Source organism: Actinomadura sp. NTSP31, from assembly GCF_041951385.1.
Classification (GTDB): domain Bacteria; phylum Actinomycetota; class Actinomycetes; order Streptosporangiales; family Streptosporangiaceae; genus Spirillospora; species Spirillospora napierensis.
The window spans coordinates 634,388-683,705 of record NZ_JBGNUT010000001.1 but is presented as its reverse complement, the minus strand read 5'-3'; the positions used below and the strand labels follow the sequence as shown (position 1 = coordinate 683,705).

General features: G+C 72.7%; 42 protein-coding genes and 1 pseudogene (1 of these 43 only partly in view). 14 read left to right on the top strand and 29 right to left on the bottom strand.

The window, feature by feature from the left end; translation table 11 throughout:
- Positions 1 to 25 precede the first annotated feature (25 nt).
- Positions 26 to 136, bottom strand: coding sequence for a SapB/AmfS family lanthipeptide (locus ACA514_RS02835; protein WP_285919784.1), 111 nt, complete (start codon positions 134 to 136; stop codon positions 26 to 28).
- A gap of 6 nt (positions 137 to 142) precedes the next feature.
- On the bottom strand, positions 143 to 2,698 hold the full coding sequence (lanKC, locus tag ACA514_RS02830; RefSeq protein WP_375039370.1) for a class III lanthionine synthetase LanKC: 2,556 nt from the start codon (positions 2,696 to 2,698) through the stop codon (positions 143 to 145).
- 227 nt (positions 2,699 to 2,925) lie between these two features.
- Between lanKC and ACA514_RS02825 the strand changes: the two genes are divergently transcribed.
- Both ACA514_RS02825 and ACA514_RS02820 read left to right on the top strand, forming a co-directional pair.
- A complete protein-coding gene (locus ACA514_RS02825) occupies positions 2,926 to 3,726 on the top strand; it encodes an SDR family oxidoreductase (RefSeq protein WP_375039369.1) in 801 nt (266 codons plus the stop codon).
- Positions 3,723 to 4,787 (top strand): dihydrodipicolinate reductase, encoded by a 1,065-nt coding sequence (locus tag ACA514_RS02820; protein ID WP_375039368.1) that lies wholly within the window; start codon positions 3,723 to 3,725, stop codon positions 4,785 to 4,787. Before ACA514_RS02825 ends, ACA514_RS02820 begins: the two co-directional genes overlap by 4 nt.
- Before the next feature lies 1 nt (position 4,788).
- Here the strand turns inward: ACA514_RS02820 and ACA514_RS02815 are convergent, their stop codons facing one another.
- From ACA514_RS02815 to ACA514_RS02785, 7 genes are all read right to left on the bottom strand, one after another.
- Positions 4,789 to 5,655: a nitroreductase/quinone reductase family protein gene (locus ACA514_RS02815; protein WP_375039367.1), complete on the bottom strand. Its 867-nt coding sequence runs from the start codon at positions 5,653 to 5,655 to the stop codon at positions 4,789 to 4,791.
- Between the two features lie 298 nt (positions 5,656 to 5,953).
- Positions 5,954 to 8,911 carry a BREX system ATP-binding domain-containing protein gene (locus ACA514_RS02810; RefSeq protein WP_375039366.1) on the bottom strand — a complete coding sequence of 986 codons (2,958 nt, stop codon included), beginning with the start codon at positions 8,909 to 8,911 and terminating at the stop codon, positions 5,954 to 5,956.
- Positions 8,912 to 8,976: 65 nt separating this feature from the next.
- A complete protein-coding gene (locus ACA514_RS02805) occupies positions 8,977 to 10,515 on the bottom strand; it encodes a class I adenylate-forming enzyme family protein (RefSeq protein ID WP_375039365.1) in 1,539 nt (512 codons plus the stop codon).
- On the bottom strand, positions 10,512 to 11,738 hold the full coding sequence (locus ACA514_RS02800) for a cytochrome P450 (protein WP_375039364.1): 1,227 nt from the start codon (positions 11,736 to 11,738) through the stop codon (positions 10,512 to 10,514). The genes ACA514_RS02805 and ACA514_RS02800 overlap by 4 nt, the downstream gene beginning before the upstream one ends.
- A gap of 5 nt (positions 11,739 to 11,743) precedes the next feature.
- Positions 11,744 to 12,835, bottom strand: coding sequence for an NAD(P)/FAD-dependent oxidoreductase (locus ACA514_RS02795; RefSeq protein WP_375039363.1), 1,092 nt, complete (start codon positions 12,833 to 12,835; stop codon positions 11,744 to 11,746).
- Positions 12,832 to 13,776 carry a hypothetical protein gene (locus ACA514_RS02790; protein WP_375039362.1) on the bottom strand — a complete coding sequence of 315 codons (945 nt, stop codon included), beginning with the start codon at positions 13,774 to 13,776 and terminating at the stop codon, positions 12,832 to 12,834. Before ACA514_RS02790 ends, ACA514_RS02795 begins: the two co-directional genes overlap by 4 nt.
- A gap of 171 nt (positions 13,777 to 13,947) precedes the next feature.
- Positions 13,948 to 15,201 (bottom strand): glycosyltransferase, encoded by a 1,254-nt coding sequence (locus tag ACA514_RS02785; RefSeq protein ID WP_375039361.1) that lies wholly within the window; start codon positions 15,199 to 15,201, stop codon positions 13,948 to 13,950.
- Between the two features lie 168 nt (positions 15,202 to 15,369).
- On the opposite strand from ACA514_RS02785, the gene ACA514_RS02780 reads away from it, so the two are divergent.
- Positions 15,370 to 16,044 carry a histone deacetylase gene (locus ACA514_RS02780; RefSeq protein WP_375039360.1) on the top strand — a complete coding sequence of 225 codons (675 nt, stop codon included), beginning with the start codon at positions 15,370 to 15,372 and terminating at the stop codon, positions 16,042 to 16,044.
- Positions 16,031 to 16,483, top strand: coding sequence for a peroxiredoxin (locus tag ACA514_RS02775; RefSeq protein ID WP_375039359.1), 453 nt, complete (start codon positions 16,031 to 16,033; stop codon positions 16,481 to 16,483). Before ACA514_RS02780 ends, ACA514_RS02775 begins: the two co-directional genes overlap by 14 nt.
- Positions 16,484 to 16,507: 24 nt before the next feature.
- On the opposite strand, the gene ACA514_RS02770 is transcribed toward ACA514_RS02775, so the two are convergent.
- A complete protein-coding gene (locus ACA514_RS02770; RefSeq protein WP_375039384.1) occupies positions 16,508 to 18,136 on the bottom strand; it encodes a CocE/NonD family hydrolase in 1,629 nt (542 codons plus the stop codon).
- A 165-nt stretch (positions 18,137 to 18,301) separates the two neighbouring features.
- Here ACA514_RS02770 and ACA514_RS02765 point away from each other — a divergent pair, with 165 nt between their 5' ends.
- A complete protein-coding gene (locus ACA514_RS02765; protein WP_375039358.1) occupies positions 18,302 to 19,384 on the top strand; it encodes a mechanosensitive ion channel family protein in 1,083 nt (360 codons plus the stop codon).
- Positions 19,385 to 19,436: 52 nt separating this feature from the next.
- Here the strand turns inward: ACA514_RS02765 and ACA514_RS02760 are convergent, their stop codons facing one another.
- Positions 19,437 to 20,021, bottom strand: coding sequence for a TetR-like C-terminal domain-containing protein (locus ACA514_RS02760; RefSeq protein WP_375039357.1), 585 nt, complete (start codon positions 20,019 to 20,021; stop codon positions 19,437 to 19,439).
- Positions 20,022 to 20,132: 111 nt separating this feature from the next.
- Between ACA514_RS02760 and ACA514_RS02755 the strand changes: the two genes are divergently transcribed.
- Positions 20,133 to 21,557, top strand: coding sequence for an MFS transporter (locus ACA514_RS02755; protein ID WP_375039356.1), 1,425 nt, complete (start codon positions 20,133 to 20,135; stop codon positions 21,555 to 21,557).
- A gap of 45 nt (positions 21,558 to 21,602) precedes the next feature.
- On the opposite strand, the gene ACA514_RS02750 is transcribed toward ACA514_RS02755, so the two are convergent.
- From ACA514_RS02750 to ACA514_RS02730, 5 genes are all read right to left on the bottom strand, one after another.
- Positions 21,603 to 22,046, bottom strand: a complete 444-nt coding sequence (locus ACA514_RS02750; RefSeq protein WP_375039355.1) for an ATP-binding protein — start codon at positions 22,044 to 22,046, stop codon at positions 21,603 to 21,605.
- Between the two features lie 71 nt (positions 22,047 to 22,117).
- A complete protein-coding gene (locus ACA514_RS02745; protein WP_375039354.1) occupies positions 22,118 to 22,726 on the bottom strand; it encodes an exonuclease domain-containing protein in 609 nt (202 codons plus the stop codon).
- Positions 22,727 to 22,789: 63 nt separating this feature from the next.
- Positions 22,790 to 23,449: a lysophospholipid acyltransferase family protein gene (locus ACA514_RS02740; RefSeq protein ID WP_375039353.1), complete on the bottom strand. Its 660-nt coding sequence runs from the start codon at positions 23,447 to 23,449 to the stop codon at positions 22,790 to 22,792.
- A gap of 151 nt (positions 23,450 to 23,600) precedes the next feature.
- The gene (locus ACA514_RS02735; protein WP_375039352.1) at positions 23,601 to 24,248 is read right to left on the bottom strand and encodes a GPP34 family phosphoprotein; all 648 of its coding nucleotides are present in this window, start codon (positions 24,246 to 24,248) and stop codon (positions 23,601 to 23,603) included.
- Positions 24,249 to 24,250: 2 nt separating this feature from the next.
- Positions 24,251 to 24,544 carry a hypothetical protein gene (locus ACA514_RS02730; RefSeq protein ID WP_375039351.1) on the bottom strand — a complete coding sequence of 98 codons (294 nt, stop codon included), beginning with the start codon at positions 24,542 to 24,544 and terminating at the stop codon, positions 24,251 to 24,253.
- Between the two features lie 180 nt (positions 24,545 to 24,724).
- On the opposite strand from ACA514_RS02730, the gene ACA514_RS02725 reads away from it, so the two are divergent.
- Entirely contained in the window at positions 24,725 to 25,993 is a 1,269-nt protein-coding gene (locus tag ACA514_RS02725; RefSeq protein ID WP_375039350.1) for an RNA-guided endonuclease InsQ/TnpB family protein, read from the top strand.
- 12 nt (positions 25,994 to 26,005) lie between these two features.
- On the opposite strand, the gene ACA514_RS02720 is transcribed toward ACA514_RS02725, so the two are convergent.
- From ACA514_RS02720 to ACA514_RS02710, 3 genes are all read right to left on the bottom strand, one after another.
- Positions 26,006 to 26,950, bottom strand: a complete 945-nt coding sequence (locus ACA514_RS02720; RefSeq protein WP_375039349.1) for an SPFH domain-containing protein — start codon at positions 26,948 to 26,950, stop codon at positions 26,006 to 26,008.
- Positions 26,951 to 27,022: 72 nt separating this feature from the next.
- Positions 27,023 to 28,573 carry an MFS transporter gene (locus ACA514_RS02715; protein ID WP_375039348.1) on the bottom strand — a complete coding sequence of 517 codons (1,551 nt, stop codon included), beginning with the start codon at positions 28,571 to 28,573 and terminating at the stop codon, positions 27,023 to 27,025.
- Positions 28,574 to 28,699: 126 nt separating this feature from the next.
- The gene (locus ACA514_RS02710; protein WP_375039347.1) at positions 28,700 to 31,870 is read right to left on the bottom strand and encodes a BTAD domain-containing putative transcriptional regulator; all 3,171 of its coding nucleotides are present in this window, start codon (positions 31,868 to 31,870) and stop codon (positions 28,700 to 28,702) included.
- 41 nt (positions 31,871 to 31,911) lie between these two features.
- On the opposite strand from ACA514_RS02710, the gene ACA514_RS02705 reads away from it, so the two are divergent.
- From ACA514_RS02705 to ACA514_RS02695, 3 genes are all read left to right on the top strand, one after another.
- Positions 31,912 to 32,337 carry a limonene-1,2-epoxide hydrolase family protein gene (locus tag ACA514_RS02705; protein WP_375039346.1) on the top strand — a complete coding sequence of 142 codons (426 nt, stop codon included), beginning with the start codon at positions 31,912 to 31,914 and terminating at the stop codon, positions 32,335 to 32,337.
- A gap of 188 nt (positions 32,338 to 32,525) precedes the next feature.
- On the top strand, positions 32,526 to 34,943 hold the full coding sequence (locus ACA514_RS02700; protein WP_375039345.1) for a hypothetical protein: 2,418 nt from the start codon (positions 32,526 to 32,528) through the stop codon (positions 34,941 to 34,943).
- Complete coding sequence (locus tag ACA514_RS02695) at positions 34,940 to 35,923, top strand: phosphotransferase family protein (RefSeq protein ID WP_375039344.1); 984 nt, start codon at positions 34,940 to 34,942, stop codon at positions 35,921 to 35,923. Before ACA514_RS02700 ends, ACA514_RS02695 begins: the two co-directional genes overlap by 4 nt.
- Positions 35,924 to 37,478: 1,555 nt before the next feature.
- Here the strand turns inward: ACA514_RS02695 and ACA514_RS02690 are convergent.
- The 5 genes from ACA514_RS02690 to ACA514_RS02670 form a co-directional block, all read right to left on the bottom strand.
- Positions 37,479 to 37,937, bottom strand: a complete 459-nt coding sequence (locus ACA514_RS02690) for a hypothetical protein (RefSeq protein ID WP_375039343.1) — start codon at positions 37,935 to 37,937, stop codon at positions 37,479 to 37,481.
- Positions 37,938 to 38,218: 281 nt separating this feature from the next.
- Positions 38,219 to 38,518: a hypothetical protein gene (locus tag ACA514_RS02685; RefSeq protein WP_375039342.1), complete on the bottom strand. Its 300-nt coding sequence runs from the start codon at positions 38,516 to 38,518 to the stop codon at positions 38,219 to 38,221.
- Between the two features lie 23 nt (positions 38,519 to 38,541).
- Entirely contained in the window at positions 38,542 to 39,681 is a 1,140-nt protein-coding gene (locus tag ACA514_RS02680) for a S8 family serine peptidase (protein ID WP_375039341.1), read from the bottom strand.
- Positions 39,682 to 39,746: 65 nt separating this feature from the next.
- Positions 39,747 to 41,078, bottom strand: coding sequence for a WXG100 family type VII secretion target (locus ACA514_RS02675; RefSeq protein ID WP_375039340.1), 1,332 nt, complete (start codon positions 41,076 to 41,078; stop codon positions 39,747 to 39,749).
- On the bottom strand, positions 41,078 to 41,569 hold the full coding sequence (locus ACA514_RS02670; protein WP_375039339.1) for a hypothetical protein: 492 nt from the start codon (positions 41,567 to 41,569) through the stop codon (positions 41,078 to 41,080). The genes ACA514_RS02675 and ACA514_RS02670 overlap by 1 nt, the downstream gene beginning before the upstream one ends.
- Positions 41,570 to 41,849: 280 nt before the next feature.
- Here ACA514_RS02670 and ACA514_RS02665 point away from each other — a divergent pair, with 280 nt between their 5' ends.
- The 3 genes from ACA514_RS02665 (at position 41,850) to ACA514_RS02655 (ending at position 44,582) form a co-directional block, all read left to right on the top strand.
- Positions 41,850 to 43,268, top strand: a complete 1,419-nt coding sequence (locus ACA514_RS02665; protein WP_375039338.1) for a carotenoid oxygenase family protein — start codon at positions 41,850 to 41,852, stop codon at positions 43,266 to 43,268.
- An 89-nt stretch (positions 43,269 to 43,357) separates the two neighbouring features.
- Positions 43,358 to 43,636: a hypothetical protein gene (locus ACA514_RS02660; RefSeq protein WP_375039337.1), complete on the top strand. Its 279-nt coding sequence runs from the start codon at positions 43,358 to 43,360 to the stop codon at positions 43,634 to 43,636.
- A 46-nt stretch (positions 43,637 to 43,682) separates the two neighbouring features.
- Positions 43,683 to 44,582: an excalibur calcium-binding domain-containing protein gene (locus ACA514_RS02655; protein ID WP_375039336.1), complete on the top strand. Its 900-nt coding sequence runs from the start codon at positions 43,683 to 43,685 to the stop codon at positions 44,580 to 44,582.
- A gap of 409 nt (positions 44,583 to 44,991) precedes the next feature.
- On the opposite strand, the gene ACA514_RS02650 is transcribed toward ACA514_RS02655, so the two are convergent.
- The 3 genes and pseudogenes from ACA514_RS02650 to ACA514_RS02640 all read right to left on the bottom strand — a co-directional run bounded on the left by ACA514_RS02650 (position 44,992) and on the right by ACA514_RS02640 (position 45,992).
- Entirely contained in the window at positions 44,992 to 45,318 is a 327-nt protein-coding gene (locus ACA514_RS02650) for a hypothetical protein (protein ID WP_375039335.1), read from the bottom strand.
- Positions 45,287 to 45,565: pseudogene (locus ACA514_RS02645) on the bottom strand (ISL3 family transposase); the annotation flags it as partial. The pseudogene ACA514_RS02645 and the gene ACA514_RS02650, both read right to left, overlap by 32 nt.
- Before the next feature lie 58 nt (positions 45,566 to 45,623).
- Entirely contained in the window at positions 45,624 to 45,992 is a 369-nt protein-coding gene (locus tag ACA514_RS02640) for a VOC family protein (protein ID WP_375039334.1), read from the bottom strand.
- 62 nt (positions 45,993 to 46,054) lie between these two features.
- On the opposite strand from ACA514_RS02640, the gene ACA514_RS02635 reads away from it, so the two are divergent.
- Positions 46,055 to 46,513, top strand: a complete 459-nt coding sequence (locus ACA514_RS02635; protein WP_375039333.1) for a MarR family winged helix-turn-helix transcriptional regulator — start codon at positions 46,055 to 46,057, stop codon at positions 46,511 to 46,513.
- Between the two features lie 456 nt (positions 46,514 to 46,969).
- On the opposite strand, the gene ACA514_RS02630 is transcribed toward ACA514_RS02635, so the two are convergent.
- Both ACA514_RS02630 and ACA514_RS02625 read right to left on the bottom strand, forming a co-directional pair.
- Positions 46,970 to 47,443, bottom strand: coding sequence for an NUDIX hydrolase (locus tag ACA514_RS02630; RefSeq protein ID WP_375039332.1), 474 nt, complete (start codon positions 47,441 to 47,443; stop codon positions 46,970 to 46,972).
- Positions 47,444 to 47,621: 178 nt separating this feature from the next.
- Positions 47,622 to 49,318 carry the 3' portion of a DUF262 domain-containing protein gene (locus ACA514_RS02625; RefSeq protein ID WP_375039331.1) on the bottom strand. It continues 826 nt past the right edge of the window, so the window shows 1,697 of its 2,523 coding nt (coding positions 827–2,523); its start codon lies off the right edge, out of view — the gene reads right to left on this strand; the stop codon is at positions 47,622 to 47,624.

Genomic DNA, 49,318 nt, shown 5'->3' with positions numbered 1-49,318 from the left:
CCGGGGGCCGCGGCCGCGTCGTGCGTCACAGGCACAGCAGGATGCTGGCCGCGCTGTCGCAGAGCAGGCTCAGCGTGCTCTTGCCGCCGCCGCCGTTGTGCTCCGACTCCATTCCCTGAAGGTCGAGGAGCGCCATGTTCCGTCACCCCCTTTCGGGCTGGATAGAGGTGGCCGCCGCGGAGGACTCCGCGGGGGGTCGGGGGGCCGTCGCCAGGAACGGCAGCCCGGCCGGGGCGTCGTGCGACGCCGCGCCGAGCGCGAGGAGCACACCGGCGGTGCCGGTGGCGAGGTCCATGGACAGCCGGAAGAGGTTCTCGCCGGGCGTCGCCAGGCCGCCGCCGAACGGCAGCGCGTGCCAGCCGAGGTCGCGGACGTGCCGGGCGACGCGCGGGTCGTCGCGGTCCTGGCGGGCGAGGTACAGCAGCATCCCGGCGCGCCCGCCGAACAGGCTCGGCTGCGCGTAGTACCGGGCCGCCGCGGCGAGCCGGACGGCCTCGCGGGCCCGCTCGAACTCCTCGTCGCGGCGGTGCGCGAGGTAGTCGTCCAGGACCAGGCCGATGCCGGCGCTGCCGAGCGCGAGGTAGGGCATGATCCGGTAGCCCTGGTCGACGAATAGCGCGCCCTGGCCGTCGTCGACGCAGCCCGCGAGGTCGCGGCGGAGCGCGGCGGCGGCCAGGTCGAGCAGCGCGGTGTCGCCGGTCCGCTCGTATTGGCGGATGAACATCAGCGCCGCGCCCGCGCCGCCGTGCATGAGGCCGGGCCGCGGGCTGCGCTCCGCCGCCGCCCGGTCCGCGACGATCCGGACGGCACGGCGGGCGGCGTCGCGCAGGCCGGTGTCGCCGGTGCGGTCGGCGAGGTCGTCCAGGACGAGCGCGACGCCCGGCAGGCCGCCGAACAGGTCGCCGCCGAGCCCTTCCCAGCGCTCGTTCAGGCAGTGGCCGGCGGCGGTGAGCGCGGCGTCGGTGCGGCCGAGGCGCGCGAGCACGTAGGCGGCGCCGAGCAGCCCGTCGTACAGGCCGAACCCGGTCCCGCGCGGCGGGTCGGCGACGCGGTCCGCCAGCCATTCCTCGTGGTCGGGATGGCGGCCCGCGCCGGTCGCTTCCAGCGCGTACAGGACGCCGGCGGCGCCGTGCGCCAGCCCGAGCCGCGCCTTGCCGAACTGCTCGACGTCGCCGGGGAACAGCCGGTCGGTCCGGCCCGGCGTGGCGCTCGCCAGGATCGCCCGGGTCAGGGCCTCCCGCGCGCGCTTCCAGCCGGCCGGGCCGGGCGCGAACGCCGGCGCGGGGGCGGGCGGCAGGTCACGGGTGATCTCCGCGACCGCCTCGTCCAGGAACGCGCGGGGCACCGGGAAGTAGCGGGCCGCGATGTCGGCGAGATGCCGGGCCTTGCCGCGGTCGATGACGAACAGGGTGGTCATCGGGACGAACAGGGCGAGCCGCAGGCAGGCCAGGCTGTACCGGTCGACCTCGACGCCGCGCCGGTCGCGCGGCGCCAGGAACGCCGGGCTGGCGAGGGTCTGCCGGCCCCGGTCGGCGGCGGGCGCCGCCGTCTCGAAGTCGATCAGCGCGACGGAGTCGTCCGGGCGGACCATGATGTTGAACATGTGCAGGTCGTTGAAGACGACGCCGCGCCCGTGCACGGCCGCCACGACGCGCTCGACGCCCTCGTGCACCCGCAGCGCCCACGCGGTGTAGTCCGCGAACTTCCGGGGGTCGGGGTCCGGGTCGAGCATGGGATGGCGCGTCGCGTAGAAGCCGTTGAGCGGTTTTCCCTCGATGAACTCGAGGACCAGGAAATGGTGCTCTCCGAGCGTGAAGGAATCGAGTACCCGGGGAACCCCGTCGATCCCTTCCAGCCGTTCCAGGGTCAGGCGCTCGCGTTCCAGGCGCTCCACGGCGTCGGCGCCGTCCGCGGCGAGACCGGCGTAGGGACGGCCCTCTTTCAGGACGACCTTGGCGCCGGTCCGGGTGTCCGTTCCGGCATAGACTCCTCCGCCATTGGAGAAATGCAGTGCCTTCTCGATGCGGTAGGGGAGGCCGGTCGTCGTCGTGGCCGAGCGGGCGGCCATGTGCGATTCCAGGCAGCGGGGGAGCGTCACCCATTCCGGCACGCTGAAGACGGGACCGCGCACGTCGGGGACGAGGTCGCCGGCGCCGTTCTCCAGCGCGGCGACGAGCTCGCCGCGCCCGTCCAGGCACCGCCGCTCGGCGAACCCGCCGTAGCGCACGTGCAGCGGCCCGTCGCCTATCCGCAGGTCGCTGAGGATGTAGGGGCCGGGCAGGCCCGCCACGCGGGCGCCCAGCTCGGCGAGCACCCGCTCCAGCTCGGCCTCGTTCTCGGGGTAGACCGTGACGAGCTTGCCGCTCGCGCCGCGCGGCGCGTACTTGGCGTTCCGTGTCCGCAGCGTTCCCGGGGCGCGCAGATGCTTGAATTCCAGGCCCTGGGCGACGCAGTAGTCCCAGGTGTGCTCGAGCACCTTGTCCGCGCTTTCCGCGCAGCCCGTCACATGGACTTTCCAGCCCTGCAGGGGAGTCCGCCGGACGGGCGGGACGTACACCGTCCACTCGTCCCCGCGCTCCTGTTCCCAGCCCTCGGGCAACGGCCGCCGTGAAATCGCGAAATCGGATTCACGGGAGATCGGCGGGACATCGTAAAAGAGCCTGTCCGCGATGCAGTAGAGCTCATAGCCCTTGTCCACGGATGGAATTCCTTCCCCGGCGCCGGCACGGTGGCGCCCACGAGAGAAGACAATTGCAGGCCCGCCGCGGCGCGGCCAGTAGCCGAAATAACGATCGACCCGTGAAGATCTCCCGCCCCCGGTGTGCGCGGATCACCCGCCGGTTCCCGCCGCGGCGCGGTATTGAAACAGGTTCTAGTTCCTGTCTAGGCTGGGCGGCCACGGGCGAGCGACCGGAGGTGACGCCGGTGATCCAGGACCGGTTCCGAATCGATGGCAGGGTCGCGGTGGTGACCGGGGCGGGCCGCGGGATCGGCGCGGCGGCCGCCGTGGCGCTCGCGCAGGCGGGCGCGGACGTGGTCGTGTCCGCCCGCACCGAGGAACAGCTGCGCAAGGTGGCGGCGGAGATCGAGGCGGCCGGCCGGCGCGCCCTGGTCGTCCCCGCCGACCTCAGCGCGCCGGACGCGGCGGCCGACCTGGCCGCCCGCGCCGTCGACGGCCTCGGCCGCCTCGACATCGTGGTCAACAACATGGGCGGCACGATCCCGAACGCCTTCCTGGACACCACGCCCCAGTACCTCGAGAACGCGTTCCAGTTCAATGTGAGCACCGCGCACGCGCTGACCCGCGCCGCCGTGCCGCACATCCTGGAGTCGGCCACCGCGTCCGTCCAGGGCGCCGTCGTCAACATCTCCTCGGTCCTGGGACGGGTCGCCGGGCGCGGCTACCTCGCCTACGGCACCGCCAAGGCCGCCCTCGCGCACTACACCCGGCTCGCCGCCACCGACCTCGCGCCGCGGATCCGCGTCAACGCGGTCGCCGTCGGCTCCGTCGCCACGTCCGCGCTCGACATCGTGATGACCAACGACGAGCTGCGCACCCAGATGGAGAAGGGCACCCCGCTCGGCCGCATCGGCGACCCGGAGGACGTCGCGGCGGCCGTCCTCTACCTCGCCTCGCCCGCGTCCGCCTACGTCACCGGCAGCCTGCTGCGCGTGGACGGCGGCATCGACGTCCCGAACCTCGACCTCGGCCTGGAGGACCTGTGACCTACCGCGTCGTCCAGTGGAGCACCGGCAACGTCGGCCGGCACGCCATCGCGGGCATTGACGCCCGCCCCGACCTGGAGCTGGCCGGGGTGTGGGTGTCCAACCCGGCCAAGATCGGCAAGGACGCCGGGGAGCTGGCCGGGCTCGGCCGCACCCTCGGCGTCGCCGCGTCGGGGTCGGAGGAGGAGCTGCTCGCGCTGCGCCCCGACTGCGTCGTCTACACCTCGATGGCCGACGTCCGGCTGATGGAGGCGATCGACGACCTGTGCCGCATCCTGCGCGCCGGGGTCAACGTCGTGTCCAGCAGCCCGGTGTTCCTGCAGTTCCCCGACGGCGTCGTCCCGCCGGAGATGTCCGATCCGGTGCGGGCGGCGGCCGAGGCGGGCGGCGCGTCGCTGTTCGTCAACGGCATCGACCCCGGCTTCGCCAACGACGCGCTGCCCCTCGCGGTCACCGGCATCAGCGAGCGGATCGACCAGGTCCGCTGCATGGAGATCCTCAACTACGCCACCTACGACCAGGGCACCATCCTGTTCGACGTGATGGGGTTCGGCCGGTCCCTGGACGATACGCCGATGCTCCTGCAGCCCGGCGTGCTCACCATGGCGTGGGGCAGCGTCGTCCGGCAGCTCGCCGCCGGCCTCGACGTGGAGCTGGACGAGGTCACCGAGCAGCACACCCGGCTGCCCGCCCCCGAGACCTTCGACGTCTCCGCCGGGACGGTCGAGAAGGGCACCGCCGCCGCGCTGCGCTTCGAGGTGCGCGGGATGCGCGGCGGCGAGCCCGTGATCGTCCTGGAGCACGTCACCCGGCTGCGCGACGACCTCGCCCCGGACTGGCCGCAGCCCGCGGGCGCCGGCTGCTACCGGGTCGAGGTGCGCGGCGAGCCGGACTACACCGTCGACCTCCAGCTGCTCGGCGGCGACGGCGACCACAACACCGCCGGTCTGAAGGCGACCGCGATGCGCCTCGTCAACGCGGTCCCCGCGGTGATCGCGGCACCCCCCGGCCTGCTCACCGCGCTCGACCTCCCGCTCATCACCGGCCGCGGCCTCCTCTGACCTACCGCGCGGGGGCGTTCAGGACCGGGACGAGCACCTCCTCCTCCCGGTCCAGGTGTCCCTCCAGATCGGCGGTGAGCCGGTCGACCTCGGCGGCGAGCGCCGCGCGGTCGGGAGCGCCGGCGGCGAGGACGGCCCGCAGGTCGTCCACGATCGCCTTGATGGCCTCGTGCTCCTGGCGCATCCGCGCCAGCGCCGGCGCCAGGTCGGGGCGGTCGCCCTCGACGCCCGGGAACAGCATCAGGTCCTCGCCCGCGTGGTGGTCGCCGAGGCCCTGGCACAGGACCAGGCAGTTGACCCGCAGCTGCGCGCCGAGCACCGGCCCGGACGCGGCGGCCTCCGCCCGGATCCGCCGCAGCTCGTCGCGGAACGCGTCGTGCACCGCGACGAGCAGGTCGCCCGGCCGCTCCGGCCCGGTCGGCGGCCCCTCCGCGACCTGGACGAGCGCGACGACCGGCAGCGTTCGGCCGGACTTCGCCTCGTACTCGCCCCACCCGGGGTCGGCCTCGACGGCCCGCGCGAACGCCCGGTCGCGCTCGCCGCCCTCCAGGACGACCGCGTCCGCCTCGTACGTGAACGCGCCGCTCTCCACGGTCACGCGGGGGTTCGCGACGAGGTTGCGGAACCACGCGGGGTGCTTCGGCGACCCGCCCGCCGACGCGATGACGAGGACGCGCCCGACACCGTCCGGCAGGTAGCCGAGCGGCGTCGTGTGCCGGGTGCCCGACCGCGCCCCGGTGGTGGTCAGCAGGAGCAGCCGGCCGCCCTCGAAAGGCCCGCCGACCCGGCCGGCGTTGGCGCGGAACTCCTCGATGACCTGCTGGTTGAAATCCATTCTGCGGTGGTCGTCCTCTCTGTTTCCGGGCATGGCGAATCGATCGTGAAAGAAACTGGGCGCACGCCGTTGAACGGCATGCGGAAACGGCACGCAAAATGGCGTGCGAAAAGGGGTGTGTCCGCGTGCGGCGCCCGGCGGGCACGCCGCTGACGTCGTACGATGCGGAAGAAGGAGGAAGTGCGATGGGCGGGCGGGCTGCGCGCCCGCCCCCGGCTCACTCGGAGGCCGGGTGCCTCTCTCGCTCGTGGCCCATGGCCGACCCGGCAGTCACGGAGAAGAACCTACCCAAACCGCGGGAATTGCTCAAGGCCTGATTCCGGGTCCCTTTTCACAGGCCTTCGCGGAGCGCCAGGGCGGCGGCCTGGGTGCGGCCCGTGACGTTCAGCTTCGCGAGGATGTTGGAGACGTGCACGCTCGCCGTCTTCGGGGAGATGAACAGCGCCGCCGCGATCTGCTTGTTGTTGCGGCCCTCCGCGACCAGCTTCAGCACCTCCCGCTCCCGCGCGGTCAGCGCGTCGAACGGCCCGGACGGGCCCGGCGCGGCGGGCCGGCCGGTGTCCAGCCGGGCGCGGGAGCCGAGGTCGCGGAGCGCGGCCAGCAGCGGCGCGGCGCCGAGCCGCTCGGCGGTCGCGACCGCCGGCCGCCACTCGGCCGCGGCGGCCTCCCGGTCGCCGCTCTCGGCGAGGGCCTCCGCGAGCCGCCACCGCGACCGCGCCACCTCGTAGACGTACCCGCCGTCCGGGTCGCCGTAGGTGAACAGGTCGGCCGCCTTGCGCCACAGGTCCACGTCGAGCACGCCGTCCAGGCGGCGCCGCTCGGCCTCGGCGCGGGCCAGCCAGGCGTGCCCCTCGACGCCGAGCCAGGCGCGGGGCTGTCCGCCGGAGGTGGTCGTCGCGGCGGTGCGGGCCCGCCCGATCAGGTCGTCGCCGATCCGGACGGCGGCGCGGACGGTCTCCTCGTCGCCGGCGGCGCGGGCGCGGGCCGCCCGCTCGGCCTGCGCCGCCAGGCCGGTCGCCGCGAGGCGGATGACGGGGGCCTCCAGCGTGTAGACGCTCTCCCGCAGCGTCCGCTCGACCTGCTCGGCGGCGGCGTCGGGGTCGCCGTTCCACAGCGCGTGCTCGGCGGCCAGGCCGCGCGCGACGTAGGTGAGGAACGCGTCCCGCCCCCACAGCGGCGCGATCCAGCGCAGCCGCTCGGCGACCGCCGGGCTGCCCTGGGCGACCTCGGTGAACAGCGCGTACGCCGACACCTGCGCCTCCGCCGTCCGCGTGACCCGGATGCCGAAGTCCTCGGCGAGCCGGTTCGCCTCGGCCCAGTCCCCGGACGTGTAGTGGATCAGGTACCGCATGCAGCGCAGGACGGTGCCGTAGGTGCTCCAGCCGAGGCCGCTGTCGAGCGTCCACTTCACGGCCTCGTCGGCGGCGGCGGTCGCGCCGGCCAGGTCGCCGCGGTCGAACTTCGTCCGGGCGTAGTGGAACGCGGCGCGCAGCGCGACCACCTGGCGGCCCTCCCGCAGCGCCAGGTCGCGGGCCCGCGCGAACACCTCGGCGACGCCGGTGGCGGCCTCCCGCGACTCCCGGAAGACCCCGAGCGTCACCAGCAGGCTCGCCTCGGCGCCCGCCGCCCCGGTCGCGCGCGCCAGCTCGATGGCCCGCTCCGCGAGCGCGGGCATCTCGCCGTGCTCGTCCTGGTACAGCAGGGTGCGCGCGTAGGTGGCCAGGGCGGCGGCGCGCTGGGCCGTGGGCGGGTCCTCCGGCAGCATCGCCACGGCGGCGCGGGCCATCTCCTGCGACTCGTCGTCCTCGTCGATGTCGCCGAGGTACTCGGCGAGCCGGTCGCGGAGCCGGGCGCCGAGCGGCACGTCCGCCGGGTCGGCCAGGTCGAGCATCCGGCGCAGCCGGGAGACCGCCCGGCGCTGCTCGCCCGACCGCCCCGAGGTGCGGACGGCGTCCAGGGACAGCCCCGTCCGGTCGGTGCCGGCGGCCTCCTCGGGGTCCGGCACCGCCTCCCACAGCTCCAGCGCCCGGTCGTAGTGCTCGAACGCCTCGGCGGGCGCGCCGAGCCGCTCGGCCTCGCGGCCCGCCCGCACCGACGCGGCGAACGCGGTCGGCAGGTCGTGCGCGGCGAGGCTGTGGTGCGCCAGCTCCGCGGCCGACCCGCCCCGCTCGCCCGGACGCCCGTCCGCCGGCGCCGCGGCGAGCAGCCGGGCGAAGTCGGCGTGCAGCCGGGTCCGCTCGCCCGGCAGCAGGTCGGCGTAGACGACCTCGCGCAGCAGCGCGTGCCGGAAGGAGTACCCGATGCCCGCCGGGACGAGAAGCTGGTGCGAGACGACCTCGCGCAGCGCTTCCCCGACCGCGGCCTCGTCCAGGCCCGCCACCCGGCGGACCAGCTCGTCGTCGATGCGCCGCCCGGCCACCGCGGCGACCCGCACGACGCGCTGCGCGCCGTCCGACAGCCGCTCGACCCGCGACAGCAGCAGGTCCGCCAGGCCGGCGGGCAGCTCCTCGCCGGTGCTCGCCGCCGAGTACAGCTCGGCGGCGTAGAAGGCGTTGCCCTCCGAGCGCCGGTACACCCGCTCGACCGTCTCGGCGGTCACCGGCGCCCCGCCGCCCGCCAGCCCGGCCAGGTACTCGGCGGTCTCGCCCGGCCCGAACGGCCGGACCTCCACGCCGGTCACGGTCGGCAGCCGCAGCAGCTCGGCGACCACCGGCCGCAGCGGGTGGCGGCGGTGCAGGTCGTCGGAGCGGTAGGTGCCGACCAGGCAGACCCGCTCGCGCGACAGCACCCGGCTGAGGAAGGTCAGCAGGTGCCGGGTCGACCGGTCCGCCCAGTGCAGGTCCTCCAGCACGAGCAGGACGGGCCGGTCCGCCTCGCCGGTCTGCGCGCCGAGCGCGCCGAGCATCCCGAGCACCGCGCCGAACAGCTGCTGCTGGCCGAGCTCGGACGCCGCGTCGGGGCCGCCCTCGCCGTCGGGGAGCAGCCCCCGCAGCACCGGGCGCTCCTCCAGCGCGGCGCGGACGTCCGCCGCCTCGGCGCCGGTGCCGCGGGACGCGGTCCACAGCGCGTCGGCCAGCGGCAGGTACGGCATGCTCTCGCCCAGCTCGGCGCACTGCCCGACCAGCACCGCGCAGCCCCGCTCGCGGGCGGTGGCGGTGAGCGCGGACACCAGGTGCGTCTTGCCGACCCCGGCGTCGCCGCTCACCAGCACGACGGCGGCGCCGCCCGCGGCGGCCCGGTCGAGCGCGGCGGTCAGCTCCGCCAGTTCGGCGGTCCTGCCGATCAGCACCCGCCGCCCCCTTCCGTCATCCCGCACAGTATCCCAGCGATCGGGATGTTCCGGGCCCGGAACGATCAGGGGGCGGACGGCCGCCCCGGGGCGCCCGTGCTTGCGCCCGCGCCCGCGTCGGTGCCGGCGGCGAACCGCGCGGCCAGCGCCGCCTTGTCGGGCTTGCCGCCGGGCGTGCGGGGCAGCTCGTCGACCACCCAGAGCCGGTGCGGCTCGCACCGCTCGCCGAGCGACCCGCGGACCAGCGCGCGCAGCCCGTCGAGATCGACGCGCCGCCCGTCCCGCCCGACGACCGCGCCCGCCAGGACGCGCCCGGAGGCGTGGGGGAGCGCGAACACGGCGGCGTCCAGCACGGCGGGGTGGCCGGTCAGGACGTGCTCGATCGGGTGCGCGTACAGGCCGTCCGGGAGCCGGTCCTCGGTCCGGTCGAGCAGGAACAGGTACCCGTCGCCGTCCATCCGGCCGACGTCGCCGGTGCGCGCCCACTCGTCCCGCACCGCCGCCGCCGTGCGGGAGTCGTCGTCCACGTAACCGATCATCCGCTGCGGCGACCGGACCCACACCTCGCCGGCCTCGCCGGGCGGCAGGTCCGTCCCGTCCGGGGCGCGGACGCGCAGCTCGACGCCCGGCGCGGCCCGCCCCACCGACATCAGCAGTTCGGGACGGGCGTGGTCGCGCGGCTCCAGGACGGTCAGGAACCCGCTCTCGGTCGTCCCGTAGTTCTGCATGAGCAGCGGGCCCAGCCGCCCGGCGGCCCGCGCGGTGCGGGCGGGGACCGCGGCGGCGCCGCCGTAGATCATCAGCCGCAGCGCCGTCAGGTCGGCGGGCGCGTCCTCCAGATGCTCGGCGAGCGCGTACAGGTCGGCCGGGCGGCCGGCCATCAGGTGCGTCGCGGCCTCCCGCTCGATCGCCTCGGCGAGCCGCGCCGGCGGCCCGGCCGGCTCCAGGATCGCGGTGCCGCCGCCCGCCAGCGTCCACAGCGCGAACAGTTTCCGCAGGTAGCCCGCGCGCGGGGTGACCAGCAGCCGCCAGGGAGGCGGGCCGAACATGGCCCGCGCGGCGGCCAGGTGCGCGGCCTCGGTCCGGTGCGCGTACGCCACGATCTTGCTCGGGCCGGTCGTCCCGCTGCTGAACGTCGCGAAGGAGACGGCGCCGGGATCGGCGGGATGCGGCTCGCCGACCGGGCCGGGCGCCGGCGAGAGGAACAGCTCGTCGTCCAGGGCCTGCCGGACGCGCATCGGCCAGGCCGCCAGCAGCGGCTGCACGTCGTCGCGCCGGCCGGGCGCGTACAGCAGGACGGACGCGTCCAGCGCCCGCAGCGCCCGCACGGCGACCTCGACCGGCACGCCCCTCCACACCTGGACGAACGGGCAGCCGAGGGCGACCGCGGCGATCCGGCCGAGCAGCGACTCCGTCCCGTCGCCGTACAGGCACGCGACCGTGTCGCCCGGGCGGACGCCGCGTTCGGTCAGCCGGGCGACGGCGGCCGACACCATCTCCAGGACGTCGTCGCCCGACAGCCGCAGCCCGCCGTGCACCAGCGCCTCGCGCGGGCCCGCCGCCCGCAGGCCGTCCAGCAGCGCGGGCCCGAGCCCGCCGGTCACCGGGCCCGCCCGCCGAGCAGCACCGGCAGGGACGTGGTGCCGACCGCGAGCACCGACGGCACCGGGCGCAGCTCGTCCTCCGCCGCCGCGAGCGCGATGCCGGGGAACGCCTCGAACAGCGCCGCCAGCGCGACCTCGCCCACGAGCCTGCCGAGCGGGGCGCCGAGGCAGAAGTGCGGGCCGTGCCCGAAGGACAGGTGCTGCGGCGCGTCCGACGCCAGGTCGAACCGCGCGGCGCGGTCGCCGTACCGGTCCGGGTCCCGCCCGGCCGCGGCGAAGCAGGCGAGGACGGCCTCGCCGCGGCGCACGGTGACGCCGCCGATCTCCACGTCCCGCGTCGCGTACCGCATGGGGAAGTGGCGCAGCGGCGGCTCCAGCCGCAGCGCCTCCTCCACCGCCGCGCTCCACGGCCGGGCGCCCGAGCGCACCAGGCCGAGCTGGTCCGGGCGGGACAGCAGCAGCCGGACCGCGTTGGTGATCAGGTTGACGGTCGTCGCGTGCCCCGCGACGAACACCTCCTGGACGGTGTCGAACACCTCCCCGGCGGTCAGCTCCCGGCCCTCCAGCGCGACCAGCTCGCTGATCAGGTCGCCGGCCGGGTTCCGCCGCCGCTCGTCGACGACCTCGCGGATCACCGCGTCGCGCGCGGTGCGCGCGCCGGTCAGCTCCGCCGCGTCGCCGCGGGTGGTGGCGAGCACGTGCCCGTGCTCGTGCAGCACCGCACGCCTCTCGCGCGGGATGCCCATGATGTCGGAGATGACGTCGCAGGGCAGCGGGTAGGCGAACTCCCGCCGCAGGTCGGCCGGGCCGGGCGGCAGCTCCGCCAGCCGGTCGACGAAGTCCGCGGTCACCGCCTCGACGCGGGGCCGCAGCGCGGCGACCCGGCGCGCCGAGAACAGCGGCGACAGCGGGCCGCGCAGCCGCCGGTGGTCGTCCCCCTCGGCGTTCAGCATCGTCCGGGCGAGGACGACCTGCGCGAGCGTGCCGGCCGGGCACAGCGACCGCCGGCCCTCCGCCGACCAGTGCCGGACGTCCCGGGAAAGGTCCGGATGGGCGAGGACGGCCTCCAGCGCCGAGTACCGCGCCGCCGCCCACGCCCGGACGCCCTCGATCTCGACGGGCACCAGCGCCCCGGCCCGCCGCAACCGCTCGTTGTCCCCGTGCACGTCCCGCGTCGCCGGATCGAGGACGAAACGGGCGGGCTCCTCCGTCGTCAGGGCCATGGCCGTCACACCCGTTCCGGGGTCGCGGCGAGCGGCCCGGCATCGAAGTCGGGCGTCCGGCCGAAGTACAGGTCGCGGACCAGTTCGCCGGCGGCGGGCGCGGTGCACAGGCCGTGCCCGGAGAACCCCGCCGCGTACAGGAACGGCGTCTCGCCCGGCAGCCGGCCGATGAACTCGGTCCGGTCCGGGCTGGCGTCGCGGACGCCGGTGAACGCCGTCCGCACCTCCGCACCGGCCAGCGCCGGGTACACGGCGGCGAGCCGCTCGCGCACCCGCGCCCGCCACCCGTCCCGGTCGGGCCCCGGATAGCCCATGCCGACCAGCAGCCCGTCACCGCGCTTGCGCACGAGCAGGCCGCTCGCCGCGTGCAGCGTCATCGGGACGTCCGGCACCGGTTCCCCGGACGGCGGCGGCCCGCAGGCCAGCAGCTCCTGCTCGACGGGGTCGCCGAGCGGCAGCTCCACCCCGGCCGCGCGGGCCAGCGGAGCCGACCAGGCGCCGGCCGCGCAGACGACGGCGGCGGCGGTGAGCGGGCCGTCGCCGGTCTCCAGCCGGCCGGACGCGATGTCGACCGCCTTGACGGGGCAGCCCGTCCGCAGCTCCGCGCCCGCCCGCCGCGCCGCCGCGGCGAACCCGCCGACGATCGCCGCGGTGTCCGACACGTACGCGTCCGGTGACCACGCCGCCGCCAGCAGCGGGACGTCGCCGAGCAGCGGGTTGCGCCGCCGCGCCTCGTCGGCGTCGATCAGCCGCACGTCCACGCCGGCGGCGCGCTGCGCCGGGAGGTCGGCCTCGAACGCCGCGACCTGCTCCGGCTCGCCGAACAGCACGAGGTATCCGACCGGCCGCAGCGGGACCGCCCTCCCGGACCGCTTCGCGAACGTCCGGTAGGCGGCCAGGCTCCGCACGGCCATCGCCGAGCTGACCGGATTGCCGGGAAAGTAGGTGCGGACGACGTCCGCCGTCGCGCGGGACGCGCCCGACCCCAGCGCGCCGCGCTCCAGCAGCACGGTCTCGACGCCCGCCTCGGCCAGATGGCAGGCGGCCGACAGCCCGACGACCCCGCCGCCGATCACCGCCGCCGGCCCGCGGCTCACGACGCGGCCCCGGCCTGCCGCAGATGGTCGCCGACGCTCCACGGGAACAGGTGCAGGTTCCAGCCGCCCAGGCAGTTGACGTACAGCGCCATGTGCGCCAGCACCGCGGCGAAGTCCTGGCGCGTCGCGAGCCGGTCCAGGCCGTCCAGCAGCCGCTCGGTGAACGCGCCCAGCGTCTCCAGGCCGCAGTAGGCGAGGAACTCCGCCGGCACCGCGATCATCGCGCGGGCCGCCATCCGCAGCGACTCCAGCGGCATCCCCTCGTGCGCCAGCCGGACGAGTCCGCTGTAGGCGTTGTAGCCCAGCGGGCGCGTCTCGCCGTTGACGAACAGCAGCGTCGTCAGCACGGTCCCGTGCGTGCCGGCGCGCGAGGCGATGCGCCCGTCGTGCAGGTCGGCCAGCTCGCGCGGCGGGTCCAGCCAGATCCGCTCGGTCTCGGCGTGCACGTCGCCGGCCAGCGCGTCCATCTCCGGATCGGCCGCGTGCAGCCGCGGCAGCCGGTGCCCGCCCGGCTCCCCGGCCCGGCGCACCTCCGCCACCACCGGCTTCTTGGAGGAGTACACCGACTCCCACACGGCCCGCCCCGCGTCGGTGAGGGCGTCCAGGTCGCCGGGGACGACCTGCCCGATCGGCGTCGCCGCCATCGGCTCGGTCAGCTCGCCGTACTTGATGCCGAGGTGCTGGAGCCGCGAGCAGAACAGCGTGCCGTCCGGCACGGTCCGCCGGTCCACCCGGTACGCCGCTGGCAGGTGCAGCACCTCGTGGACCGGCGCGACGTGGTAGAGGTGATGGCCGGCGATGAGGGCGTGGCCTTGGAGGCTCCGGTAGGGCAGCGCGTCCCAGAGCGCGTCCGCGAGCACGGCGTTGCGTTCGTCCAGGTCGGCGTGCACGGTGACGCCCAGCACGGGCCAGCCGATCTCAATGCGTCGAAGAGTGTTCACAGTGCGTAGCGATACCCGGCGGTCTGCGAAAACATGCCCTCTGACCTGCGAAGACACGACCTCCGATCGGCATGCCGCGGCCCTTCGCGCGTTCCGCCCGCGCCCTCCGCGCACAGTGACGGGCCCCGGATCCGGCGGGGGCGGATCCGGGGCCCGTCGTGGACGGAGGCGTCAGCCGGCGAGGGCGGGGATCCTCTCGGCCTCGGGCTCCGTCTCGTCCTCCGCCGCCTCGGCGGACGGCTCCGGCTCGGGGACCGGCAGCACCCGCTCGTAGGCGCGCAGCGTCTCGGCCGCGATCCGGTCCCAGGAGTAGCGGGACCGGGCCCGGTCCGCCGCCGCGATCGAGTAGCCGTGCAGCGTGGTCTCCTCGCCGAGCAGCCGGCGCACCGCGCGGCCGATCATCGCGGGCCGCCCGGCCGGCACGTGCAGGCCGGTGATCTTGTCGAGCACCTCGTCGGTGTTGCCGCCGGCGGGCGTCGCCACCACCGGCACGCCGCAGGCCATGGCCTCCAGCGGCGCCGCGGGGGACGGCTGCGCCGGGGTCAGGCACAGCGCGAGGCTCGCGGTGCGCAGCAGCTTCGGCAGCGACTTGCGCGGCAGCCGGCCGAGGAAGATCACGCGGTCGGCGACGTGCAGCTCCTTGGCCAGCATCATCAGCCGGTGCACGACCGCGTCGTTCTCCAGGTCCTCGCGGGCGGGACCGCCCGCCACGGCCAGCTCGGCGCCGGGCACGTGCACCAGCGCGCGCAGCGCGGTCGCCACGTCGCCGGTCTCCAGGTCGTCGCAGACCATCACCAGCCGGTCCCGGTCGCCGTGCGGCATCGCCGGGCCGACCTGCGCGAACTGCTCGGCGTCCACGGCGTAGGGGACCACCGCGACCGACGGCCGCGGCACGCCCATCCGGACCACCGCGCCCGCCTCCTCGGCGTGCCCGGCGATGACGACGTCGGCGCCGCGGCCGATCGCCTTCTCCAGCCGGTCGCGGTGCGGGTGGACGGGGCGGCCGGCGCGCCGCTCGGCGGCGGCCACGCCGTGGTAGCTCTGGGCGAAGGGGATGCCGAGCTCGCGGGCGACGGCGCAGGCGGCGAGGCCGCCGATCCAGCCGTGCGCGTGCACGAGGTCGGGGCGGCCGGCGCCGGACCAGCGGTGCCGCAGCTCGTCGGCGAGGTCGCGGACGTGCTGGAGCAGCTCGTCGTCGGACAGCGGGCGCGCCGGGCCGGCGTCCAGCCGCACCAGGGTCGCGCCGGGGCCGAGCCGGACCCGGCCGCGGGCGTCCTCGTCCTGGCGGCGGGCGTACACCGTCACCTGGTGGCCCGCGTCACCGCGGGCGAGGGAACGGGCGAGATCCCGGACGTGGACTGACTGCAGGTGTTCGCCGTCAAGGTCGGAGGCGGACACGAGAGCGATGTTCAGCGTGCGGTGCATGACGTATCCTCCGGGACAACACAGGGGAAGCCTGGAGGTATCTGCGTCGTAGACACCTGACTCGCTGAGACTATTTCCGGCCGCTCTCCCCGTCAAACCTCGCGAATCGGAACGCTCTCCCCATCGCGCCCCCGCCGCCGCCCCTCACCAGCGTGGATACTGGAAGGGATGGACGAAAGTTCGCTCTGGTACGTCGCGTACGGCTCGAACCTCTTCCACGAGAGGTTCGCCTGCTACCTGTCCGGAGGCCGGCCCGCCGGCGGCGCCCGCCGCTACACCGGCTGCCGCGACCCCCGGCCCCCCCGCGCCGAGCTGTCGGTCACGGTGCCCGGCGGCATCTACTTCGCGCTGACGTCCCAGGTGTGGGGCGGCGGCATGGCCTTCTACGACCCGGCCCTGCCCGGACGGGCCGCCGCCCGCGCCTACCTGCTGACCCGCCGCCAGTTCTGCGACGTGATGTCGCAGGAGATGCGCCGCGACGTCGGCACCGACCACGACCTGTCGGAGGCCGTCGCGCACGGCCGCCAGCGCGTCGGCCCCGGCCGCTACGAGACGATCGTCAGGGTCGGCGAGCGGGGCGGCCACCCGATGCTGACGTTCACCGCGCCGCAGCCCGCGTCCGCCGCCGAGCTGAACGCGCCGTCCGCGCCGTACCTCACCATGCTCGGCCACGGCCTGCACGAGGCGCACGGCTGGGCGCCCGCCCGCGCCGCCGGCTACCTCGCCGCCCGTCCCGGCGCCCGCGGCGCCTGGACCCCGCGCCGCATCGCCGCGCTCCTCGACCCGCCCCGCCGTCCCGCCGACCGCGCCGCGGGGCTACCGTCGTCGCATGAACGTCGGTGACGTCGTTGACGACTTCGAACTGCCCGACCAGACGGGCGAACCGCGCACCCTGACCGGCCTGCTGGAACAGGGCCCGGTCGTCCTGTTCTTCTACCCGGCCGCCATGACCCCCGGATGCACCGCCGAGGCCTGCCACTTCCGCGACCTCGTCGCCGAGCTCGCCGAGGTCGGCGCGCACCCCGTCGGCGTCAGCGCCGACGCGGTCGCCAAGCAGAAGGAGTTCGCCGAGAAGCACTCCTTCGCCTACCCCCTGCTCTCCGACCCCGAAGGCACCGTCCGCGCCCGCTTCGGCGTCAAGCGCGGCCTCGCCCTCATGCCCACCAAACGCCAGACGTTCGTCATCGACACCGACCGCCGCGTCCTCGCCGTCGTCAAGAGCGAGGTCCGCATGAACACCCACGCCGACAAGGCCCTGGAGGCCCTGAGAGCCCGCAAGTAGCGCGCCCCCGCTCCGCCGCGCCGCTCAGGAGGCGGGCACCACCGGGAGGACGACGGCGCTCGGATGGTCCGGGGTGTGCAGGATCTCCTGGTCGGCGGTGAGCATCTCGGTGGCGGTGCCGATGGGGGCGCCGGTGCCGGGGTTGCGGGCCACGCGGGGGTAGGCGCCGCTGGCGACCTGGACGCGGACGCGGTGGCCGCGCAGGAAGCGGTGACCGGCCGGCCACAGCTCGACGGTGACGCGGCGGACGCCGTCCTCGCCGGTCTCCGGGGTGCCGGGGACGAGCCGCCGCATGCCCTCGCACAGGTTGCGGGACTCGCCGTCCGGGGCGACGTCGCAGAGCCGGACGACGAAGTCGGTGTGCTCCCGGTTCGACCGGATGTGCAGGTCCGCGGTGACCGGGCCGATGATCTCCAGGTCGTCGTCCAGCACCGGCGAGGTGTAGACGAGCACGTCGCGGCGGCGCTCGAGGCGGCGCTGGTCGGTGACGGGGTGGGTCTCGCCGAGCAGGGTGGGGCCGCCGAGGAACGGCGTCGGGTGCTCGGGGTCGTACCGGTAGGTGTCGGGTTCGGACTCGGGCGGCTGGTCGGGGGAGAGGGCGCCGGCGGGCTGCAGGTGCCAGCGCTCCTCGCGCATGCCGGGGACGGGCCAGTCGGGGAACTCGCGCCACTCGTCCACGCCGGTCACCAGCAGCCGGACGGGCTGCTCCCGCAGGCCGGACGGGTCGTCCAGCAGGTGCGCGCGGAACCACTTGACGGACTCGGCCACCGAGCCGCGCATCATCCGCTGGTCGGCGTGGAACCAGGGGCCGATGGTGAGGTAGGGGCGGTGCCCGGCGGCGCGGAGGGCGGCGTAGTCCTTGAGCTGCCACGGCAGGAAGATGTCGTACCAGCCGCCGGTCATGTTCACCGGCGCGTCCACCCGCGAGACGGTGGGGCTGAAGTCGCGCTTGTCCCAGAACGGGGTGTCGGGGCCGTTGACCAGGAGCTCCTGGAAGAACCGCTGCTGCTCGCCCGTCGCGAGCCGGTCGAGCTCGGCGAGCGGGCGCCCCGACAGCGCGGCGCGCCGGGCCCGGCGCGGCGACATGATGCCGGTGGTGATGCCGGACAGGGAGTTCTTCATCCGGGCGGTGAGGTCGACCCAGATCAGCAGGGACTCCAGCGCGAACGTCCCGCCGACGTTGATCGCGTCGCGGAACGTGGACGCGGTGACCTGCATCGACAGGGCCTTCAGTGCGGACCCGGCCTCCGCGGCGACGGCCCACTGGACGTAGCCGAGGTAGCTCGGCCCGTGCATGGCGAAGGATCCGCCGAACCACGGCTGGTCCTTGAGCCAGGCGATGGTGGCCAGGCCGTCCTCGCGCTCGTCGAGCGCCTCGAACACGCCGCCGGAGCCGAAGCCGCCGCGCACGCTCTGCACCACGGCCTGGAAGCCGTGCGAGGCGAACGCCTGCCCGCACATCAGCCCGAACGGCCCGCGCCGCCCGTACGGCGAGCGGACGAGCACGACCGGCGCCCGCTCGACGTCGGCGGGCGCGTACCGGTCGGCCAGCAGCGTCACCCCGTCGGCGGCCGGGACCTTCAGGTCGCGGTCGACCGTCACCTTATGGGGGCCGTTCCGCAGTCCGAGCGCCGTGACCCCGAGCCGGCGCATTCTCTCCACGGCTACCACTTGATCGATCGTATCCGCCGGGGGACGGGGGCATGGCTGTGAGGTGTCTCGCAGAGTTGTGGGGTTTCACTACGATCGAGGGCGGTTTGCGGCAAGGTTGCGCGTTGCCGATGAACGGGCGGCGCGAGCCGTTCGGGAGAGGGATCGATGGACGCCTTTGACGGGGTGAGCTGGGAACGGGTCGTCGCCGCCGCCGTCGTGATGGTCGTCGCCCTGGTGATCGCGGTGGTGCTGCGGCTGCTCACCGGCCGCCTGCTCAGCCGGGCCGGGGACACCCGCTGGGCCTGGGACGACCTCGCGGCGCGGCTGGTGCGGGACCTGGCGGTGCCGGTCGCGGTGCTCGGCGGCGCGTGGATCGCGGCGAACGTCCTGGAGTTGCGGCGCGGCACGCTGGACGTTTCGGCCAGGGTGCTGACGGCCACGACGATCCTGGTGGTGTCGCTGGCGCTGGCGCGGCTGATCGCGGGGGTGGTCGGCTCCGTCGCGTCCGCCCGGCAGGGTGTCGCCGCGAACGTGACGATCTTCGCGAACATCACCCGGGTGGTGGTGATGGGCCTCGGCGTGCTCGTCATGCTGCAGAGCCTCGGGATCTCGATCTCCCCGCTGCTCGGGGCGCTGGGCGTCGGCGGCCTGGCGGTGGCGCTGGCCTTGCAGGACACCCTCGCCAACCTGTTCGCGGGGGTGCACGTGCTGGCGTCCAAGACCATCGAGCCGGGCGACTACATCAAGCTGAGCACCGGCCAGGAGGGGTACGTCGTCGACATCAACTGGCGCAACACCTCCATCCGGACGCTGTCGGACAACATCGAGGTCATCCCGAACGCGCGGTTCTCCGACTCGATCCTCACCAACTACCACCGGCCCGCCCAGGACATGTCGCTGCTGATCCAGGCGAGCGTGGCCTACGAGAGCGACCTGGAACACGTCGAGAAGGTGGTCGTGGAGGTCGGGGAGCAGGTGATGAACGAGGTCGAGGGCGGTGTCAAGGAGGCCGAGCCGCTGGTGCGCTTCCACACCTTCGCCGAATCCGGGATCGGCTTCACCGTGATCCTGCGGACGGGCGAGTTCGGCGACCAGTTCAGGATCAAGCACGAGTTCGTCAAGCGGCTGCACCGCCGGTTCGGCGAGGAGGGGATCCAGATCCCCTACCCGCGCCGGCAGCTCATCCTGCCCGCCGCTCCCGGCGCCGCCGACCTCGACGGCGCCGCCGTCCCGCGTCCGGCGCCCTGACCCGCGCGGCGGGCCCGCCGCCGGCGCGCGGCCGCCCCGGTGCTCCGCCCGGTCAGGGGCGGAGCATCGGCATGATGACGTCGTCGACCAGCGCGACGATGAACGCGTCGGTGACCTCGGACGACTCGGTGAGCGTGTGGTACACGATCATCGCGGGGCCGACGTTGGCGACCTGCCGGGTGGCGGCCCCGGGCCGGACCGCGCCGCGCTCGGCGCCGTCCACGAGCACCCGGTACAGCGCCTCCTTGAGCGGTTCGCTCAGCCGCGACTTCACGACGTCGTGCATGAGCCCCTTGCCATCGGCGCCGCCGGTCTCCTCCTTGAGCACCCGGATCGGCGCGCCGTGGCAGGCGATGATGGTCTCGCGGAAGGCCCGGCACAGCCGCAGGACGTCCGCGCGGACGTCGCCGGTCGGCTCCTGGGCGGGCGGTTCGGGGAGCGCGTGCTTGAGCGCGTCGGTGATGAGCTCGTCCTTGGACTGCCAGCGCCGGTAGAGCGCGGCCTTGCCGGTGCGGGCGGCGGCGGCGACGCCCTCCATGGTCAGTTTCCGGTAGCCGACCGCTTCGAGCTGCTCGAACACCGCGCCGTAGATCGCCGCCTCCAGCGCGTCGCCGCGCCTGCGGGTGGCCGGGCTCACCGCGCCCTCCCGAAAATAGTGAACGCGGACGTTCTCTCTCGTGCCGATCGGTGGTACGTTTCCCGCATAGTGTACGTCGCCGTTCCCTAATCTCTGTTCCGGAGGTTCGCCTTGCCCGCCGCACCGCACGGTCGGACGGCCGCGCCGCAGGAGCCCGCCGCTCCGCCGGCCGGTCCCCGCCCCCATCATCGTCCAGGGGCCGTCCTCGCCGTCATCGTGGGCTGCCAGCTCATGATCGGCCTCGACACCTCCGTCGTCACCATCGCGCTCCCGGACCTGCGGGCGGGCCTCGGCCTGTCGACCGGGGGCCTCGCCTGGGTCCAGAACTCCTACATGCTCGCATTCGGCGGCCTGCTCCTCCTCGGCGGGCGCGTCGGCGACGTGTTCGGCCGCCGCCGCACGTTCGCGGCCGGGATCGCGCTGTTCACCGCCGCGTCCCTGCTCGGCGGGTTCGCGGACGCCGGCTGGTGGCTGCTGGCGGCGCGCGCCGCGCAGGGCGTCGCCGCCGCCGTCGCCGCGCCGAGCGCCATGGCGCTGATCGCCACCAACTTCGAGGGGCCCGCCCGGCTCCGCGCGCTGAGCGTCTTCTCCGCCGTCACCGGCGCGGGCGCCGCCGTCGGCATGCTGGTCGGCGGCGTGCTCACCGAGGCCGCGTCCTGGCGGCTCGTCTTCTTCGTCAACGTGCCGGTCGGCGTCGTGCTGGCGCTGCTCGCCCCGCGCGTGCTCGCCGAGACGGCCCGCCGCCCGGGACGCTTCGACGTGACCGGCGCCGTGATGTCCACCGGCGGCATGACCGCGCTCGTCTACGCGCTGATCCGGGCCGGCTCGGACGGCTGGGGGGACGGCCCGGCGCTCGCCGCGTTCGGCGCCGCCGCCGTCCTGCTGGCCGGGTTCGTCGTCGTCGAGCGCCGCGTCGCGCAGCCCGTCATGCCGCTGTGGCTGCTCACCGGGCGCGACCGCGCCGCGTCCTACCTGTGTCAGCTGCTGGTGGTCGGGGCGAACTTCGGCGCGTTCTTCTTCTGCACCCTCTACCTCCAGCAGGTCCTCGGCTACGGGCCGCTCAAGGCCGGCGCGGCGTTCCTGCCGTTCGTCGGGCTCCAGTTCGTGACGGTCCGCGCCGCGCCGCGCCTGCTGCACCGGTTCGGCGCCCGCGTCCTGATCATCGCCGGCATGGCCTGCGCCCTGGCCGGGCTGCTGTGGCTGACCCGGCTCTCCCCGGGGGACGGGTACGCGGCCGGGGTGCTCGGCCCGTTCATGCTGATGGGCGCGGGCGGCGGCCTGTCGATCATGCCGCTGAACGCGACGATCCTCGGCAGCGTGGACCCCGCGGACTCCGGCGCCGCCTCCGGCGTCGCGCAGACGATGCTGTGGTCGGGCGGGTCGCTGGGCTCGGCGGTGATGGTCACGGTCTTCGGCTCCGAGCACGCCGACACGGCCGCGCTCCTGCGGGACATGGACGCCGCGTTCGCGACCGGCGCGGGCTTCGCCGCCGCCGCGCTGCTGGTCGCGGTGCTCGTGCTGCGGGTCCGGCGGTGACCCGGTGGGCGGGGACCGGCCGGCCCCCGCCCACCGGGCTCCCGGTCAGGGCTTCGGGGCGTGCTCGGCGAGCCGCCCGCCGATGCTGCCCGCGGCGTAGTCCAGGTGCTTCTCCAGCGCGACGAGCGCCCCGTCCTCGGGGTAGGAGTCGAAGCGCACGTCGTCGGCCAGCGACCGCATGATCATCAGGCCGCGGCCGTGCTCGGAGACCGGGTCGGGCTCGGGCACCCGCTCGGCGTCGAAGCCGCCGCCCGAGTCGATCACCTTGATCACGCAGCGCTCGTCGTGGATCGCGGCGCGCACCGTGTAGTCGTCGCCGTGCCGGGCGTGCCTGATCACGTTCGTGCACGCCTCGGTCAGCATGATCTCGATATCGCCGCGGATGTGCTCGTCCACGCCGAGGGCCTGCAACGACGCGTCCAGGATCTTGCGCGTCGCGGGGACGCTCGCCGTCTCCCGGGGGAGCAGGAGGTCCAGGCTGATGTCCATGTCGCGTCTCCGTCGTCTCCGGCGTCCGTCACCATGACTGGTGCCCCGGCGCCCGCGCCCAAACATCCGGCCTAGTCCTCGCAAGCCCCACGGGCCCCGGCGGTCCCGGCGTTCCCCCCGGCATCGCCCGGCCATGCGCCGCGCCCCGCGATGTCCAGGACGAGCGCGCCGATGTTCCACGCGTCGTCGGCGCCGCAGTGGTGCCGGCCCTCCAGCGGCAGCCCCGCGTGCCGCAGCGCCCCGGCCATGCCCAGCCGGCGCGGCAGCGCGTGCGCGGCGGAGTAGGCGGCCTTGGCATTGGTGTGCCGCCGCCCGAACGGGTACCGGACGCCACCGGCGCACTGCCGCTCGAACTGCTTGCGGTCGTAGTCGCCCCAGCTCGCCCACGCCCGGAAACGCGACCGGTGCTCGCGCTCCAGCAGCGCGCACGCCTCGGCGAAGGAGATCCCGCCGTCCACCTCGTCCTGCGTCAGCCCGGTCAGCTCGGTGCAGAACGCGCTGACCGCCGACCGCTCCGGCCGCACCAGGATCCGGTGCTTCGCGACGCGTTCGCGCTCGTCGAGGTCGACGACGCAGAGCCCGATCTCGATGATCTCGTTGACCTGCCCGCGGGCCTGGCGCTCCCAGCACGTCGCCTCGACGTCGACCACGTTGAGGTACCGGCCGAACCGCTCGTCCATGGACGGCGACGGTACCGGCGCGCGGGCCGGCGGCACGACCGGTTTTCCCGGCGCCCGCCGCCGTCAGGGCGTCTCGGCCGGGCGCGGCGCGTAGTCGTCCACGTACTCCTGCCCCGACAGGCCCTGGATCGCCTCCATGATCTCGTCGGTGACCTGCCGGGCGACCTTGCCGCGCGGCATCCCCTCGTCGCGCCCCGCGAACCGCATCGGCGGACCGATCCGCACCCCGATCCGGCCCGGCTTCGGGACGACCCGCCCGCGCGGCTGCACCTTGTCGGTGCCCCTGATCGCCACCGGCACGACCGGCGCGCCGGTCCGCATCGCCAGCCGCGCCACCCCCGTCCGGCCGCGGTAGAGCCGTCCGTCCGGCGACCGGGTCCCCTCGGGGTGGATCGCGAAGACGTCGCCGCGCTCCAGCACGGCCGCGCAGGTGTCGAGCGCGTCGAACGCCGCCCGCCCGCCCGCGCGGTCCACCGCGATCGCGCCGACGCCGCGGAAGAACGTCGCGGTCGCCTGGCCCTTCGCGCCCGTCCCGGTGAAGTACTCGTTCTTGCCCAGGAAGTGGACCCGGCGCGGCACGATCAGCGGCAGTACGAACGAGTCGATGAACGCCAGGTGGTTGGCCGCCAGGATCACCGGCCCCGTGCGCGGCACGTTCCGCAGACCGCTCACTTGCGGAAGGAAGGCCACCCGCATCGCCGGGCCGAGAACGACGTACTTCATCAGGGGATAGACAACGCGTTCGGGATCCATGTCCGAGAACGCTATGGCGCCCGCGCCCGCCCCGGCGGTGGGGCACCGTTACAAGTTCGACCCTTGGAAATTTGTAGGTCTCCGCACTGGCGCCCCTTGGGGCGGACGCTCCGGGCCGCCGTCAGGAGCCGCCGCCGGACGCCGCGCCCGAGGCCATCGCGGCGCGCTGGGAGCGCAGGACCTTGCGGGCCGCCACCGGCGCCGGGCCCGACCGCGCCGTCAGCTCCTTGATCCGCTGCTTGTGCCGCCGCCGCTCCGGCCCCGGCAGCACCGACTTCAGCTCGCCCGCCGCCGCCAGCGCCACCGCCGCCGCGTCGTAGCTGTTCACGTGCGCCACCGGACGCCCCCGCAGCGCCGACGACGCCCCGCCCCACAGGTCCTTCACCACGCGCGGGTCCCGCACGGTGACCTCCTCGTACGGGAACAGCCCCAGCCTCCGGCGCCCCCGCACCCGGATCCAGCCGTCCCGCACCAGCTCGTCGCGCACCGTCCGGGCGAAGGCCCGGCCGTCCTTGCGCACCCAGTGCTGCCAGGACCGCGGGCGCGACGCGGAGATCTGCGCCAGCACGCCGTACGGGTCCTCGCCCGGCGTGCCCGGCACCGGCCGGCCCCGCCGGTCCTCCAGCCGCCCGTCCAGGAACAGCTCGGTCAGCGCCGCCGCCCGCAGCACGTACCCGAGCTCCTGGCCGCGCACGGTCAGCTTCTCCTTGCGCAGGTCGTACGCCAGCAGGTACATCCTCGCCGGCAGCGTGTCCGGAACCTCGACCATGCCTACTCCTCGCTCGCCCCGGGCAGCGGGCCGCGCTCGCCGCCCGGTGCCCCCTGCCCGTCCGATACCCCGTGCCCGTCCGATACCTCGTGCTCGCCCGGACCCTTGCGCGGCCGGCCCGGCCGCCGCATCCGCCCCGCCGACCCGGGCATCCGCCCGGCGTCGGCCAGCGCCTGCCGCAGCAGGAACTCGATCTGGGCGTTGGTGCTGCGCAGCTCGTCCCCGGCCCACCGCGCCAGCGCGTCGTGCACGGCCGGGTCCAGCCGCAGCAGGATCTTCTTGCGCTCCGTGGCCACGGCCCGCGGTCACCTGCCCCTCCGGGTGCCTGCCCGATTCTCTAGCCGGGCAGACGCCCGGGCTATGGCGGTGGTATCCCACTGCAGAAGGAAGGCCACCTTGCATGCGTGTCGTCGGGACGGATGAGCCATCGTGCCGTTTGAGTAACGCATGGTGACCGTGTGTGTAAGAGTTGTGCTGTGCGGATGGCGTACAAGTGCCGGGCATACCCGGACCCCGAGCAGGCGGCGCTGCTGGCCCGCACGTTCGGATGTGTGCGCGTGGTGTGGAACAAGACCCTCGCCGAACGGAGCCGGGCGTGGCGCGTCGAGCGCCGCCGTGTTTCCTACAAGGAGACCGATGCGGCGTTGACGGCCTGGAAGATGACACCCGACCTGGCGTTCTTGGCCGAGGTCTCCAGCGTGCCGTTGCAGCAGACGCTTCGTCATCAGCATGCCGCCTTCCAGAACTTCTTCGCCGGACGGGCACGCTATCCGCGGTTCAAAACCCGTGCTTCGCGTCAGTCGGCGCACTTCACCCGATCGGCGTTCCGGATGCGCGGGGGCGAATTGACGCTGGCGAAGGCCAGCGCTCCGCTGCGGTTCGTGTGGAGTTGGGACCAGGTCGACGTGGCCGCCCTCAAGCCGACGATGGTCATCGTCTCGCGGGACGGCGACGGCCGCTGGTACGTGACCTTCGCCGTGGACGCCGATGCCCCCGAACCGCTGCCCGCCGGCCGGCGGGCGATAGGCATCGACCTCGGGGTGAAGGAGTTGGCCGTCACCTCCGACGGAGAACGGATCGCCAATCCGCGCCACCTGAAGCGGAAGGCCGAGAATCTCGCGCGATATCAACGGCGCATGGGGCGCTGCCGGAAGGGCTCGAAGAACCGAGCCAAGGCGAAGGCGAAGATCTGCCGCGCTCACCGCAAGGTCCGCGCGGCGCGCGCCGATCTCCTTCACCGCACCACCACCCACCTGGTACGCGACCACGATGTCATCGTGATTGAGGATCTCAACGTCAAGGGCGCGATGGCAGCGGCGTCCGGAACGGTCGACCAGCCCGGACGCAACGTCGCCCAAAAGCGGGGTCTGAACCGGGCGATCGCTGACTGCGGTTGGGGTGAGTTCCGCCGTCAGTTGGAGTACAAGTGCGAACGCCACGGGCGACGGCTGGTCGTCATCGACCGCTGGCACCCGTCTTCCAAGAAGTGTTCGGTGTGCGGGCACACGCTTGCCGAACTGTCTCTTTCTACCCGGCACTGGTCGTGTCCGGGTTGCCGCACTCGGCACGACCGGGATCACAACGCGGCTAAGAACATTCTTGCGGCAGGTCTTGCCGTAGTCAGAGGTGATGTGGCCTTTGGCGATGCCTGTGGAGCTGATGTCAGACACTCCGAGCCCTCTCGGGTGCGGTCGGCGGTGAAGCAGGAAGCCTCTTCTGTGAGGAAGAGAATCCCTGCCCTTTAGGGCACGGAGAAGTCAATGGTAGAGGGTGCCGGTGTTGACCACCGGCTGGGCGTCCCGGTCGGCGCACAGCACGACCAGCAGGTTGCTGACCATCGCCGCCTTGCGCTCCTCGTCCAGCTCCACGACGTCCTCCTCGTCCAGCCGTTCCAGCGCCCGGTGCACCATGCCGACCGCCCCGTCCACGATCCGCTCCCGCGCCGCGACGACCGCGCCCGCCTGCTGGCGGCGCAGCATCGCCTGCGCGATCTCCGGCGCGTACGCCAGCCGGGTGATCCGCGACTCGACGATGTCGACGCCCGCCGAGGCGACCCGCAGCCGCAGTTCCTCCGACAGCTGCCCGGTGATCTCGTCGGCGTTGTCGCGCAGCGAGGTCCGGTCGCCGGCGTCGTAGGGGAAGCTGCCCGCGATGTGCCGGACGGCCGCCTCGGTCTGGAACGCGACGAACTCCACGAAGTCGTCCACCTCGAACACCGCGCGCGCGGTGTCGCGCACCTGCCAGACGACCACCGCCGAGATCTCGATCGGGTTGCCGTCCAGGTCGTTGACCTTCGCCAGGCCGGTCTCGTGGTTGCGGATCCGGGTCGACACCCGCCGCCGGTCGGTCAGCGGGTTCACCCAGCGCAGCCCGTCCTCGCGGACCGTCCCCTTGTACCGGCCGAGCAGCTGCAGCACCCGTGCCTCGCCCGGAGCCACCGGCGTCAGCCCCGCCGCCGTGACCAGGCCCGCGATGACCAGCAGCACCCCGGCCGCGATCCCGGCCGCCAGCGCGGCGCCGCCGCCGGCGGCGAACCCGGCCACGAGCGCCGCGATCCCCGCCAGCACGAGCACCGCGGCGACCCCCAGCATCGGCCACCCGCCCCGGTCGCGGGCCGCGCGCTCCCCGATCTGCGGCCTGGGCATCTCCACCTGCGCCGTAGCGTCCACCACGCTCGCCTCCTCCTCGGTTATCACCAACATAGCAAAGTGATATCACTTTTTCCAAACGCGGAAGGCCCGGCCCTGGACGGGACCGGGCGCTTCCGGGAGGGGCTACTTGGCGGCCGGGACGGGCGCGGCGTCGGCGTCCTCGACGGCGTCGGGGATGACCTTGGGCACCGACCGGAGCGTGACCAGGGCGAACACCGCGACCAGCGCGGCGAGCCCCGCGCTGCACAGCAGGGCGCCGTGCATGCCGTCCACGAAGGCGCCGCGGGCGGCGCCGAGGACCTCGCCGCCGAGCCGGCCGGGGAGGCCGGACGCGGCCTGGAACGCGCCGGCGAGGGAGTCGCGGGCCGCGGCCGCGGCCGGCGCGGGCACGTTCGCCGGCAGGTGCAGCGCGTCGCGGTAGACGGCGTTCAGGACGCTGCCGAGGATCGCCATGCCGAGCGCGCCGCCGAGTTCGGTGGCCGTCTCGGAGATCGCCGACGCGGCGCCGGAGCGGTCCTTCGGGACCGACGCGAGGACGGTGTCCGCGGTGGTGGTCAGGGCCATCCCCATCCCGATGCCGGACAGCAGCATCGCCGGCAGCATCGTCCAGTACGAGGTGTCCAGGCCGATCGTGAGGAAGAGGGCGAACCCGCCGGCGGCGACCAGCATGCCGATCGCGACGACGCGGGCCCGGCCGAGGGCGCCGATCAGCGGCGGGGCGAGCGCGGCGCCGCCGATCATGGCGCCGGCCGCGCCGGGCAGCCCCGCCAGGCCCGCCTTCAGCGGCGACCAGCCGAGCGCGAGCTGGAAGAACAGCGAGAAGATCAGCGACTGGGCGACCAGCGCGAACATCGCGAACATGTTGGTGCCGACCGAGCCGGAGAACGCGGCGCGGCGGAACAGCCGGACGTCGATCAGCGGCTCGGCGATCCGGGTCTGCCGGAACCAGAACGCGGCGAGCGCGGCCGCGCCGGCCACCGCGGCGACGGCGACCTTCGGCTCGCCGAGCCCGTGCGCGGCCGCCTCCTTGACCGCGTACACCAGGCCGAGGACGCCGGCGACGGACAGCGGCACGCTGGCCAGGTCCAGCCGGCCGGTCACCTTGGCGCGGGCCTCCGGCAGCACGATCGAGCCAGCGAGCAGCGCCACGACCATGATCGGGACGTTGATCAGGAAGACCGAGCCCCACCAGAAGTGGTCCAGCAGCGCGCCGCCGATGACCGGGCCGAGCCCCACCGCGAGCCCGCCGACGCCGCTGAAGATCCCGACCGCCATCGTCCGCTCCTTCGGGTCGGTGAACACCCGGCGGATCAGCGACAGCCCGGACGGCATCAGCGTCGCGCCGGCGACGCCCAGCAGCGCCCGCGCCGCGATCAGCAGCTCGGCGCTCGGCGCGTAGGCGGTCACCGCGGACGCCGCGGCGAACAGCGCCGTGCCCATCAGCAGCAGCTTCTTGTGCCCGATCCGGTCGCCGATCCCGCCCATGGTGATCAGCAGGCCGGCGAGCGCGAACCCGTAGGCGTCCGCGATCCACAGGATCTGGGTGGCCGACGGGTGCAGGTCGGCGCTGAGGTGCGGGACGGCCTGGTTGAGCGCGGTCAGGTCGATGTTCGGCACGACGGCGAGCAGGCAGCAGATCGCGAACGTGCCCCATTTGCGGGCTGAGGAGTACATGTCCGCAAGGTTCGCGGGGGGCGCTGACCGTGCGCGCACCGTCCGCTGACCGTCCGGCGCGCGGGCCGTCAGCCGTCCGCCAGCGCCCGGCCCGCCTTCGGCCCGCCCCCGTCCCGCGCCCGGCGGTCAGCCCTCCGTCAGTTCCCGCCAGGATTCGGGCTGGGGCAGGCCGGCCCCCACGTTGAGCATCGCGAGCGCCTCGTCGCGGGTGAGGGCCGCGCCCTCGGCGAAGGCGGCGTCGTACCCGGCGTCGCCGAGCACGGCCCGGGCGTCCGCCTCGACCCGTCCGGCGTCGTCGTCACCGGGGACCTGGGCGCCGCGCAGCGTCGACGCGACCCCCGCCAGCAGCGCCGCGCGCTTCGCGTCGCCCTCCGCGAGGGCGGCGCCGCCCAGCCCGACCGCAGCGGCGGCCTGGTAGGTGAAGATCGGATGGTCGAACGAGATGTCCAACGCCTCGCGGAACAGCTCCCGCGCCCGCGCCGCGTCGCCGTTCTCGTCCAGCTCGAGCCAGCCGAGGCCGACCAGCGCGGTGCCGCGCACCGCCGTCGCGATGAACCGCTCCGACGCGAACCCGGTCAGCGCCGTCTCGTACAGCCGCCGCGCCTCGCCGAGGTCGCCGCGCAGCCGCGCGATCCGGGCGAGGCCGGCGTACCCGCCGGCGATCTTGTCGGGGGCGCCCGCCCGGCGCGCCAGCTCGATGCCGCGCTCCAGCTCGGCGGCCGCCCGGTCCGCGTCGCCCGCCCGCACGAGCACCTCCGCGCGCCGGTACAGCAGGTCCGCGGTGTCCTCCAGCGCGCCGAGCTGCCCGGTCAGCTCCAGCGCCTCGTCCAGCATCTCCAGCGCCCGGTCCAGGTCGCCGCGCCAGGCCGCGAGCTGGGCGAGCGGGTCCAGGGAGTTCGCGGTGCCCCAGCGGTCGCCGCACGCCCGGAACCCCGCGACCGCCGCGGTGCACGACTCCTCCGCGCGATCGACGTCGCCGCTGAACTGGCGCAGGAACCCCTCGCTCATGTGGATCAGCGCCTGCGCCCACGGGTCGGTGCCGACGTGCACCGCGAACACCGCGAACTGCGTCCGGCTGGGCCCGGCGGTCAGCGCGTACTGCACGATGGTGGACGGGTACGTCAGCACCCGGCGGATGCCGTGCAGCAGCGCCTCGGCCCGGTCCAGCCACGCCCGGACGCGCCCGCCCGTCCCGCCCGCCGACACCGCGTTCATCACGCACAGGACGTACTCCTCCTCGCACCCCTCCGGCGGGTCGAGGCCCACGACGTCCAGCAGCCCGGACGCGATCGAGGCGCCCTCGACCCGCCCGCGCAGCCACCAGTACCACGACAGCGCCGCCACCAGCCGCAGCGCGAGGACGGCGTCCAGCCGCACGCACCGGCGCAGCGCCGCGTGCAGGTTGCCGTGGTCGGCGGCCAGCAGCCCGAGCCACTCCAGCTGCTCGGCGCCCCGCAGATGTGGTTCCGCCCGCCGCGCCAGGTCGAGGAAGTACGCGGCGTGCGCCCGCTCGAACCGCTCCGCCTCGCCCGCCTCCGCGAGCCGCTCGGCGCAGAACGCCCGGACGGTCTCGAGCATCCGGTAGCGCGTCCCGTCGCTCTGCAGCAGCGACCTGTCGGCCAGCTCGACCAGCAGCTCGTCGGCGTCGTCGAGGTCGCAGACCTGCGCGGCCGCCTCCAGCGTCAGGCCGCCGGAGAACACCGTCAGCCGCCGCGCGAGCGTCTGCTCCGCCTCGTCCAGCAGCTCCCAGCTCCACTCCACGACCGCCCGCAGCGTCTGGTGCCGGGGCGCCGCCGTCCGGTTGCCGCGCGACAGCAGCCGGAACCGGTCGCCCAGCCGGTTCGCGACCTGCTCCACCGGCAGCGACCGCAGCCGCGCCGCCGCCAGCTCGATCGCCAGCGGCAGCCCGTCCAGCGCCCCGCAGATCCGCAGCACCGCGTCCGCGTTTCCCTCGTCCACCGCGAAGCCCGGACGGACCGCCGCGGCCCGGTCGGCGAACAGCCGCACCGCCGGGAACCGGGTGACCTCCCCGGCGGGCGTCCCCTCCGGCGGCAGCGCCAGCGGCGGCAGCGGCCACAGCGCCTCCCCGGTGATCGCCAGCGCCTCCCGGCTGGTCGCCAGCACCCGCAGCTCGGGGCAGGCGCTCAGCAGCCGGTGCGCCAGCGGCGCGGCCGTCGCCACCACGTGCTCGCAGTTGTCCAGGACGAGCAGGATCCGCCGCCCGCTCAGCGCCGTGACCAGCCGCTCCGCCGCGTCCGCCGGACGCTCTCCGGGCGCGGGCAGCATCCCGCCCTCGCGCAGCCCGAGCGCCCCGAGCACCGCCGTGGTCACCTCGGCCCGGTCGACGGGCGCCAGGTCGACGAAGCAGACCTCGCCGTCCTCCCGGGCCGCCGCCTCGACCGCCAGCCGCGTCTTGCCCGCACCGCCGGGCCCCAGCAGCGTCACGAGCCGCCCCTCGGCGAGCATCGCCCCGACCCGCCGGACCTCCTCGTCGCGCCCGACGAAGCTGGTGAGCTGCGCCGGCAGGTTGAGCCGGACGGCCTCCGCCCCGGCCGCCGGGCCCTCCAGGTCGCCGCGCAGGATCGCCAGGTGCACCTCCGCCAGCTCCGCCGACGGATCGGCGCCCAGCTCGTCGGCGAGGACCCGCCGGCCCTCCTCGAACACCGCCAGCGCCTCGGCCTGCCGCCCGGCCCCGTGCAGCGCCCGCATCAGCAGCGCCCGCGCCCGCTCCCGCAGCGGCCGCCCGTCCAGCAGGTCGCGCAGCGCGGCGGCCACCGCGTCGAACTCGCCGAGCGCCAGCCGCGCCTCGGCGTGGTCCTCGGCGACGGCGGCCCGCGCCTCCTCCAGCCGCGCCGCCTGCGGCTCCGCGAACGGCGCCGACCGCACGTCCGCCAGCGCCGGGCCCCGCCACAGCTCCAGCGCCTCCTTCAGCAGCACCGCCGCCCGCGCCCGGTCGCCCGCCGCGAGCGCCCGCCGCCCGTCCCGGGCCAGCGCCTCGAACCGGTGCGCGTCGACCTGGTCCCGCTCGGCGAGCAGCCGGTACCCGGCGGGATGCCCCTCGACCAGCCCGGCGTCGCCGAGCCCCCGGCGCAGCCGCGACACCTGCGACTGCAGCGCGTTCGCCGCCCCGGCCGGGGGATCCTCCCCGTACAGGCCGTCGATCAGCCGCTCGCCCGTCACGACCCGCCCCGCGTCCAGCGCCAGCATCGCCAGCAGCGCCCGCACCCGCGGGCCCCCCACCGGCACGGCCCCCGCATCGCCACGGGCCTCGACGGGCCCCAGAACCCCGAACAGCATGGCCTGATTCTGGCGTATCACCTCAAGTACCGTGGTCGTCCATGAGCGAGATCCAGACCGTCCGCGACTTCCTCTCCGCCCTCGAGGCCCTCGACGTGGACCGGGCCCTCACCCTCGCCGACCCGGCCATGGTCTACCAGAACGTCCCGCTTCCCCCCGCCCGCGGCCTGCCCGCCGTCGAGAAGACCCTGCGCGCGATGACCCGCTACGGCACCGGCTTCGAGGCCCGCCTGCACAACATCGCCGCGAACGGCCCCGTCGTCCTCACCGAGCGCACCGACGTCCTCGAAGCGGGCGCCTGGCGCGCCGAGTTCTGGGTCTGCGGCACCTTCGAGGTCCACGACGGCCTCATCACCCTCTGGCGCGACTACTTCGACTGGACCACCTTCCTCGCCGCCTCCGCCAAAGGCCTGGGCGGCCTCCTCCGCGCCAAACTCACCCCCCGCCCCCGAACCACGACCCACTGACCGCGCGCGCCCCCGCGCGATTTCTGTCGGACGTCCCGGCCATGCGGCGCCCCGCGGGCCCCGTTATCGTCTGCGTGGAACGTGTCGCCGTCCGCTCAGCGTCGGACGGAAAGAACCTCCGTCGCCCGGGAGACGCGATGCCCCTCGAACCCCGATTCCGGCGGGTGGCCGCTCTGCACCGTCCCTTCGTGGACAGGGAGCAGGTGACGGCCGCCTTCGCCGAGGCGTTATCCGTTCCGGACGGATCCCCGCGCGTGTTCAACCTGGTCGGCGTGGGAGGCATCGGCAAGTCGCGCCTGCTGCAGGAGCTCGGGCAGCGCTGCGCCGCCACGCACCGCAGGGCGACGATCGACCTCCAGGTGCCCGCCATGCGCCAGCAGGAGGACGCCCTCGCCGTCCTGCGCGTCGAGTTCGGCCGTCAGGGCGTCCGGTTCGATCGCTTCGACATCGCCTACGCCGTCCTCTGGCAGCGGTTGCACCCGCACTTGCGCCTCTCAAGCAAGGAACTGCCGTTCGTGGACGAGAGCGAGGCCCTGTCGCAGATCCTCGACGGCGCGGCCGGCGTCCCGGTGTTCGGCACCGGCGTGGGGTTGCTGCGCCTGCTGGGCAAGGCCACGACCGGGATGCGCCAGCGGCACCGGATCAAGGCCGACGACACGCTCAGCCACCTCGACGACCTCACCAACGCCGACCTCGCCGACGCGGTCACCTACCTGTTCGCCGAGGACCTGCGGGACGGCTCCGACCGCCCCTACGTCATCCTCGTGGACGCCTATGAGGCCCTGGTGCCCGCCTCGGCGCGGTCCGGCCGCGCGATCGCCCAGGACGTCTGGCTCCGCGACCTGATCGCCCAGCTCGACCGGGGCGTGGTCGTCGTGGCCAGCCGCGAACCCCTCGCCTGGGACGCGCAGGACCCCGCGTGGACCGAGGTGATCCGCCACCACCGCGTGGACGGCCTGCCCATGGCCGCCCGGCTGGAACTCCTGGCCGACGGCGGCATCACCGACCACGCGGCGCGGCAGGCGATCGCCACCGCCAGCCAAGGACTGCCGTTCTACCTGCATCTGGCCGTGGACACGCGCACCACGGCCCGGCAGGCGGCGGCGACCGTCTCCTCCGAGGAGATCCTGCAGCGGTTCCTGACCCACGTCGCCTCCGACGAGATCCGCTCGCTCGAGCTGCTGAGCGTCGCCCGGATCTTCGACTTCGAGATCTTCCAGGCGCTGGCGGACGCCTTCGACCTGCCCCGGCACCGGATGGCGTGGGAGTCGCTGACCGCCTACTCGTTCGTCTATCCGGCGGGCGCGCACGGCAGGCGCCTCCACCAACTCATGCGGGCGGCACTGCACCAGCGGCTGTCACAGGACACCATCCGCGACGTCCAGACCCTGCTCCAGGGAGTCTGGGACGTCCGGGCCACGCGCGACCACGCGGCGGAGGACGGGGTCGCCACACGGGCCCGCGCCGTCCGCGAGGCGGCGTTCTGCGGACTGCACGCCGGGACCCTCCAGGGCGAGGACGTGCTGGCGTACGCGGACCGCGCCATGGTCCACGGCGGCAAACAGGGCATGGACGGTGTGGCCCAGGACCTGCGCGACTACCTGGACGCCGGCCGCGGCGACGCGGACCTCGCCCAGACGGCCCGCTGCCTCGAAGCCGAAGCGGCCGTCCTGCTCGGGGACGCCGCGACCGCCAACCGGCTCACCCCGTCCATCAACTGGCCGCTGCGCGCCACCCCCGGCGCGCGCCTCGCACTGGCGGGCGCGCACGGCCGCCGCATCGCGGGAGCGACCGGCGAGGCCCAGCGGATCTTCACCCGGGTGTGGACCGAGCACACCGGCCCCGCGCGGCTGCGGGCCGGCTTCTGCATGGCCGACCTGGACATGTGCCAGGGACGGTTCGGGGACGCCGCCGCCACCGCGGAGCAGATCCTCGCCGACGCCCCGGACGACGACCTCGTGCTGCGCGGAGACGTCGTGCGCCTCCTGCATCTCGGGCACCGGTTCTCCTTCGACCTCGACTCCTCGCACCGGTCCCTGGAGGCCGCCGCCGCGCTCTACGCGCGCGCGGGCACCACGATCGGCCAGGCCGACATCAAGACCAACCGCGCCGAACTGCTCGCCTGGACCGACCCGCCACGCGCCCTCGGAGCGGCCGCCGAGGCGATCGAGGTCCAGACCGAACTCGGAGCGCACCACGAGATCGGCAAGGCCTGCACCGCGCTGGCCATCGCCCAGCTGCGGCTCGGGCAGCACGCCCCGGCCGCGATGTCGTTCCAGGCCGCGGCGGACGCCCTGGACCGGGCGCGCTACCGGTCCGGCCGGGCCCGCGCGGAACTGTTCCGCGCCTTCCTGCACGCCAGGACCGGCGACGTCCCGGCCGCGTCGAAGTCCGCCCACTGGGCCGTCGCCGAACTCGTCGCCGCCGAGGTCTACCCGACCCTGATCATGGTCGCCGGCCACCTGCTGGACGTCCTCGGCGCAGCCGGCGAGCACATCGCGGCCGAGACCGCGCGGGCCCGCGCCGAGATCAGCCCGGCCCACCTGCTGCCAACCTTGGACGACCACGCACGCGCGCTCGTGAAGGCCATGCTGGAGGACGCATGAACTGGCGGGACCTGTACGAACGGGCGCGCGCGAAAGGCGACTCCGCGGCCGGCTACTACAACGACAACATCCGCATCGACACCGCCGACGGGCCGGTCATCGTCCGCATCCCGATCCACGGTGCCGACATGATGGACCTGCGGCCCTGGCGCGAGGACCGCGTGCTCGCCGCCATCGCCCCGTACGTCCGCGACGCCCCGCGCCTCCTGCACGTCTCCGCCGACCCGCCGTTCCAGGTCCACGAGTTCGTCGCCGGCGACGTCCTCAACGACGCGGCGCCCCGCGGCGTCCCCGTCCCGCCGCACGTGCTGGACGACACCGTCCGGCTGTTCACGCAGCTCGCTCGCGTGCCCCGGCTCCCCGACATCCCCGCCACCTGGCCGGCGGAGAAGGACACGGCGGCCTTCGCGCGCCTCCTGTCCGACCTCACCCAGCGGGTGTACGACACCTACAGCACCGAGTACGCCGACCTCTTCGCGACCCTGGCCATCCCCGCCGACCCCCTCGCGCCCGTCGGCGCCCTCTGGCGCGGCCTCACCCCCCGCCCGTTCACCTGCGTCCATGCCGACGTCCACCGCCGCAACATGATCGTCGGCGGCGGCGCGACGACCTTTCTCGACTGGGAACTCGCCCTCTGGGGCGACCCCCTGTACGACCTGGCCGTCCACATCCACAAAATGGGCTACCTGCCCGCCGAGCAGGACGCCGTGGTCGCCCGCTGGCGCGTCGCGATGCCGCCCGAGCGGACCGCCGGCTGGCAGCGGGACCTCGACGCCTACCTCGCCCACGAGCGGATCAAGTCGGCGATCGTCGACTCCGTCCGCTACTCCCAGATCTTCGCCCGCGGCGGCCCCTATCCCTACCCGCCGGACCAGCTCATCGACACCCTGACCGCCAAGCTCAACGCGGCCCGCGCCTACTGGCGCATCCCCGCCCCCCTCGACCGCCGAACGACCGAAACCGCCCTCCACCCCGCCTGATCCCCACGCCCGGGCGTCCTGAGTCGTCATTTCAGCCGTGCGCTTCCCAGGCCGTCGGACGCGGCTGCGACACTCTCCGTCGATGACGACGCGACCACGCTGGACCGACGACCTGTTCCCGTTCCCCAACCCCACCCGCGCTCGCCAAAGTGATCGACATCGCCTGGGAAGAGGGGTTTCTGACAACGGACCCGTACGAGGAGGGCCTTTACGACGCCTCGCCCGTGCGCCCTGCCCTCCGACCTGTGCGAGGTACCGTCCGCGCCCCAGGGGTGGGACTGCTGCTACGCGGGGGGAAGTGTTCCGCCGGCACCACGTACCGTTCATGTCCGTACCGGAACTCCTGCCCTTCGCGGACCTCGGCAACGGCACCTGTGTCGGATGGGTGGTCCCCGCGCCGGAACTCGAGCGCCCCGACCATCCCGTCGCCTCCTTCGGCCACAAGAAGCCGGGCGCCATCGGCCGGAATACCCTTGAGGGCCTCGTCTTTCTGCTCTCCCTCGCCCTGCGCAGCGGAGGAGACCGCCACCCTGCCCAGGTGGCACGCCTGTCCGCCGAACTCGGCATAAACCCCGCACCGGAGTACGGGTGGCGGCGACGCGGAGGTCCCTTTCGATCTCGCGCCGCCGGCCGGATGGCGCCACGAACCCGACCCGTCCGGCACCGGTATCGGCGTACTCGCGCCGAACGACGCCTTCGCCGATGAGTACCCCTCCTTCACCGGTGACATGGACGGCATCCTGGCCGACGCCTCCCGGATGCTCGATGAGGGCTGTCCGGCGAGCGCCCTTGTGGGGCTCACCGCCGCCTGCCACGAGGATGAACAGCGCCTCCCGGCGCTCCACCCCTTGTAGGCACGCGCTTACGACGATCTCGGTCGCACGCTGCTCCGCGAACGTCTCGATGTCATGCTGGAAGACCACCAGACGGCGCTCCAGCGTCATGAGCCGGAGCGCCTGGCGATGGATGCCGCCGGGCGCCGGCCGCAGCGGTCGACGGACCGGTAGATGCCCACTCGTGACGACCACGAAGAGGCCGCGCACGGACCACGTTCCGTACATGGAGTATCCGCGTTCAACGCCTTGGGCGTCCGTGTTGATCAGAGCAGCCGGAGGATTTCCCTTTCCCTTCCGCAAGCCCGCCATTTTCTCAATGACGGTCAGATGCGCCTCCATCTGCGCGCGGACCGTCTCCGGATCCGCAACCGTGGGCTTGTGCTCGATACCATTGGTCCCGTGGCACCCCCTCGAAAACATCAGGGCGATTTCCGTTATCGATAGAAACCTGCTCAGGTCTCTTGTCGAGAGATCTGCATGTTGCCGGGTCGCTTACGTACCGCTAATGGTTCGTTCTTCATCCTGGGCTGGTCGAGTTGTCGTCGAAATGGCTGCCGCGGACCTCGGGGGATAGAAAGTCGACCGCTCCCGGTCCGTAGTACGCCCAACCCCCGGTCATGCCGATCCGTCTGGAGTCTTCAGGAGGAACTTGGCCGCCCGGGGCACGGCTGACATGGACATGCTCGGAGGCGATTCCGCGCCCTGAGGTGCCCGGAGTCTCAGTAGAAGGTGTTCAAGTCGACGTCCTCTGGAGCGATATAGATAATAGAGTCCACTGTTCCGAGTAGTTGTGCGCTCTTATCGCCGTCAGCATGCCACCATTCGATGGTGATCGTAGCGTGATCCGAGGTGTGTTCGGCCCACACCTCTGGCGAGCCTTTCCTGATGCTTGACTCGCCTCTCTTGACGATCTTCCAGCCGTTGGCCGGGAGTGCGGCGACAATCCGATCGAACCCTTGGCCGGTCTCCACGTCCGGCAGGCCGTAGATGGACCAGGTGTCGTGCATGCGGAAGCCGCGCTTGACGCCCTGCGCGTCCAGATCGATGAGCGCGCCGTGTGGGCCGACCTTTCCCTTGGGAAGACCGGCCGCCCGGCGAAGGCTCGTAGAATAGGCATCGATCTTCATGCCGACGTCCCTGGGATGGGCGACTTTCGGTGTGTATCCGAGGTCGTTCACGCCTGAACATCCACTTGCCGTCATCACACCGATCAGTGCGGTTACAAGAAGGGCCTTTACGCGAACCCGGCCTGTACATCGGGAGTCCGTCGTGTATGCCGAAGTCGTTCGGCGCCAGTTCGCTGTTGAGGCCCCCGAAGGGCACGGGGTCCGCCGGAGCTCTCTGCGTGTAAACGTGTTGGGCGCCGATTCCGAGGTCCGCGACCAGGTGAACCGCCTGGTCCCTCGGAAAACCCGCGCCGATGTCCAGCGACGCCTCAACGTCATGCCCCTGCCCGAGGTCACCGAAATGGGCGGCCACGCCATCCCGAATACCAGCCATGCTGGTCGTTGCCCGCGTTCGTGTGGAAGGTCGCGGCGATCGACCACCACTCGCCGTGCAGTGCGCCCAGCCGGTGATTCCACGAGTTGAAGACCTTGGTCAGCCCGCTGGCGAAGGCGAAGCCGTCCGCTCCGCCTTGGACGCCCTGGTGTGCGTCCTCCAGCCGCTTCAGCGCCTTCTGGACATAGTCCCCGAGGTCGTCGGCCGACTTCCCCGTCTCCCGCAGGTGCGCAGGGCTGAACCGCCGAGTCTCGGCCACTGGCTTTCTTCCTTGTCAGCGTCCTACAAGTGGGAAGCACGGCCGAGCCCGCGCCTGCGGCTCAGCACGAGAAGACCGGTGATCAAACCGCCGACGACGAGCACCGCCGCACCCACTCCGGCGACGACCGTGGACGTCGCGACCCCGCTCGAATGGGCGGCCTGTTTCGGTTTCGTCGTTTCCGCTGGCTCCGATGGCCCCCGATACGTCGACGCCTTCCACTTATCGAAGGCGTCGTAGACGGGGTTGGGTGCGTTCGCCGGCACGGGGTATTTGGCGGCATCCATCGCACCGCGGACGAGGACGACCCCGAACCCCGTCTGGGAATTCCACGTCTTGTCGCCCAGCCGCATCGCTGTGGCGATCAGTCGCTGCACCACTGTCCGCCCCGGCATGCTGGGATTTCGCGAGCGTACGAGCGCCACCGTGGCCGACGTCAAAGCGGCCGCGTTGCTGGTTCCTCGACTGTTCGGATAGTAGGTTCCATGATTATCGACGGCCCCCATCTGGACCCCGGGCGCCGCTAATGTCACATAGTTCTGTCTCTGCGTATCGGCCCACGGTTCGGTGGCTTTTGTCACAGCACCTACCGCCACCACTCCCGGGCATCTGCCTGGAAGTTCGGGTATATTTTCGCCTCGCCCGTCATTGCCTGCTGAGGCGACCATGACAACGTCATGTTGGATTGCATATCCGATGGCGTCCATGAGTCCCGTCGGGCAGCGGAAGGACTGTTGGCCGACCGACATGTTGATGACCTTGGCGCCGTGATCGGTTGCCCAGTGGATCCCCTTGGCAATGCGCGCATCCCAGTCGCCGTTGCCGGACGGAGGAAGGCGCACTGGGAGAATCTTGGCGTCCGGCGCCAGGCCGACGAAACCGGTTGTGCCGCCACCTCGCCCAGCGATAAGTGCTGCCATTCCGGTTCCGTGCCCCTGGCGGTCGAAGTCCACTTGCCCCCTGCTTCGCCCTCCCGCAAGATCGAGTCCGGGAAGCACCGCTCCCGATAGTTCAGGTAGTTTGGCATTGACGCCGCCATCGATTACGGCGACGGTGATCCCCGAACCCGTGCTGAGCGGCCATACCTTGTCCTTAACCGACCATGTCTTCAACCACCATTCGTCACCTCGCGGGGAGGGTGTCGCGAGAGCGGGGAATGTCATGGCTGCGCAGACAAGCGCGGCAGCCGCTGTCCCCGCACAGAGACGATGACCCCATCTGCGACCGGTCAATCCGTCCACTCCATCCGGCGCGGAGTGGGAGGTGGTGAGGCTATGCCTTCGCGCCTTTCCACCTCAGCGAGGCGAGCAAGGGCTCGACGCAGCAGGGCGGCATCGTCCGTCGGCAGCTCCTCAGTGGGCTTGCTCATCTCTGTAGGGTTCGGGGAAGCATTGCCGATGACACCCGGCACGGCTTCGACGTCTCCATCCCAGATGTCGGGATCATCCGGCAGCCAGGCGCCGCGCTCACGTTCCTTGTCATTCCGGCCGCCATGTCCTGGGGTGCCGGGAAATCCCGTGCCGGGCGTACCAGGACGTCCGGCAGCTGACCCTCCGGCGCCGCCCGCCGTGCTGAGCCCCAAGGCACCGCCGATGGCGCCGGGACCGGGGACGTAAGCATTTCCTGTGCCCAGAGGGACACCGCTGCCCGCAGGAAGACCGCCGGCGGCGCCCCCGGCAGGGACGCCGATCCCCGTCGAGCCGCCCGGTCCCGTCCCGCCGCCGACACCGTAGCCGCCGGCAGGCCCCTCGGGGGCGAATCCGCCGCCAAGGTCGCCGGAAGGGGAGAAGCCGGAGAGTTGAGTACTTTCCGGAGCCTCTGGCGCGGGAAGCGAACCAACTTCCTTGTTACCGCTCATAGGACGGCCGCTGGCCGAATTGGTACCGTCGTCAGAGAAGTGCGTCGAAGCACCTGGAGATCCGTGACCGCCGGAGGCGGCCGCCATGTGGGCGCCCCCTATGGCCCCCGGGCCGGAGCCGACCGAGCCCGCACCACTCGAGCCGCCGGCACCGGCGACGCCATCGCTCGTTGCGGGAACGCCTGAGCTGGAACCGCCGGCGGGTGATCCGAGTTCGCGTCGCCCCGACTGGATGGCCGGAAGGCTCGTGGAAATGTCGGCGGGGATGGCGCTCCAGGTTTCTCCGGCGCGTTCGTTGGCGCCCTGCATCCACTGGCGCGCTTCTTCGAGCGTTTTCGGAGCGGGCATGTTCGCCTTGTACCAGGCGAGATAGCTCGTGCCATGGGTCTTGACCGCGAGACCGACCTGCTGAGAACGCGAAGAGATCTGGAACGCGGCGGTGAAGAGGTCGCGCAGCTGGCCTTGGGCGGCGTTGGACGCCGGGCCCTTCCAAGCGCTCGCGAGGTCGTGAGCGAAGGTGCGCAGCTCGGTCATCGCCTTGTCGTAAGCATCCGCCAAGTCCAGGTAGCCCTGGCCCGAGGAGGTCACGGCATCCGGAGCGACCCCGCGGAGGTACTGGGTGATGACTTCCTTGGTCGCGTACGAGTTCGGGTTCCCTGCAGGAGCGTTCTCGCGGAGCGGTGAGTCCTTGATGTCGGTCATCAGTTGCCTGCCTCGGGCCAAGTGGGGCCGGTGCCGGACTCGGGCCATGACGGGCCGGCGCTCGGTGCCTTCGGAGCCGGGCCGCTGCCGGTCCTGGGGGCCGGGCTGCCGTCGAGCAGCCGTTCGAGCTTGCGGATCTTCGCCTTGATCTCGGCCTCGTGCTCGTCGTAGACGTGGGCGGTGGCGTAGAGCTTATGGACCACGGCCTGCATCGCATGGACGAACCGCATGTGGTGGTCGGTGATGGCGGCGTGGGCGGTCGTCGCCGTGCCGGCGAGTTGGGAGGCGGCGTCCCACTGGCCGTAGGCGGTGGGCGGGGCGGAGCCGGCGGCCTGCAGGTGCGCGGTGGCGGTCGAGATCATGTCCTCGAGCTGCTTCTCCAGCCTCCGCGCCAGGGTCTTCAGGTCGCCGACGACCAGGTCGGGACCCTTGCTGTCGAGTCCGGGCCAGGCGCGCGCGTTCGGCGGAAGTCCCGGAGGGGTCGGCGGCACAAGTACCTCCAAGGGGGAGCGAGGAAGCATGGGGCGCGGGGACTTGAACACGGATCTTTCCGGAGTGCGACGCGGGTGTCAAAGGCCTTGTCGAGAGATACGGGCATTTCGGACTCCCGTTATGGACCCGAGAGCCGCGTCGTCGGGTGGGTGGTGACAGTCATGCGCAGTGCTCGAAAGAAACTTGCCTGGTGAGCGGTAGTCGTTAGGCATTGAACTACGCATGGCCGATGTGGCACGCTCTTCTGATTGAGGACCTCGTCGGGTGAGGAGTCGGAACGTGACCGCAGCGGTCGAGGGAGTCGAGGCGTGGCATGGGCTTTACGAGGCGCTCGCCGAGGAGCATGACTACGAGATCGGTGAGATCGACGGGCGGCTTCCGGACGGGCTCGTCGGGACGCTCTATCGGAACGGTCCAGGGCGCTGGCAGGTGGGCGAGACCCTGCTCGACCACATCTTCGACGGCGACGGGATGCTGTCACTGTTCGCGTTTCCGGGTGACGGCCGTATCCATTACCGGAATCGGTACGTAAGGACGAGGCATTACCGTTACGGCCAGCGCAAAGGACGGGTCGGTCTGCGAGGGCTCGGCACTCAGCGGCCTGGCGGGGTGCTGGGCAACATGCTGCGTCCGCCGGCGAACGTCGCCAACACGGGGGTGATCCTGCACGGCGGCCAACTGCTGGCGCTGTGGGAGGGCGGTCGTCCTTACCGGCTGGACCCCGACAGCCTGGAGACCATTGGCGAGCATTCGTTCGACGGACGGCTGAAGGTGATGTCGGCGTTCTCGGCCCATCCGTCGCGGTGTCCGGAGACGGGTGAGCTGTTCAACTTCGGAATGGATTTCACGCGACTGCGGAGCCTGCGCTGCTATCGGGTCGACCCGGGCGGGAAGTTGCACCACATGCCGCGGATATCGCTGCCCTACAGTCCGTGGAACCACGACTTCGCGCTGACCCGGCGGTATCTCGTGTTCGTGATCAATCCGGTCGTTCCGAAGGCAACGTCGATCCTGTTCGGCACCGGGTCGATCGCGGATGCCCTGTCGTACGAGCCGCACCGGCCGACGTGCTTCGCCATCGTTCCAAGAGATGGCGGCAAAGCACGGATCATCGAGCATGAAGCCCTGCTCGGTTTCCATTTCGTCAACGCGTTCGAGGACGGCGACGACGTCGTGGTGGAGTTCGTGCGCTTCGCCGACTGGGACCAGGTCGCCACTCGATTCCGCGACTTCCGCACCAGCGATTTTCCGTGGGGTGATGCGCTGATGCGGTACCGCGTCACCTCGTCCGGACGGATCGAGGAGCAGGAGGTCTACAAGGGGCCGATGGAACTTCCGCACACCGACGTCCGGCAGGCCGGAAGCCCGCACCGCCACACCTATTTCGCCGGCCGGACGGAGGCCAGTACGGGCATTCACGCGTACGACCATGCGACCGGCCGCCGGGCGACCCACGAACTGCCGCTCGGGCACGGTTTCGGTGAGCCGGTCTTCGTGCCGCGGACACCGGACGCGGACGAGGGGGACGGCTGGCTGCTGACGCTCGCCTACGACCCGGACGAGCACCGCTCACGGCTGCTGATCCTGGACGCCCGGGACGTCGAGGCCGAGCCGATCGCGGTCGCCCACCTGCGCCACCACATCCCGATGGGCTTCCACGGCTCCTTCACCAGCCGCGTAGCGAACCCTCTCCGCTGAACTCAGCTCCGGCCCTACTGGGCAGGCGAACAGGCGGGGGAGAGCGCGCCGGACGCGAACAGGCGGGCCCCGGAACGATGAGCGGCCAAGTGCGCTTCGCGCCCGAGGATTTATGTCCACCAAAAGGGCCCCTGGCTGACCAGGAAGGCGGCGTGCCCGACGGCATGTACATCGGCGGCCAGGTGGCCATAGGTCACAACGTGTCGCAGCCCCAGCGCACGGCCGCGCTCCCGAACCGCGATCTCTTCAGTACCGTCGCGATGCTGATCGGCGAGGACGAGGCTGCGCTGCACGCTACGCGCTCACCCGCTCCGCTCGAAGCCGTCCTTGGCTCATGGACGCCGTCCGACGCTTTGAGGGAACGTTGAGGTTCCATGCCCTTAAAGGGGTCTTTGGGGTGGAACAGCCCGTTCTATGGGGCTACATCCGGTCCCGCCGCGCCGGCGGCTGGCCGCGGCCTTCGCCGGACTGGCCGCCGTCGCGCTCGCCGGGGCCTGCGGACAGCAGTCCCAGACGCAGAACGAGCCCACCCGGACGGTCTCCCCGCCCGCGACCACCACCGTCCCCGGCAGCCCGGCCCCGCACCGGCCGTCCGCCGGCAGCCCCACCCCCGGCCAGCCCGGCCTCGACCCGCGCTTCCGCACCTGCCAGGAGGCCAACGCCCACGGCTTCCACGACTACGTCAAGGGCCGGGACCCCGAGTACTACTGGTACACCGACCGCGACCACGACGGCGTCGACTGCGAACCCGCCCACGGAGTGGTGCCCACCGTCCCACCCGCGAGCCCCGGCCTCGACCCGCACTTCTCCACCTGCCAGGAGGCCAACGCCCACGGCTTCGGCCCGTACTACCGCGGCATCGACCCCGAATACAACTGGTACATCGACCGCGACCACGACGGCATCGACTGCGAACCGGGCTTCATCGAGCGACCCCCGACGCCGACCGAGCACCCGACCACCCCGACCGAGCAACCCACGACCCCCACCGAGCGACCCACGACTCCCACCGAGCAGCCCTCAACGCCGACCGAAGAACCGCCGACGCCCACCGAGGAGCCCTCATCACCTGAAACCAGCGAGCCGACTCCGTCCGAAGAGCCCTCTGCGCCGGGCTCCGGCGACGAGCAAGGCCCGCCGAGCTCGTCCGACCAGGCCCCCGGCGGCGAACCCTTCGCCGGTCCGACCGCCCCCCCACCTGACCAACAAGACGACCTGAAGCGCCCCAAACCCGTCTCCGCTACAGGCCCGCCTGGGACTCTCGATGCCACGAGAGCAGTACGGCCGCCTTCTCGCCGAAGGCGCGCTCCTTGAGAGGACCGAGATCGCGGGGTACCGGAAGAGCGGCAGTCCCGCCATTGCGGAGCATCGCGACAACGCGTCGTCCCGTGACGTTGTGCTCGGTCTTGAGCTCCGACACCTGCGACCAGAGGATCCGCCGACTTCCCATTCGTCGCAGGATCACACCATCGTCCTTGCGTTCGACGGACTCGCGATGACATCGCCATGCATTGCATGCGAACGGAAGGACGAGGACAAGGAAGATGAGATCGGCCACGCTGACCGCTAGAGCGGTACTGATCGCCACCATGGCGGCGATCAGTACCGCTCCGGTCGTCCAGAATGAGACAAGTGCGGGCCGGTATGAATTCTGCAGCTTGTGCTCACACCCCATCGTTCCGCCCGCCTTTCACGGCCAGTGTGCTCAATTGCCGGTCACCGGCTACTTGTGCTGCCGGTCGTCCCAGTCGCCGACGATGTTGGTGCGGGACGGTTCGGACACCACGCCGCCGCCTCGGTCGATCTTCTGCTGCTCGCGGAAGGTCTCCATGGCGCGTCCATGTGCGTCCAGATCGTTGCTCACGTTGAACAGGTAGCTGGCCAGGGTACCGAGCAGGGACATGCCGGCGACGACGGCCGCGCAGACGTCGAGCGGGTTGCCGGACGCGGCCCCGGTGATCTGGATGATCACCAGATGGTCGCGACACGTGTTGATCGTCCCGATGACCTCGTCGAGCTCGTTGCATCCTCGCTCGTGGGTCGGCGGCACGGGTGGTCCTGGCGCCACACGTGCCCGCAGCCGCTGCACCGGTACCGGTGGATCGTGACCAGCGGCGTCGTGGGACGCCACCCGAATGGCTCGTGAGCCAAGCGCCTGGTCGCGGTGTCCCGCGGCGATCCCTCCCGTCCGCAGCGCCGGCACCACTGGTCAGGCTCAACGACACGCAGGCGAAGACGGCACAGTCGGGGCCGAGTCGTTGGCCAGTGACCTCGGGTTCGAGTTCGTCGAGCCGGCAGGGGAGACCTCGACCTCTATCCGGCCCTCGGCGTGCCGAACCATGACCGCTCGGCCTGTCAGGCGCGGTCGTGGAGAGTGATCTGGTAGCCGTCAGGGTCGGCGAAGGTGAACGTCCGGCCGAAGGGGCCGTCGATCGGTGCGGAGACGATGGTGTGACCGTCGGCGACCAGAGCATCGTGAATGGCCTGGACGTCTGTGGCGTGGAGCCAGATCGCGGCACCGATGCCGGGCTGGGGGGCGGATGCGAGATCGGTGCCGGGAACGATGTCGCGGAGTGCGAACGCGATCGGTTTCGTCTCGAAGACGGCGGCGTGCGGAGGTCCGGTCTGCGAGCGGACGAGGCCGAGGTACCGCTCGTAGAACGCCTGCGAGGCGTCGAGGTCGCGCGCTTGGAGAGAGATGAAGTCGGGGCCGGTGGCGGGCATGATGACGCTCCTTCTCTTCGTGTCAGTTTTCTGACACAGGCAACGTATGTCAGAATACTGACATGAGTCAAGACGGTGCCGGCGTCGACCTGGAGACGTCACTGGGCTACCTGCTGAAAGAGGCGTCGAGCGCCCTGCGCGCGGCCATGGAGGAGGTGCTGCGGCCGCTCGGGATGAGCGTGACGCACTACTCCTGCCTCGAGCTGCTGGCTCAACGGCCGGGCTTGTCGAACTCCGAGCTCGCGCGGGGCGCGTTCGTGACCCGGCAGACGATGAACGTGCTGCTCCAGGCCCTGGAACGGGACGGCCTCGTGACCAGGCCCGCGGAGGCGCCCGTCGGAAAGGCTCTTCCCACGCGGCTCACGCCTCGCGGCCGCCAGAGCCTCGAGAAGGCGAGCGCAGCGGTCAGGTCCGTCGAGGTGAGAATGCTGGCCGGCATGACCGAGACTGAGCAGGCAGAGGCGCTCCGGATCCTGCGGAGCATGATCCATTCCTTGCGCGATGGCAACAACGGGGCATAGCTCGTCCCCCTAAGCGCCCGCCAGGAGTGCAGTCGAGCGTGAAAATCCGCGCGGGCGACCTCGAAAACCGACGGACTCCGAGTACACGTTCTTCTGCGATGAGCCGTACTGGCCCGTTGGGGCCGTAGTCGGAGCGAGAGCCGGAATTGCCCGACTCGAAAATCTTTCGCGACCTGGCGTTTGTGGACGCCCTCGGTAAGGGCCGCGTGCTCCTTGGACGCCGCGCGCGTGTCCTCGAGGAGCGCGACGCGCGGTCCCACTCGCCATCCCTCATGGGTGACCTGGCGCGGCTCATCCGGCTCGCGTCGTCAAGATCCGCACGATCCTGACGCTGGTCCCGCACATCGGCCTGATCCCGCGGCGCTCCCGCCCGCGGCCGCAGGTCGCGTGCACGTGCGGCGCCGACCATCTGCGTCCCAGAGTCTGGACCTGAACCGGTACGCGGGAGACCGGCGGTCACGACCGGAACAGGGAGAGGACGACGGGCCGCAGACGGGTGGACATCTCGGCCGGGACCGCCTCGGGGCCGCACCAGCGCGCCTCGAGGATCTCCGCCGGATCGAGTTCAAGGCGCCCGCCGATGACGCGGGCTTCGTAGTACGCCTCCACCCGGTACCGGAAACCACTGGCGAGCCGGACCGGAGGACCGCCGACCTCGACCTCCAGCGAGGTCTCCTCCCGTATCTCGCGGGCCACGCCGTCCTCCAGCCGCTCGCCCGCGTTGACGTACCCGCCGGGCAGCCCCCAGGCGCGGTACGCCGGCCAGAGCCGGTGCCGCAGCAGCAGAATCCGCCCTTGGTCGTCCCGGACGACCCCGGCCGCGTAGACCAGGAACGTGTGGTGCCGGAAGCGGGCGAGCCGCCACTGCACCCGCCCGCCCAACCTCCGCCAACCCCAAACGACCACCCGCCGCACCACGCCCCTGCTCACCTACGAATCGTCCCATGCCTCCAGACTGGCGGCCGCTGTAAGGCGTATCCGACGTCCCCGACGGATTCCTCGTGCGACGCCCCCTCGACACCGGCGACGATGTGAGCCCGCCGCTGGCCGTCGACTGGGAGACCGGCGCGCTCAGCGGTTCGGAGGTCGCGGCACTGCCGGGCCGGCGCTATTCGCTCCGGGTCATGTGGACGAACCAGTCCAGAGTGGCGACCACCACGTCCCAGACCGCCTGGTCCGCCAGACGTGTGATCGGGAAGTTGGGGTACAGCGTCAGTTTCGCCGCGGGAATGTCGATGCCCGGCGCCTCATTGAGTCGCCGGCGCAGCTGGTCCCGAACCTCCGGATCGTTGAACGGGGGCCGAGTCGTCAACGGCGAGAACGGGACCTCGACGCTGTCCGGGTAGATGTTGAGCAGCCAGTAGCCGCGGCCGTCGCGTCCCAGCGACGGCGTGCAGCGCGCGGTCGCGGCGGAGCCGAAACTGCAACCGAAACCGAGTGCGGACCAGTGGTTCAGCAGCTTCGCCACCGCCCCCGCCACCTCAGGGCCGTTGCGTTCGACGACCTGGCTGTGGAACCGGTGCTCGTGCTCGGACATTTTCCCTGGATCCACGTCCACGGTCTCGGGCGCCTGCATGTCCTCCGCGCCCGGAAGGCCGAGCAACTGGGCCAATTCCGCCGCGGAGATCCGCTGCGCCAGGTCGGCCCGGCCGGACTCGTCGAACGTGATCCCTTCCTTCTTCAGCACGTCGTGCACATCACGGTCGTCATCCGGGTCATGCCAGCGGAACCCTTTCGCTGGGCGCCCCTCGCTGGTGAGGACCCGGTGGGCGTTGAGCACCGGCACGTTGGCGATGTGGACGCCCACCGGCAGCGGCGCGGACCCGGTCAGCTCGGCGACCTCCGCGTACGTCGTCCAAGTGCCGGTCGGCAGGGCCGCCAAGGCGTTGTGGAGCAGTGTCCAGTCCCGGCCCGCCGACCTGTCCGGCTCGCGTTCGGCGGGGCCGGGCCAGAGCTCGATCGCGCGGTCCGCCAGGTCGTCGGCGCGGGCCAGGATCTCGTCCTTGCCCCAGCGCGGCCGCTCCACGACCGCCTGGGTCATCGCGATCCCCGTCTGGCCCAATCTGGTCCGCTTCCGCTCGTACGGCAGGTCTCCGAGCTCGGAGTTGTAGGCGGTCAGCGTGAGATTCCCGAGCGTGTGCACGAGCTCCTTGTGCAGCAGCTCGGGATCCTCCCCGTTCGCGCGAAGCTCGTCGCGCCAGGCGTCGGTGAGGTGCTGCGGGAGGACATGCTCGATCGTGATCCGCTTGTCGTCGATCCTGACAGGTTCGCCGCCCCGATACGTCTCCGCCAGACGCCCCAGCACCAGCTTCTTCTGCCCCGCCCGGCCCTGCCAGTAGAACTTGCTGCTGCGGATCGCGGTCCGCAGCTCTTCGTCGTCCAGCCAGTACGAGCGCGCGGGCGAAAGCGCGGCCTGCACGGCCTCGGGCACGGATTCGTCCCTCGGGATCTGGCCGGTGAGCCGTTGGAAGATCCGGTTCAGATTTCGCGTCGGGATGCCGCCCACCAGCCTGCGCACGAGGAAGCTCTCGATGTAAGTGAGGGAAGCGGCCACGTCGTCATCGGTGGCGTCGCCGTCCTCGCGGAGTTCCAGCAGCTTCATGATGGCCGGGTAGGTCGTCTGCGCCTGCCACTGGTTCAGGAAGCGGAACCTGTCCCGGATCCGCGGATCCTGCTCCGTCTCCGGTGCCAGAATGAGCTTGAGGTGTGCGGCCCTTCTCGCGAGATCGGCGACGTAGGCCTCGACCTTGGCCTCGTCGCCCGCCGTTTCGTCCAGCAGTTCCTGGTGCCCGCGGTAGACGTCGG

Coding starts and splice junctions, on each gene's coding strand:
- ACA514_RS02835 (WP_285919784.1), bottom strand. CDS start 136: ATGGCGCTCCTCGACCTTCAGGGAATGGAGTCGGAGCACAACGGCGGC.
- ACA514_RS02815 (WP_375039367.1), bottom strand. CDS start 5,655: ATGCCCGGAAACAGAGAGGACGACCACCGCAGAATGGATTTCAACCAG.
- ACA514_RS02800 (WP_375039364.1), bottom strand. CDS start 11,738: ATGGCCCTGACGACGGAGGAGCCCGCCCGTTTCGTCCTCGATCCGGCG.
- ACA514_RS02785 (WP_375039361.1), bottom strand. CDS start 15,201: ATGCACCGCACGCTGAACATCGCTCTCGTGTCCGCCTCCGACCTTGAC.
- ACA514_RS02780 (WP_375039360.1), top strand. CDS start 15,370: ATGGACGAAAGTTCGCTCTGGTACGTCGCGTACGGCTCGAACCTCTTC.
- ACA514_RS02775 (WP_375039359.1), top strand. CDS start 16,031: ATGAACGTCGGTGACGTCGTTGACGACTTCGAACTGCCCGACCAGACG.
- ACA514_RS02770 (WP_375039384.1), bottom strand. CDS start 18,136: ATGCGCCGGCTCGGGGTCACGGCGCTCGGACTGCGGAACGGCCCCCAT.
- ACA514_RS02765 (WP_375039358.1), top strand. CDS start 18,302: ATGGACGCCTTTGACGGGGTGAGCTGGGAACGGGTCGTCGCCGCCGCC.
- ACA514_RS02750 (WP_375039355.1), bottom strand. CDS start 22,046: ATGGACATCAGCCTGGACCTCCTGCTCCCCCGGGAGACGGCGAGCGTC.
- ACA514_RS02745 (WP_375039354.1), bottom strand. CDS start 22,726: ATGGACGAGCGGTTCGGCCGGTACCTCAACGTGGTCGACGTCGAGGCG.
- ACA514_RS02740 (WP_375039353.1), bottom strand. CDS start 23,449: ATGAAGTACGTCGTTCTCGGCCCGGCGATGCGGGTGGCCTTCCTTCCG.
- ACA514_RS02735 (WP_375039352.1), bottom strand. CDS start 24,248: ATGGTCGAGGTTCCGGACACGCTGCCGGCGAGGATGTACCTGCTGGCG.
- ACA514_RS02720 (WP_375039349.1), bottom strand. CDS start 26,950: ATGTTGGTGATAACCGAGGAGGAGGCGAGCGTGGTGGACGCTACGGCG.
- ACA514_RS02715 (WP_375039348.1), bottom strand. CDS start 28,573: ATGTACTCCTCAGCCCGCAAATGGGGCACGTTCGCGATCTGCTGCCTG.
- ACA514_RS02710 (WP_375039347.1), bottom strand. CDS start 31,870: ATGCTGTTCGGGGTTCTGGGGCCCGTCGAGGCCCGTGGCGATGCGGGG.
- ACA514_RS02705 (WP_375039346.1), top strand. CDS start 31,912: ATGAGCGAGATCCAGACCGTCCGCGACTTCCTCTCCGCCCTCGAGGCC.
- ACA514_RS02695 (WP_375039344.1), top strand. CDS start 34,940: ATGAACTGGCGGGACCTGTACGAACGGGCGCGCGCGAAAGGCGACTCC.
- ACA514_RS02680 (WP_375039341.1), bottom strand. CDS start 39,681: ATGACATTCCCCGCTCTCGCGACACCCTCCCCGCGAGGTGACGAATGG.
- ACA514_RS02675 (WP_375039340.1), bottom strand. CDS start 41,078: ATGACCGACATCAAGGACTCACCGCTCCGCGAGAACGCTCCTGCAGGG.
- ACA514_RS02655 (WP_375039336.1), top strand. CDS start 43,683: ATGGGGCTACATCCGGTCCCGCCGCGCCGGCGGCTGGCCGCGGCCTTC.
- ACA514_RS02640 (WP_375039334.1), bottom strand. CDS start 45,992: ATGCCCGCCACCGGCCCCGACTTCATCTCTCTCCAAGCGCGCGACCTC.
- ACA514_RS02635 (WP_375039333.1), top strand. CDS start 46,055: ATGAGTCAAGACGGTGCCGGCGTCGACCTGGAGACGTCACTGGGCTAC.